Source organism: Mycobacterium sp. E1214, from assembly GCF_001666755.1.
In the GTDB taxonomy this organism is placed as follows: domain Bacteria; phylum Actinomycetota; class Actinomycetes; order Mycobacteriales; family Mycobacteriaceae; genus Mycobacterium.
On the sequence record NZ_LZJC01000016.1, the window covers coordinates 1 to 56,045 of the forward strand.

Here is a 56,045-nt window from a genome sequence, read left to right on the forward strand (position 1 = left end):
ACGCCGACATCGCGGCCGCCGCGCTGCGCGAAGCCACCGAGGAGTCCGGCGTCGACGGGCTGCTGCTGGCGCCCGGGCTGGCGGCCGTGCACGTGCACCCGGTCACCTGCTCGCTGGGCAAGCCGACGCGGCACCTGGACCTGCAATTCGTCGCGCACGCCCCGGCCGGGGCGCGGATCGCGATCAGCGACGAGTCCGACGACCTGCGGTGGTGGCCCGCCGACGAGCTGCCGCCCGGCTCCGACGACGCCCTGAGATATTTGGTGGGCCGGGCCTGCCGAGCGTGAAACTGGCTTCACGTTCGGCGCCGAACGTGAAGCTAACCGCACGCTCGGCCCGCAGGGGCGACAACGAAACGAACTACACGTCGGACGAGTAGCGGATGCCGCCGTCGGGAATCGCCACGCCGGGCCACACCCGGGCGCCGCGCAGCAGCTCGCAGCGCGCGCCGATGTCGGCGCCGTCGCCGATCACGCCGTCGCGGATGAGCGCCCGCGGGCCGATCCGCACGCCGAAGCCGATGATCGAGCGTTCGATCACGCTGCCCGCTTCGACCTTCACGCCGTCGAAGATCACCGCGCCGTCCAGCCGCACGCCGGGCCCGATCTCGGCGCCGCGGCCCACGACGGTGCCACCGACCAGCACCGCGCCGGGCGACACCGCGGCGCCGTCGTGCACCCACTGTTCGCCGCGGTGGCCCCGCAGGGCCGGTGACGGGGCGATCCCGCGCACCAGGTCCGCCGACCCGCGCACGAAGTCCTCCGGCGTCCCCATGTCGCGCCAGTAGGTGGCGTCGACGTAACCGCACACCTTCACGCCGGCGTCGGCGAGCAAGTTGGGGAACACCTCGCGCTCGACGGAGACCTCGCGGCCCGTCGGGATCCGTTCGATGATGTCGCGGCCGAAGATATAGGTGCCGGCGTTGATCTGGTCGGTCGGCGGATCTTGCGTCTTCTCCACGAAGGCGGTGACGCGGCCGTCGTCGTCGGTCGTCACGCAGCCGAACGCGCGGGGATCGCCGACCCGGACCAGGTGCAGGGTGACGTCGGAGCGCTGCTCGGTGTGGAATTCCAGCATCTGGCGCAGGTCCGCGCCGGAGAGCACGTCGCCGTTGAACACCATCGCGGTGTCGTGGCGCAGGTGGCCGGCCACGTTGGCGATGCCGCCGCCGGTGCCCAGCGGCCGTTCCTCGGTGACGTAGTCGATCTGCAGGCCCAGCTTGGAGCCGTCGCCGAACTCGGCCTCGAACACCGCGGCCTGATACGACGTGCTGAGGATGACGTGCTCGATGCCGGCCGCGGCGATCCGCGACAGCAGGTGGTTGAGGAACGGCAGCCCGGCGGTGGGCAGCATCGGCTTGGGCGCCGAGAGGGTCAGCGGCCGCAACCGGGTGCCCTTGCCACCGACCAGCACCACCGCGTCGACCGTCAACGGGTTCGTCAACTCAGCGTCGCCTTTCCGCGTCGGGAGGTGCGCAGCGCGCTGCGCACCATCAGCCGGGAGCGCGCCGCCAAGGAGGCCCGCAGCGTCCAGCGCAGCGGGGCGCGCCACCAACCGGAATGCCGGTCGGCGAGAAACATATACGTGCTCCGGTGGTGGGCCGCGAGGTGGCTGGCCGGGTCGTCGCCGGTGGAGTGGCCCTTGTGGTGCAGCACCTCGGACGACGGCACGTAGACGCTCAGCCAGCCGGCCTGCCCCAGGCGGTCACCGAGATCGACGTCCTCCATGTACATGAAGTAGCGCTCGTCGAAGCCGCCCACCTGCACGAACGCGGCCCAACGCACCAGCAGGCAGGACCCGGACAGCCAGCCGACGACCCGCTCGCTGGGCTCCAGCCGCTCCTGGCGGTAGGCCGCCGACCACGGGTTGCGCTTCCAGAACGGCCCGACGACCGCGTGCATGCCGCCGCGGACCAGGCTGGGCAGGTGGCGGGCCGACGGGTAGACCGATCCGTCGGGGTCCCGGATCAGCGGGCCCAGCGCGCCGGCCCGCGGCCAGCGGCCGGCCGCGTCCAGCAGCGCGTCGATGCTGCCCGGGCCCCACTGCACGTCCGGGTTGGCGATGATGACCCAGTCCTGGCCCGCGCCCTCGCTCTCCGACAGCTCGGCGACCGCGCGGTTGACCGCGGTGCCGTAACCGAGGTTGGCGCCGGTGTGGAACAGCCGGACGTTGGGGTAGCGCTCGACGGCGGCCTCGGGCGTTCCGTCGGTGGAGCCGTTGTCGGCGAGCAGCACGCACACCTGACGCTCGGTCGCCAGCGACAGCGAGGCCAGGAAACGTTCGAGGTGCGGGCCCGGCGAATAGGTCACGGTCACGACCGGCAGGACGTCAGTCACGCGTCGAGGGTAACGGTCGATCCGCGGCGACGGCGCCGTCCAGGGCGGCGTTCAGGGCCGCGGCCAGCGCGGGCCGCCAGGGCCTGAGCGGGCGCAGTCCCGCCGCCGCGGACTCGCGGCCGGACAGCGCGGAGTAGGTCGGGCGGGGAGCCGGGCGCAGGAACTCGGCGGTGCTCACCGGATGCACCCGGGACGGGTCGGCGCCGCACTCCTCGAAGATGGCGCGGGTCTGCTCGTAGCGCGACACCGCGCCCTCGTTGGCGGCGTGCAGGACCGGTCCGGGCACCCCGTCGTCGGCGATCTGCAGCACCGCGTCGGCCAGGTCGGCGACGTAGGTCGGCGACCCGGTCTGGTCGTCGACCACGTTCACCGGGCCGTCACCGGCGGCCAGCCGGCGCATGACCGCGACGAAGTCCTTGCCGGTGCCGCCGGTGTAGACCCAGGCGGTGCGGACGACGACCGCGTCCGGCAGCGCCGCCAGCACGGCCCGCTCCCCCGCCAGCTTGGTCACCGCGTAGACGCCCTGCGGTGCGGTCGGGTCGCTGGGCTCGTACGGGCGCGGCTCGGCCGGCGCGTTGCCACCGAACACGTAGTCGGTGGAGACGTGGAGCAGCCGGGCGCCGGCACGCGCACAGGCGCGGGCGATGTGTTCGGGGCCGGTGGCGTTGACCGCGTGCGCCCGCGCCTGGTCACTTTCGGCGCCGTCGACGTTGGTGTAGGCCGCGCAGTTGATCACCACGTCGCCGCGCTGCACGATGCGCTCGGCGGCGCCGGGGTCGGTGATGTCCCATTGCGACGAGGTGAAGGCGACCGCGTCGCGGCCCTGACGCGCCGTCAGCGACGCCAGAAAACCGCCCAACTGGCCGCCGGCACCCGTGATCACGATCCTGCCCGACATGGTTTTCAGTCTGGCATGCCCCGAAAAGTTGGGGCGATCCCTGGGCACGCGGGGCTCGTTACCCGTGAAGCGCGTGTGTCGCAAGTAGCCTAATGGGATGCCTGTGCATCGTGTGATTCGTGTGATTGCCACCGCGCTGACGCTGCTGGTCGTCGTCGGCACCGGGATCGCATGGACCAATGTCCGCTCCTTCGAGAACGGCATCTTCCACATGTCGGCGCCCTCGCTGGGCAAGGGCGGCGACGACGGCGCCATCGACATCCTGCTGGTGGGCCTCGACAGCCGCACCGACGCGCACGGCAACCCGCTGTCCCAGGAGGAACTGGACACCCTCAAAGCCGGCGACGAGGAAGCCACCAACACCGACACGATCATCCTGATCCGCATCCCGAACAACGGAAAGTCGGCGACGGCCATCTCGATCCCGCGCGACTCCTACGTCGCGGCGCCCGGCCTGGGCAAGACCAAGATCAACGGCGTCTACGGCCAGACCCGCGAGTCCAAGCGCGCCAGCCTGGTGCGCGCCGGCGACTCCGCCGCCGACGCCGCCGCGCAGGGCACCGAGGCCGGCCGCGACGCGCTGATCAAGACCGTCGCCGACCTGACCGGCGTCACCGTCGACCACTACGCCGAGATCGGCCTGCTGGGCTTCTCGCTGATCACCGACGCGCTGGGCGGCGTCGACGTGTGCCTCAAAGAGCCGGTGTTCGAACCGCTTTCGGGCGCGGACTTCCCGGCGGGCCCGCAGCGACTCAGCGGCCCGGAGGCGTTGAGCTTCGTGCGCCAACGCCACGAGCTGCCCCGCGGCGACCTCGACCGGGTGGTGCGCCAGCAGGTGGTGATGGCGTCGCTGGCCCACCGCGTCATCTCCGGCCAGACGCTGTCCAGCCCCGCCACCGTCAAGCGGCTCGAGGCGGCCGTGCAGCGCTCGGTGGTCATCTCCGCCGGCTGGGACGTCATGGATTTCGTGCAGCAGATGCAGAAGCTGGCCGGCGGCAACGTCGCGTTCGCCACCATCCCGGTGCTCGACGGCGCCGGCTGGAGCGACGACGGCATGCAGAGCGTGGTGCGGGTCGACCCGCATCAGGTCGCCGACTGGGTCGGCAGCCTGCTGCACAACCAGGAGCAGGGCAAGACCGAGGAGATCGCCTACACCCCGGCGAAGACCACCGCCAGCGTCGTCAACGACACCGACATCAACGGCCTGGCGGCCGCGGTGTCGGATGTGTTGAGCGCCAAGGGTTTTGGCGCGGGCACGGTGGGCAACAGCGACGGCACACACGTCAAGACCAGCCAGGTGCGCGCCGCCAAGAGTGACGATCTGGGCGCCCAGCAGGTGTCCAAGGAGCTGGGCGGGTTACCCGTCGTCCCGGACACGTCGCTGGCGCCCGGGTCGGTGCGGGTGGTCTTGGCCAACGACTACAGCGGCCCCGGCTCGGGGCTCTCCGGCGGCTCGTCGGGCGGGCCGGTGCTGGCCGCCAAGGCGTCGAACACCGGCCCGGCCGCCGACCCGAACGTGCCGGCGCCGTCGCCGATCCTGACCGCTGGTTCCGACAAGCCGGAGTGCATCAACTGAGCGCGCCGGCGACGCTGTCCGGGGCGATCCTCGATCCGCTGCTGCGGGCCGACCCGGTCGGACCGCGCATCACCTACTACGACGACGCCACGGGTGAGCGCATCGAACTGTCGGCGGTGACCCTGGCCAACTGGGCCGCCAAGACGGGCAATTTGCTGCGCGACGAGCTGGGCGCCGGCCCGGCCAGCCGGGTCGCCATCCTGCTGCCGGCGCACTGGCAGACGGCCGCGGTGCTGTTCGGCGTGTGGTGGATCGGCGCGGAGGCGGTGCTCGACGGCCCGGCCGACCTGGCGCTGTGCACCGCTGAGCGGCTCGACGAGGCTGACGCGGCGGCACCCGGTGGCGAGGTGGCGGTGCTGTCGCTGGACCCGTTCGGCCGCCCCGCCGACGGCCTGCCGATCGGGGTGACGGACTACGCCACCGCGGTGCGGGTGCACGGCGACCAGATCGTTCCGGAGGCCCGGCCCGGCCCGGCGCTGGCCGGCCGCACTGTCGAGCAGGTCCGGGCGGAGTGCGAAAGAGCCGTTGCGACAAGGGCTTTGACGTCGCGGGATCGGGTGTTGTCCACCGCGTCGTGGCCGGGACCGGCCGAGCTGGTCGACGGGCTGCTGGCGATCCTGTCGGTCGGCGGCTCGCTGGTGCAGGTGGCCAATCCCGACCCGGCCGCGCTGCCGCGCCGCATCGAGACGGAGAAGGTCACCCGGGTGTTGTGAAGCCGGGGTACCACGGCGTCGTCGCGCGGCGGTGCCGCAGCACCGCGGTGACGACGAGGGTGACGATGCCCGCCACCGCGATCCCCACTCCCGCCAGCCCGCCGAGGATCGTGGCGACGAACGCGGCGGTGCTGGGCTTGTCCCCCACGCCGAAGGTGTCCGCGGGCGCTCCCGTGCACGCGATCGTGTAGTCACCCGAGTCGACGGCGTCGATCGTGAAGAACGCGTCCCAGTGATTGAGCGTCATGTTGCCGTCGTAGCGCTGCAGGCGGGGACGCTGGGTCGAACCGCCGTCGACGTCGCAGTGCACGCGGTGCCGCCCGGACCCCTCGTCGTTGTCGACGTAGATGACCTTCGTCGCGCCGGCGTCGATGTGCACGGTCGTCGACCCGCCGCTGCCGAAGGTGTGCTCGGCCGCGGGTCGCTTGCTCAAGATGGTGACCAGCCCCACCCCGAACACCGTGGCGCCGAGGATGATCCCGACCGCGAGGAGCCCGGCACCCACCGCGTACCAGTGCTTTCGGGGCGCCGGTTTGGGCGGGACGGCGGGCGGGCCCGGACTCCAGCCGTAGTGCGGCCCGTAGCCCGGCGGCTGGCCGGGAAAGGGGGGCGGATCGATCGACATGACGGGCTCCCTCCGACCCCCCGACCGTAATCGCCAGCCCGCCCCGCGCAAGCCATCGCCCACCCCCGGCGGGCAATCCATATTGATATCGCTATATCTCAATGTTAACGTCGGTTCAGCGCTGGTTGACGCTCCGACGAACAAAGAGAAAGGTTTCTTCCATGGCGGTGTACGGGCTCTTGGCGAAGGCGGCGGGAACGGTTGTCACCGGGTTGGTCGGCGTGACGGCCTACGAGGTAGTGCGCAAGGCGATTGACAAGGCCCCGCTGCACCAAACGGCCGTCAAGGGCGCCGAGCTCGGCCTGCGGGGCACCCGCAAGGCCGAGGAAGCCGCGGAGTCGGCCCGGCTCAAGCTCGCCGACGTCATGGCCGAGGCCCGCGAACGGATTGGCGAGGAAGCCCCGACCCCGGCCGTCACCGACGTGCACGACCACGAGCACTGACCGCCCGCGCATGACGCTGGCCCTGGTCCCCGAGGTGGACTCGTCGAATAACGCTGCGCTGCGGGTGCTTTCCGATGCCGCGGGGCGGATGCGGGTGGCGGTGCCGTGGCTGCGCGGCGACTCGCGGCGCGCCGTGGCCGTCGAGGAGGCCGTGGCCGCCTGCCAGGGGGTGCGCGCCGTGCACGCCTACCCGCGCACCGGCTCGGTCGTCGTCTGGTATTCGCCGCGACGCGCCCAGCCCCCGAAGCTGCTGGACGCCATCGGGTCCGCCGCGCACGTCGCGGCCGAGCTGATCCCGGCGCGGGCGCCGCATTCGGCGGAGATTCGGAACGCCGACGTGCTGCGCATGGTCATCGGTGGCGCGGCGCTGGCCCTGCTGGGCGTGCGCCGTTACGTGTTCGCCCGGCCACCGCTGCTCGGGCCCAGCGGCCGCGCGGTCGCCACGGGCGTCACCATCTTCACCGGCTACCCGTTCCTGCGCGGCGCCCTGCGCTCGCTGCGATCCGGGCGGGCGGGAACCGACGCGCTGGTGTCGGCCGCCACCGTGGCCAGCCTGATTCTGCGCGAGAACGTCGTCGCGCTCACCGTGCTGTGGCTGCTTAACATCGGCGAGTACCTTCAGGACCTCACGCTGCGCCGCACCCGGCGCGCCATCTCCGAGCTCCTGCGCGGCAGCCAGGACACGGCGTGGATCCGGTTGCGGGAGGGCCCGCAGGCCGGCACCGAGGTCCAGGTGCCGATCGACACCGTGGAGATCGGTGACGAGGTGGTGGTGCACGACCACGTCGCCATCCCGGTCGACGGCGAGGTGGTCGACGGGGAAGCCGTGGTCAACCAGTCCGCGATCACCGGCGAGAACCTGCCGGTGAGTGTCGTGTCCGGCGCGCACGTGCATGCCGGGTCGGTGGTGGTGCGCGGGCGCCTGGTGGTGCGTGCGCAGGCCGTCGGCAACCAGACCACCATCGGTCGGATCATCTCCCGGGTCGAGGAAGCCCAGCACGACCGGGCGCCGATTCAGACCGTCGGCGAAAACTTCTCCCGCCGTTTCGTTCCCACGTCGTTCATCGTCTCCGCGATCACCCTGGCGGTCACCGGCGACGTCCGGCGCGCGATGACCATGCTGCTGATCGCCTGCCCGTGCGCGGTGGGGCTCTCGACCCCCACCGCGATCAGCGCCGCGATCGGTAACGGCGCCCGGCGCGGCATCCTGATCAAGGGTGGCTCGCACCTCGAGCAGGCGGGCCGGGTGGACGCGATCGTGTTCGACAAGACCGGGACGCTGACCGTCGGCCGCCCGATCGTCACCAATATCGTTGCCATGCACAAGGATTGGGAACCGGAGCAGGTGCTGGCCTACGCCGCCAGCTCCGAGATCCACTCCCGCCACCCGTTGGCCGAGGCGGTCATCCGCTCCACCGAGGAACGCCACATCACCATCCCCCCACACGAGGAGTGCGAGGTACTGGTGGGCCTGGGCATGCGCACCTGGGCCGACGGGCGGACCCTACTCCTGGGCAGCCCCGGGCTGCTGCGGGCCGAGAAGGTCAAGGTGTCCAAGAAGGCCGCGGAATGGGTGGACAAGCTGCGCCGCCAGGCCGAGACGCCTTTGTTGCTGGCGGTCGACGGCACGCTGGTGGGGTTGATCAGCCTTCGTGACGAGGTGCGGCCCGAAGCCGCCGATGTGCTCGAGCGGTTGCGTGCCAACGGAATTCGCCGGATCGTGATGCTCACCGGCGACCACCCGGACATCGCCGAGGTGGTGGCCGACGAGCTGGGGATCGACGAGTGGCGCGCGGAGGTGATGCCCGAGGACAAGCTCGCGGTGGTGCGTGAGCTGCAGGACGCCGGGTACGTGGTGGGCATGGTCGGCGATGGCATCAACGACGCCCCCGCGCTGGCGGCCGCCGACATCGGCATCGCGATGGGCCTGGCCGGCACGGACGTCGCCGTCGAGACCGCCGACGTGGCGCTGGCCAACGACGACCTGCACCGCCTGCTCGACGTGCGCGACCTGGGCGCCCGGGCCGTCGACGTCATCCGGGAGAACTACGGTATGTCCATCGCCGTGAACGCCGCAGGGCTGATCATCGGCGCGGGTGGCGCCCTGTCCCCCGTTCTCGCCGCGATCCTGCACAACGCGTCCTCGGTCGCGGTGGTGGCCAACAGTTCCCGGCTGATCCGGTATCGGCTGGACTGACCCTCGGGCGGGCCGGCGCCGCGGCGTTTCAGAAAGCGTAGGGCCCGAACCGGCCCCACGCCACGGCGACCGCGACCACCAGCAGCACCGCCGCAGGGAGCACGGCGGGCCCCTCGTGGCGGCGGACGTGCAGGATGACGGCCCCGACCATGACCGCGGCCAGGCACGCCGCCGCGACGGGCACCAGCACGGGTGCGATCTTGACGAGGCCGGGCAACACCACCCCGATGGCGCCCAAGACCTCCGCCAGGCCCAGCGCCCGGACGGCACCCATCGGCACGCGCTCCGCGAAGTCCATGCCCCGGCTCACCAAGGCCTGTTGGCTCGCAAACAGTTTCATCGAGCCCGCGCCCAGAAACGCGACGGCAAGCACTCCCTGTAGGACCCACAGCGCAATGTTCATCGCCCGCCTTTCCATTGACTTGAAATTTCAAGTCATAGCTTGACCGATATCGGTTGAAGCGTCAAGTCGCTATCGTGGACGTGTGAGTAAGCGAGTGCGGTGGCTCAACGCACGCGAGCGCCGGGCATGGTTGGAACTGGTGCGGATCATGACCCTGCTTCCCACGACGCTCGACGCGCAGTTGCGCCGCGACTCCGACCTCAATCAATACGAGTACATCGTGATGGGTCGACTCGCGGAGCGCACCGACCGGACCATGGGCATGAAGGCGCTGGCCGTCGTCACCAACGGGTCGCTGTCGCGGTTGTCCCACGTGGTCAAACGCCTGGAGGCCGACGGATACGCGTACCGCGAGAGTCACCCGAGCGACGGCAGGCTGACGCGGGTTGTTTTGACGGACAAGGGATTTCAGAAGGTGACCGAGGCTGCGCCGGGACATGTGTGCGAGGTGCGCCGACACGTGTTCGACCACCTCACCGCCGAGGACGTCGTCCAGCTGGGTGAGCTGCTCTCCCGTATCGCCCCGGATGCCAGTTGGTGACGCCGCCGGCACCCGCCGACGTCACGGCATAGGATGGGGGCGTTCGACTGCGCCGCGTAGCGCGGTGCCTCGCCCTGTCGACGACACGTCACAACGATGATCCGCCGCAGCCCTCGAGGAGTGCACCATGGCCGACAGACCGCCCCTCCCCCCATTCACCGCAGACAGCGCCGTGGAGAAGGTTCGGCTGGCCGAAAACAGTTGGAACACCAGGGATCCCGAGAAAGTTGCCCAGGGTTACACCGAGGACAGTTGGTGGCGCAACCGGTCGCAGTTTATCCAGGGCCGCCCGGCGATCGTCGAGTTTCTGCGCGGGAAATGGCAACGCGAACTCGAATACCGGTTGATCAAGGAGCTGTGGGCCTTCGAAGGCAACCGGATCGCGGTACGGTTTTGCTACGAGTACCACAACGTCGATCAGCAATGGTTCCGCGCCTACGGCAACGAGAACTGGCACTTCACCGAGGCGGGTCTCATGCGGTGGCGCCACGCGAGCATCAACGACGTCGCGATCGCCGAGAGCGAGCGCAAATTCCACTGGGATCAGGCGGGTCCCCGGCCCACCGAGCACCCGGGCCTGAGCGATCTGGGGTTGTAAGGCGCACACCGACACCCGGCCGAGCGCGGTGGCGATCGAGGTCCTCCGCACGCCCATGGCGGCCCGCACCGGTGGCGACCTGAAGCCGCGCGAGCGGCGCCGGTCGGCCACAGAATTCCGACCGCGCGGTCACTGGCTCGCCGCGGGCCCGCTCAACCCCCGGGCACCGCGCCCGGGGGCTTCCCCCTAGTGGGCCGTGTCGTCGCCTCCTTCGCGTCGATGCGGGAGCGCCGTGGACCGGGCTGGAACGCGCTGCCGTCGTGGTGAACGAGCGGCGCCTGCTCCAACGCCGTCATTCGTAGACCGAATTCCCCGAGCAGATATCGCTGGCGTTCAGCCGCTTTCGCCGCCGCGGCGTGGGCCGTGTCAACGATCAGCTGGGCGAGGGTGTCGGCTCCCACGCGGTAGGCAAAGTCACTCAGCCATAGGCCCGTCATCGCCCCGAGCCCGTCCACTTCGACGCTCACCGCCTTATCGCGGCTCGTGGCACGCACGGTGATCGAGCGGCAGTGTTCATCGAGCGCGTCGATCAAATCCCGCTGCTTGGCGATGCGTGCCAGTAGCGAATCCGCAAGGCCGCCGGTCATATCGGTCTCATCCAGCTGTCGGGGAGATCGTCGGGGCTGTCGCTCGACTCCGCCTCGGCCCGGGCCAACTCTTCGGGTGAACTGAGATTCAGACCGCGCACGATGCCGGGGCTGACGCCGGCGGCGAGCAACGCGCGTCGGCGTTCGACCTGCATGCGCTTGGCCGAAAGCTGGCAGAGCGTCAGAATCTCCTGTGCCAATTGCGTTGGGGACTTCGATAACTCGCGCTTATCGAGCTTGAGGGCGATTGGCAACCCGCGTTCGGTCGTCCGAACCTGAATCCCTCCACTGCGGGAGCCCAGCGATCCGACCATTATGGCTGTCCTCACTCGAACGCTCGAAAGGCTATGGCCCGCAGCTTAGTACAATCGCAGGCGGGCAGTCGCGGCTTGCCGGCCGGCAAATGCGGGCGCTGCCGCGTCGGCCGGCGCACCGACCCGGTCCGATCGAAGAGAGCTGAGGGGCCTTCGATGAGTGGTGAGAACAGGAACGCGCAGCGTGTGTTCGACGCGGGCATACTCTCACTCGGTATTCCGATCGACGGGATGGAGGTCGAGCGCGACCTGCAGTACGCCGCCAAGGCGTTTGCCCGGGCAACCCAATACGACCCGGACATGTGTGACGCCTGGCTCGGCCGGGCGGCCGCGGGCGAAAGCACTCCCGAGGTGATCCACCACCTGAACCGCACCAGCAAGCTGTTGGGCCGTGAACAGCGCAGGTTGGGTTTGGGGCCGCGAACGCTGTGCGGGCGCTTCGAGACCGGCCTGTACGTGGACTACACGCTGAGTTCGCTGACCGAGATCAAACTCGCCTACATCGCGAGCCTGATCCAGGGCAAGGATTACGACGAAGCCGAATACACCCTCGACGAACTCGCCGCGGCCCGCGCCGCCCACCCGGACCCGGCCAGTGACGGCATCTGCGCCTACATGCGGGGCATCCTGCACTTCACCACGCAACGCTGGCCGGATGTGCTGACCGCGCTTGCTGATTCAGCATCGTTCACCGACGAGTACCTCGCGGCGGGCGCGCACCTCATGGTGGGGTCGGCCTGCGCCCAGATGGGCCTGTTCGGTGAAGGCCTGCGTCGGCTCGACGAAGCACTGGAAGGCCCCATCCCGGCCGCTCGCCGGGCCGCCGAGTTCTGCAAGGGCCTCACGTTGCGGGAGATGGGCAACGAGCCGGACGCCCGGAAGATTTTCGAGCGCATCTACAGCGAGGAACCGGGATTTGAGGCCAATTACGCGGCCCTGAAGGATCCCAAGTTCCGGCTCGTCGTCACCACCCGGGAGGCCATCGAAGCCCGCACCGACCGGTGGGACCCCGCCAGCTCACCGACGTCGGCCGATCTGGATGCGGAAAGTATGACCGAGCGCGGCAACGAGCACCTGCGGGCGGCCCAACAGGAACTCGACCGGCAGGTGGGCTTGGCCGATGTCAAGCTTCAAGTCGCTAAACTCCGGTCCGCGGCGCGTCTGGCGAAGCTGCGCGAGGACAAGGGGCTTAACACCGCATCCCGGAGCCTGCATCTGGCGTTCACCGGCCCGCCCGGCACCGGCAAGACCACGATCGCGCGGGTGGTAGCCAAAACCTACTGTGGGCTTGGGCTTTTGGAGTCGCTTTCCGTCGTCGAGGCCAAGCGCCAGGACTTCGTCGGGCAGCACCTGGGCAGCACCGCGATCAAGACCAGCGCCCTGATCGACACCGCCATGGGTGGCGTGCTGTTCATCGACGAGGCATACACGCTCATCCAGACCGGCCTCTCCGGTGGAGACGCGTTCGGGCGCGAGGCGGTCGATACGCTGCTGGCCCGCATGGAAAATGACCGGGACCGCCTGGTCGTCATCATCGCCGGATACGACACCGAGATCGATCGCTTCCTGTCCTCGAACGAGGGGCTCTCGTCACGGTTCACCAAACGAATCCGGTTTCCGTCCTACACGCCCTACGAGCTGGGGGATATCGGCCGCCTGGTGGCGAAGTCGCGGGACTCCGAGCTGTCACCGAGCGCCTACGACGAGTTGGTGAGTGTGTGCACGCGGCTGTGCGCCGAGGAGTCCACCGATCACGACGGGAACGTCCGAAAGAACATCGATTTGGCCGGCAACGGGCGCTTCGTGCGTAACGTGATCGAGGCGGCCGAGGAGGAACGCGCCTACCGCCTCACCGAGGGTCAGGACGCCGCGTTTCAGAGCATCGACGAGGACGCATTGATGCTCATCGAAGGAAGCGACATGAAAGCGGCGTTGAGCAGCATTCTGCAGACGTTGAACCTGAAATAGCCACCGGGAGGTGCCATGACCGACCGCGACGAAGCACGGCCACCGCTGCGTACACATTTCACGGCCACCCTGCCCGACGACGCGGGATGGCAGCAGGGCGCCAACGCGCCGGCCGCGAACGAACTCGGCCTGATTCGCTTGGCGAAGCGGCCGCCCCGGCACGGCTGGCGAAAGGCGTTGTACCGCCTGAGCGGCGGCAGGCTGAACGTGGGCGAATCCGCGGCGGAAGCAAGGATCCGGACTCTGACCGATCGCGTCAATCAGCCGGTGCGGGGTTCCTACAGCATCGCGGTGTTATCCCTGAAAGGCGGTGTGGGGAAGACGACGACGACCGTCGGCCTGGGGGCAACGTTCGCATCGCTACGGGGTGACCGGGTGATAGCCGTCGACGCCAACCCGGACTTCGGGACGCTGGCCCAGCGTGGCCCGAACGAGACCCGTTCGACTGTCCGCGATCTCCGGACCGACGGGGATCTGCTGCGCTATCCGGACATGCGCCGGCACACCTCGCAAAGTCCCAATCGGCTGGAATTTCTGGCCTCCGAGCGCGATCCCGCGGTGTCCGAGTCTTTTTCGGAAGACGATTACCGTGCGGTGCACAGGGTCCTCGATCGGTTCTACAACATCATCCTCACCGACTGCGGCACCGGCCTGACGCATTCGGCCATGCGGGGCGTTCTGGACACCGCCGACGCCCTGATCGTGGTCGCCGCCCCGGCGATCGACTCTGCGCGCAGCGCCTTGGCGACCCTCGATTGGTTGCAGCATCATGGCTACGCCCATCTGGTGCCCGACGCCACGGTGGTCGTCAGTTCCGCGCGTCCGGGTGCCATGCCGATCGATCTCGATCAACTGACCCAGTATTTCCGTTCGCGCGCGCATTCACTGTTCGTCGTCTCCTACGACGAACATCTCGGCGAGGGTGGTGAGATCTGTTTGGACTTGCTGAAAAGCAGGACACGCTTGGAGTTCATGGAGCTCGCCGCGTCGATGGCCGACGGGTTTGCCGGCAAGGGCAGTGCGTGACGGGCCGCGTTGGCTGAGGTGGCCGGCCGCAGCTAGGGACCGGTGGGCTCGATAGCGCTTTGGTCGACGGCTTGGCGCCGCGCGTGGTACGACCCGGACTCCGAGGCAACGTGATTCGCCCCGGGCACTCCCGGGGCGGCCGCGGGCGCTACCGACTGCACGCCGCTCGAACCCCGGGCAGGTTGCTCGGTGGCGCCCACACCGTGCCGGGCGTACCTGGCTTGCAGGTCCGCGAACGACTCCTGCGCCGCATCGGCGCCGCGGGCGGCCGCTTCGGCCTGGGCGGCCGCCGTGGCGTACGCAGCGGCCTGGGATTCCGGCCGCGGCTGCTGGTAGTGCGCCGCATAAGCCTGATACAGCTGGGTCAGCTGCGCGTAGGCGGAATAGTCGCCTGTCGCGACATCTTTGGTGTGCGTGGCCCGGCCTTCGTGGAGCAACGCACCGGCCGCGGCGAGCGACTGCAGCGCGGTCAGCACCATGACGACCGTCACCGCCCAGTTGGGGATGCCGCCTACGACCCAGCTGCAGGTCGCATCGCCGAAGCCGGTGGCAGCGAGCGCCACGACGATCCAGCCGCGGTCCCCCTGACCCGGCAGCAGCCCTACGGCAGCCACCACCGCCGCGAACACGCTGAGCCGCATCGGGTACCCCGAAGCCACCGGCGCGGCAACGCTCACCCCGAAGGTCGCGGCGCCCAGCACCGCGACGGCGGCCCACAGCGCTCTGCTTCGTTGGTCCGGGCGCTGCGATTTCGCGCCGGGCGGCGCGGGATACCAACCGTAGGCGGTGGTGTAAGGCTGGCGCGCCGACGGGCCCGGTGTGTTGGTCATGGTCGCTCCCCTGATCGATCGATCGCCAGCACCGTCCACACGAGTCTGTCACGCATCCAATGACGACTTGAGGTACCGCATTTCGTCGTCGGTAGCCACCATCGTGACCACCGCCGATTCCGTCCGGGTAGCCACCCGGACGAGGTCGTGATCGTGATCGAGCAGCTGCAGGGTCACATCTGCTCGTCGGGACGGCTCGGCGTGCACCGGTCGGACCACCATCGTCGTCACCCCGTCCGGAACGGTCCGTTCGGAAGGGCCGTCGAACATCTCGACGGCGAAGGGGCGCGACGGGTCGGCCGGCGCCGCCACCGCTCCGTTGCCGTTGTCGTTGACGCGCAGCAGATGACGGTCGCCGACCTGATCCGCCATCACCTGCCACGCGGCCGGCCGGCTGGTCCGGACCCGCACGCCCGCGCCCAAGGCCAACGATCGCAACACCACCTGCTGCGCCAGGTGCAGCGTGCCGCACATCTCCACCCGCTGAACTCGCGGCCCGAACAATGGCAACGCCACCGCGCGACCATGTTCGTCGGCGCCCACCAGCTGGCCGCAACCGGACGTGGGCAACGTCAGGCCGTGCAACGCAGTGGCCCCGCGGCCCACCACCCACCGCTGGACCGACCGGCGCGGCGGGGGCACTGGCAGGCTGCACAGCAGCGCGGCGTACTGCCTACCGGGTAGCTGCTCCAGGCCGGGCAGGTGCACCCGAACCCGTCCCTGCACACCGAACCGCACCAGCCCGCGAAGCTGCAGGACGTCGTCGCGTTCATTGCGGCGCAGCGTGACACACAGGGTCGTCGAATGACTCGGGACGGTCCACAACGACTCGAGCCCCCCCGTGGTGAACAACGCCGGCGTGATGGAGAAGCTGCGCAGCTCGAAGCGGCCCGCGTGGCAGGCTAGCCAGCTCTCACCGATGTCGGTGACGTCCAACCCGTCGGACAACTCGGTTACCGCCCTGGTCATTTCGGCGTCGGTCATGATGTGGGCCCGCACCCCCGCATCCGAAAGGCGATTGGCCACCCGCCGGGTCGCGGTAGCCGCGGTCCGCATGATCGCGTCCCGCCCGCTACCTCGGGGGCGCACCGCGTCGGGGCAGCCCGTCGGGTTCATCCGGACCACCACCCACGCCGCACGTTCGGCGACCGCGGGTAGCGGGCCCAGCACAGCGTCGTAGACCGCACCCACGTGGCCGTTGCCGTGTGAACGGACACCGCGGCAGATCACATCGATGGAATCCAGGCGGATGTCGAACTGGCGAAGACATTCCGCCAAGACCTCCATGGCGACCGATTCGCCCGCTACCGTCAACGCGGGCTCCATCACGGTGATCGCTTGAGGATTCTGATCGATGCGCAGCAGCGACAGCAAAGTCTTGCCGTCCCAGTGAAATCCGATCTGTGTACCGTCGGACGCCTTCGCGTCGAACGGTTCCGATGGGCCGCGCCGGCGCTTGCGGCGCCACCGATCGAAAACGAAGCCCAGCCGCTCAGCCGCCCAGCGCGGCATCGACCGTCCACGGATCGGCACCACGCACAGCAGCGCGACGACGAAGCCCGCGGCGACCGCGCGCCAGCCGGGTCGGTCCATCAGCAACCCGCCGCCGATCCCCGCCACCACAACGGCCTGCACGGTCAGCACATCGGTCAGCGGCAGGACGCGTTGCGGCAAGATCGCCCGCGTGGCGACGAGTCCCGGCGACGCCCTTCGTCGCCCCAGCCGCCGTCGCGTCGCGCCGGTCATCAGCGGCCCCCTGGGCTGCGCCGCAACAGGTTTGGCGTCTCGGCGAGGCTCGCACGGGCCCGGGTAAGCTGAACGCGTCGTTGAACATTCCCTCGAACGCCGAGAGGGGCCGCCATGCCGGCGCAGGTGACCACACGCGCGCAGGTCAATGGGTATCGACTTCTGGTCCGCCGCTTGGAGCACGCGCTCATCCGCGCCGATTCCCGAATGATCCACGACCCGATGCGGGGGCAGATGCGGGCGCTGCTGGTCGGGGTGGTCGTCGCCGTGCTCATCTGCGGAGGCGCGGGCGTCCTCGCGTTCTTCAGGCCGACGCCAAATTTCGGCGACGCGACGATCATGCTCAGCAAGTCTAATGGCACCATGTTCGTGCGGATCGGTGACCGCCTGCATCCCGTGCTGAACCTGGCGTCGGCCCGTTTGATCGTCGGAAAGAGCGACGCACCAAAGCAAGTGGACGACAACTTCCTCAACTCTGTCCCGCTGGGACCGGTGGTCGGCGTCGTCGGTGGACCCAGCAGCATCCACGGCCCCGACGACTCGTCGACCTCGTCGTGGGCGGTGTGTGATTCGATGCAACCGCCCGCCGTCACCGAGCCGGCCCGCATCTCGCCGGTGGAGACGACCGTCCTGGGCAACAACCCTGTCCTGGGCGACGGTGTGCGCGTCGCCTCCCCCGACCAGATGATGCTGACCAAGTCCGGTGACACCACCTATCTTTTGTACAACGGAGTGCGTGCGGCGATCGATCCCGCAGATTCCGCCCTGCGCAACGCCCTTCATCTGGGGGACGGCGAGATCCGCGAGGTCTCACCGGGGCTGTTGAACGCGTTCCCACTGGTCGACCCGATCCTGCCGATCGACATTCAGGACACCGGGGCGCCCACCGGATACCTACCGGATTTCTACCGGGTGGGTTCGATACTGCGGGCCGTGGACTCTCGCGGCGAACAGCTGTACGTGGCGCTGCCGGAGGGGCTGCAGCCCATCACCGCGGCCACCGCCGACATCATCCGCTACAGCAAGCCCACGGCGACCGAGCCCATCGGCATCTCCCCGGCGCTGGTCAGCGCGTCACCGATCGTGCACAGTCTGCGCGTGGACCGCTATCCCGCGACTCCCCCGCAGTTCATCCACGCCGACCCGGATCGAGTGGCGTGTATGTCCTGGCAGCGCAACGACTCCGCGGCCGCGCCCAGCACCCGCCTGTTGATCGGAAACCGCCTCCCACTACCGGAGAACGCGCAGCCCGTGCGCCTGGCCACCGCCGACGGCGGCGGGCCCGGCCTGGACGGCGTGTACCTCTCGCCCGGCACCGGCCAATACGTGCGGGCCGCCACCGACGAGTCCGGCAGCCGAGCGTTGGGACAGCTGTTCTACGTCAACGATGTCGGCGTGCGCTTCCACGTCGCCGACGCGGCCGCAGCTTCGGCGCTGGGGCTCGTCGGAGCGAAGGCTCCCGGCAGCACCGACGAGACGCCCCGCACTGCGCCGTGGCCGGTGCTGAAGCTACTTCCGCCCGGGCCCGAATTGTCCCAGCAGGCCGCGTTGATCGTCCACGACGGGATAGCGGCAGACCCGGCGGGACAGCAGATCAGCCCGCCCAAACCGTGAGACACCTGCGCCCAAGACGCTGGAGCGCGAACGCGAGCCGGCGACAACCGAATTCGACTCGGTGCGACCCATAACCAATCTCGTGAGAGCTTACGGCTCGCACGGTCACACCCGGAGTTCGCGAAAAATGCCGTACAGGCGGGTGATCGAGCAAGCCAAGGGAAGGACCGTCGCGATCGCCGCGTACTCGAGGATTTCCACCCGGCGCCGCATCACCGGTGAGAACTCGAGCCGCGGCGCGACCAAGCCGCACAGCACCAACAGCACCGTCAGGGCGACGAGCGCAACGGCGGCATTCACCTGCCAGCCCGGGACCCGGGTCGCCGTCTTCACGATGACCATCAGCACGATCACCAGGCCACCACCGATCAATACGGCGGACTGGACCAGGTCGTGATGACTGCGACCCCGCAAACACAACACCGTCGCTACGGCGAAGCCGAACGCCGTTCCCTGCCAGAAGAATCCATTGCCGACATCGAGCGCCTGATAACAGCCGACCGCGGCTAGGGTCGCGGCCGCCGCGACAAGGCCGGTCAGGTGATCGCGGGCCCGCCGCACCTGGTCGGCCATGCCTTCCTCCGTCGGGATGACCTGCTTACCCACGGCGTTCACGCCCTCGACCGCGGTGCCGCCCTGCGTTTCGATGTCGTCCAGCGGCTCACCGGCGGTGGGTACCCGCGGCACCGGCAACCTGGCCACCATGATCGCGATCCGGGGTGCCAAGTACACGACGACGACGGCGGCGGACGCCGAAACCGCGCCCAGGGCCCGCGGATTGGGGTGCGCCAGTGCGCACGCGAGGGCGACGGGCACCCCGAGCACGGCAACCGCAATCACGGTGGCGTAGATCGCGCGGCCGTGCTGGGAGTGCACGAGTTGCGCGACGGCGACCACAGCCGTCAGCGCCAACGCGATGGCCAGGGCCGAAACGCCGCGGGCGTCCGGCACCACCTGCAGCGACCCCCCGAAGACCAGCAACAGCGACATACCCGCCAACCAGGTGGCCGTCGGCGAATCGCCGGAACGCATCCGCAGCACGAACGCGCCGAGCGCGGCACCGATGCCGGCGACGAGCACCCCCAGCGCCGGCAACGGCACCCCCGCGACGCATCCAGCGGCGGAACCACTGCCCACGAGCATGGCCACCGTCCCCGCCGACAGGGCGACGCTCATCCCGAAAAACCCTGCTGTCCAACGTTGCTCAGCAAACCAACTGCGGCGCGGTCCGTCGGTCGCGCTCGCCCCGGTCAGGTCGTCGACCAGAGACGACGACGCGGGTGCCCGGGCCTCGCGCACCACCAGGATCTCACCGTCGTGGACATCGGCTTCGGCGAGTGAACGGTGGGGATCGATCGCGTCACCCGTGAGGCGCGCGAGCGTCCACTTCCCTTCGGGATTATCGAATTCGATCTTTGAACCGTGCAGGGGTATTCGCTCGTTGATCAGTTCGATGACGTCGTTGACGATTGCCGAGACGCCGGCCCGGTCGGGCACTCCGACGTCGATTAGCAGCTCGCCGACCAGAACTGTGATCCGGCTCAGCTCTTGCCCTTCGGACGCTTCGGCCTCGAGGTCTATCAACGAAGGTGCTTCCGTCATCGCGCGCAACCCGGGTCTCGACGCATACTGTTTACGCTACGTGGACAGGCTCGTTTTGCCGAGCGGCCAGAGGCACAGGAGTTAGGTTGGGCAGGCAAGGTTTCGTCCGTCGCCTCCGTGTCGCGCCGCCGCGCATGCCCGGCGGAGAGGTCGTCCTTCAATCCCCTCCGGACGTGCCGCGCCTCATTCCGGGCAGCCTGCTGAGCAAGCTGATGCCGTTGATGATGGTCGTTGCGAGCGTCGGCATGATCGCGTTGATGATCACGGTCGGCGGACGCGACGTCAGCCGGAATCCGACGTTCCTGATCTTTCCGATGATGATGGTGATGTCGGTGGCCGGCATGTTCATGAGCGGCAGCGGCCGAGTGGGCAAGGCCGCGGCCGAACTCGACGAAGAACGCAAGGACTTCTTCAGTTACCTGGCCGGCCTGCGCGACGACGCGAACGCCACCGGAGAAGCACAGCGCGCCGCGCTGGAGTGGAGTCATCCGGACCCGCGGACCCTCATCGATGTGGCCGGTACGCGGCGCATGTGGGAGCGCCGCCCCACCGACCACGACTTCTGCCACGTGCGTGTCGGGGTGGGTACCCACCGGCTGGCGACCCGGCTGATGGCACCCGAAACCGGGCCGCCCGAAGACCTGGAGCCGGTCTCGACCAATGCCTTGCGGCGCTTCGTCATCACGCATTCGGTGGTGCATGCCCTGCCAACGGCGGTGTCGCTGCGGGCCTTTCCGGTGGTGACGTTCGAGGGCGATCGCGAACTCGGTCGGCAGTTGGTGCGCTCGATGCTCCTGGAATTGTGCGCCTTTCACGGCCCGGATCATCTGCACGTCGCGCTGGTGACCGCCAACCCGGACCACGACAGCTGGAGCTGGGTCAAATGGCTGCCGCAGGCGCAGCACCCCTCGGCACGAGACGGGTGCGGGAGCATGCGGATGTTGTTCCCCTCGCTCGAACTGCTGGAGAGCTCGCTGGCGAACGACCTCGCGGACCGCGGCCGGTTCACCCGGAACGCCCAGCCCAAACAGGGCTTGCCACAACTGGTCGTGATCATCGACGACGGCCAGGTCACCGGCGACGAGCGGTTGGTGGCCGACGCCGGACTCGACAGCGTGACCGTGCTCGACCTCAACGGCCCCCGGCAGGGGCCGGCGTCGCGGCGCGGGCTGCAGTTGGTCGCCGACGGCGACGACATCGGGGCCCGCACCGCGGCGGGCATGGAGCGTTTCGCCACGCCGGACCGCCTGACGCTGGCCGAGGCGGCAGCCACCGCGCGGGCATTCGGGCGGTACCAGTTGGGCGGCGCCGCTCACATCGTCACGTTGGAATCCGACACCCGGGCAACGGATCCGGGGCTGATGGCACTGCTCAAGATCCCCGACGCCGCCGAGATCGTCCCCGAGGACGTGTGGCGACGGCTCACACCCCGCAGCCGCCTGCGGGTCCCGGTGGGGTACACCCCGTCCGGACAACCGCTGGAGCTGGACATCAAGGAGTCCGCCGAGGCCGGCATGGGCCCGCATGGCCTGTGCATCGGCGCGACCGGGTCCGGGAAGTCGGAATTCCTGCGCACCTTGGTTCTGGCGATGATCACATCGCACTCGCCGGAGGTGCTGAACCTGGTCTTGGTGGATTTCAAAGGCGGGGCAACGTTTCTGGGGCTCGACGGTGTGCCCCACATCGCGGCGATCATCACCAATCTCGAGGACGAGCTGACGATGGTCGACCGGATGCGCGACGCCCTGGCCGGCGAGATGAATCGGCGCCAGGAACTGCTGCGCTCGGCCGGCAACTTCCCCAACGTGACCGAGTACGAACGCGCCAGGGCCAACGGCGCCGAGTTGGACCCACTACCGGCATTGTTCATCGTGGTCGACGAGTTCTCCGAACTGCTCTCGCAGAAGCCAGATTTCGCCGAGCTGTTCGTGATGATCGGTAGACTTGGCCGTTCGCTGCACATCCACCTGCTGTTGGCGTCGCAGCGCCTCGAGGAAGGAAAGCTGCGCGGCCTGGACTCGCACCTGTCCTACCGGATCGGCCTGAAGACGTTCTCCGCCGGTGAGTCCCGCAGTGTGCTCGGGGTCCCGGACGCCTACCACTTGCCCAGCGTTCCGGGCTCGGCCTTCCTGAAATGCGATGCCGACGAACCGGTCCGGTTCAACTCGTCGTACGTCTCGGGCGAATACGTGAGTCCCCGGCTCTCGGCGCGCACCGGCAGGACGACGCTGCTCGGTGCGCAGGCGGCCAAGCTCTTCACCGCCACCCCCGTCGATAAAGATCCGGTCCCCACCGTCGCCCCGCTCGACGCGGGCGTCGACGAGCCCGCTGCGGCGGCGTCCGGACCGAGCAAAATCACGCTGCTCGACGTGGTGGTCGACAGGCTGCGCGGCCACGGCCGCCCCGCCCACGAAGTCTGGCTGCCGCCCCTGGAAGCCAGTCCCCCAGTCAACCACCTGTTGCCCAGTCAGACCTGGAACGACCCCAGAAACCTCAATGGGCGCTTGTGGTTACCCATCGGCGTGGTGGACCGCCCCTACGATCAGCGCCGCGATGCGTTGGTGGTCGACCTGTCCGGTGCCCAGGGCAACGTGGCAGTGGTGGGCGGCCCGCAGTCGGGCAAATCGACGGCGATCCGCACGCTCATCATGGCCGCGGCGGCCACGCACACTCCCGAACAGCTGCAGTTCTACTGTCTGGACTTCGGTGGCGGCACCCTGGGCAGCCTGACCGCCCTCCCCCACGTCGGCAGCGTCGCCGGCCGCATGGACGCCGATCGCATCCGCCGCACGGTCGCCGAGGTCAGCGGATTGCTGCGTGAGCGCGAGTTGCGATTCCGCGATCTGGGAATCGAATCGATGCGCGACTTCCGCCAGCGCAAGGCGCAATTGGCGGCCATGCCGCCGGAGGTCGCCGCCCGAGACCCGCTGAGCCACGACCACTTCGGCGACGTCGTGCTCGTGGTTGACGGCTGGGCGACCATCAGAAGCGATTTCGAACTGTTGGAACCGGCGTTGCAGGCCATCGCGATCCAGGGCCTGTCGTACGGCATCCACCTGGCGATCACCGCCAGTCGCTGGATGGAGATCCGCCCGGCCGTCAAGGACATGCTCGGCACCCGCGTGGAGTTGCGGATGGGCGATCCGGTCGACAGCGACGTCGGCCGCAAGTGGGCCGAGCTTGTGCCGGTCGGGCGGCCCGGCCGGGGCATGAGCCCTGAACGCCTACACATCCTCATCGGGTTGCCGCGCCTGGACTCCAGCTCCGACGTCGAGGACCTGCCCTCCGGTGTGGCCGACGCCTGCGCGGCGGTGCGCCAGCTCTACGGTGACCGGGAGGCGCCGCGGGTGCGGATGCTGCCGCACAACGTCGGCCGCGACGCTGTCGTCGAGGCCGCCCGGCGGGCGGGTGCACTGGGCAAGGCCAAGGTTGCGATCGGTCTCAGCGAGTCCGAATTGGCGCCCGTGATACTCGATTTCGACGCCCAGCCACACATGGTGGTCTTCGGTGACGGTGAATGCGGTAAGACCGCGTTATTGCGCAACATCGCCCAGGGGTTGATGGAGAACGCCTCGCCTCAGGAGTGCAAGATCATCCTGGTCGATTTCCGCCGGACCTTGCTTGGCGCCGTCGAGAACGAATACCTCGGCGGATACGCGACCGCCGCGCAGTCCTGCGGAGAGTTGATGACCGCGCTGGGCGCGTCGCTGCAGGACCGGTTGCCGCCCAGTGACATCACCCAGCAGCAGCTCAAGGAGCGGTCGTGGTGGCACGGCCCGGATCTGTACGTGCTGATCGACGACTACGACCTGATTCCGGGTGGCTCTTTGAACCACCCGCTGGCCCCGATCGTCGAATACATGGCCCAGGCACGAGACATCGGCCTGCGGGTCGTCGTCACCCGACGTATCGGCGGAGCGGCGCGGGCCCTGATGGATCCGATCGTCGGGCGGCTCAAGGATTTGTCGTGCCACGGTCTCGTGATGAGCGGCACCAAGGAGGAAGGCGCGCTGTTCGGCTACAAAGCCCAGCTGATGCCGCCGGGGCGCGGCATGCTGATCTCCCGAACGGTCCGCAGCGACGTGGTCCAACTGGCGTGGGCACCGGACCGATGACCGACCCCCGTGGTCGTGGGCACGCCGCGACGATCTCGCCCGTGCCGGAGCGGGTGCGAGTGTCGTTCCTGAGCAGCCGGACTCAGGTCGACGTGTCACTGCCGTTGGACGTGCCGATCGCCGGGTTGACCCCGGAGCTGGTGAAGGTCGCGAGACTGCGCGACGGCGTCAACACCGACTCACTCGACGAGCCCGCGGAGGCCAGACACGACGTCTGGGTGCTGACCCGTCACGGCGGCACGGCGGCGCTGCCGGCGGACCGCACGCTGCGCCAAGCCGGCGTCGCCGAGGGCGATCTGCTGCGGTTGACCGCCGAGCGCGCGTTGTGCGCGCCGACGCTGTACGACGACGTGGTGGATGCCGCAGCGCGCTTGAACAAAACCGGTAGCGCTGCGTGGGATTGGCGAGCGGCCCGCGTGATGACGTTCGCCGGTGTCTACCTCGGCACCGCGGTATGGGTCTACTTCTTGCTCTCCCCCATTTTCGCCCCGCACCGGGCGGTGCTGCTGGGGTTGGCTGTGGTCACGGCGCTGATGCTCGCCGGTACCGCGGCCTTGGCCTATCGCTCACACCACCAGTCCGACGTGGGCGCGGCGTTGGGGTGGGCGACACTGCCCGTCGCGGCGGCAGTCGGCTGGCTGGCGTTGCGCGGGTGGGGTGGTTATGCGTTGGCGAGCGGATGCACAGCGCTTGTTCTCTTGGCCGGCGCCCTGTTTCGCGTCATCGGCACCGGGCACTGGGGCTATCTCAGCGCCGGCGTGATTTCCGGGTTCGCTGCCCTCGCGCTGGCCGCACACACGGCCGGCGCCGGCATCGGCGTGACGGCTAGCTTGCTGGCCGTGTTCACCACGTTGGGCTGCCGCCTGGTGCCGCGCCTGCCGGTGCGCTTCGCCCGTGCCGCTCGGCGCCGACGCGGCACGGAAGGCGACGGGGGCCCGGGCGCGGTCGATGAGCAGGATGTGTGGTCCCGCAGCAGATCGGAAACCTTGACGCGTTCGGCGCTCTATACCGGCCTGGCCGTCACCGCCGCCCTCGGCGTGGCGGTAGTTCTCACCGCTCGCGGCACCCCCGCATGGTCGGATCTCGCGTTCGCGTGGACCTGCGCTGCCGCGCTGGGATGCTACGTTCAACGCCCCGGTACCGCCCTGGAACGCGCCGGGTTGGCCGTTCCCGCGGGTGGCTTGACGGCACTGAGTTGTGTTCTGGCACAAGGCGGTAGCCGATTGCAGGCGCTGGCAGGGTGGGTGATCGTGCTCACGCTGATCGCCGGCCTCTCGGTCCTCGGAATACGCGCTCACCCCGGGTCCCAGCGGCTGAAGACGATGCTGGACTACTCGACTTACCTGCTGACCGCTGCGCTGATACCGCTGGCGTTGTGGGTGATCGGCGCCTACGACCGATTGAGCGGCGCGTGAAGCGGCGGGTGGTGCCCCTTACGGGCGTGTTGTTCATAGTCGCGACGACCCTCGCACCGGCGTCCGCGGTGGCCATCGAGCCGCCGCTGGTGCCCCCTGGCGGGCCGCCCGTGGGTCCCGTCGCGCCACCGGAGCCGACCGAGCAGAAGGTCGCCTGCGGGATCGGCGCGGTAGTTCCCGGCAGCCGGTTCGAACAGCGCCCCAGCTCCGACGTCATGCTCAATTTTTCTGCTGCCTGGCGGTTTTCGCGAGGAGCCGGTCAGAAGGTGGCGGTGATCGATACCGGCGTGGCGCCCAATCCGCGGCTGCGTGCGCTCGAGCCCGGTGGCGACTATGTCTCGTCGACGGACGGCCTGGTCGACTGCGATGCACACGGCACGCTGGTGGCCGGACTGATCGCTGCGGCCCCCAGTCCCGACGATGGGTTCGCCGGTGTGGCACCCGAGGCGACCATTCTGTCGATCCGCCAAAACAGTGACCTGTACTCGGTCAAGGGAAGTGGATCCGCCCAAAACGACCCGAACGCGGTATCGCCGGGGTACGGCAACACGCACACGCTGGCCTTGGCGATCGCTCACGCGGTGGATGTCGGCGCCACAGTGATCAACCTGTCCGAGGCGGCGTGTGCACCCGTGGGCGCGGCATTGGATGATGCGGCCGTCGGGCAGGCCGTTCGGTACGCGTTCGAGCGAAACGTCGTGGTGGTCGCGGCGGCGGGAAATCTCAGCGCTCAAGGGCTGTGCAGCGCCCAGAACGAGGCGCGCGATCCAAACCTTCCGCTCGCCGATGCGTGGCGTTCGGTGCGCACGATCACCAGCCCGGCATGGTTTCGGGATTATGTGCTGACCGTCGGCGCCGTGGCACCGGACGGCAAGCCCAGTGATTTCTCGTTGCATGGACCGTGGGTGAGTCTGGCCGCCCCCGGCGAGCAACTGACGTCCTTGAATCCCAACGGCTCTGGGCTGATGAACGCCTGGCAGGATCCACAGCACGGCCTGGTGGCGGTCAACGGCACCAGCTTCGCCGCTCCCTTCGTGTCCGGTCTGGTTGCTTTGGTCCGCGCCCGCTTTCCCGAGATGTCAGCCGGGCAGGTGATGGAACGGATCAAACGCACCGCGCAGACCCCGGGGGCCGGCCCCAACGCGGCAACCGGCTTCGGGGTGATCGACCCGGTCGCGGCGTTGACCTATGACGTGCCGCCAGGAACCGGGCGGGCTCCATTTGCCGGGCGGCCGATCAGCAGACCGCCCGCGCCGCAGCCGGCTAGCCGTCGAGGACGCAACGTCGCGCTGATCGTCGTGGCCGCCTGCGTGACCATGGCCGGGATCACCATGGCCCTGACCCGGGTCCTGGGCAAGGACGCAACGGAAAGCCAACAGTGAAGGCGACGCCGCTGGTGAACGGTGCCGCGCCGAAAGTCGAGGTGCGACAGTGTCCATGAACGATCCGTTCGAGCACGGTCCGGATCCGGCGGACGAGTTCGACGAGGTCGAAGGCAGAGCCGCTCGCCTGATGGCACAGATGGCGGCGCGGCGGTCGCAACGGGACGAGCATCGAACCGAATCGATCGACGCGATGCGCCCAGAACAGGACCGCGATCTCGGGGACACGGACGCTGGCCTCGTTCCCGCAGACGAGGCCGCGACACCCGCCGAGTTCACGCCGGCAGAGCATGACGACGGTGCTGTCGACGCACGCGAACCTCACCAGCATCCGGCATCCGCTGGCGAGCCGGTGCCAGACGAAACCGCGGACCCACGCCCGATCCGACGCATGGCCGCACCGCCCTGGCAGAGGTCGACCCCTTCATTGACCCCGGACTTCGATGCGGCACACGATGAGGCGCAACATGTTCCGGGTGACGAGCTCACGCCCCCCGCGCGCGACGAGCCGCCCGCGCACCGCGGTGCGCATCCCACCGACGCCCCGGTACCGCCCCCGGGGTGGCCGCCGGGGCTGCCGCTGCCCGAGCCGGGCTGGCAGGGTCCCCCGCCGGGGTGGCCTCCCGGGCTGCCACCGCCGCTGCTGCCCGGATGGCAGGGCCTGCCGCCATGGTTGGCGTCCCTCGAACAGATGCCGGGGCAACCTCCCGCGGGCCACCACCACGGTCCACGAACGACGGCCGGACCGCGGCACTCTCGAGACCAGCCCGACCGGCAGGAACACCGGCGCCCATCGCCTCGTCCCGACACCGCGCCGACCTACCGCGTGGCACCGTCACTCGACGAAGCTGAGGTGCTGACCCGCCATCCCGACGCTCCGTCGTCGGGTTGGCGGCAGGTGGTGTACCGGATCACCGGGGGACGGTTGAATCCCGGTATGTCGCGCAAAGAACGCGAGCGCGAGGAGTTGTTCGCGCAGATCCGCACCCCCATTGTCGGTGACTTCCGGATCGCGGTGCTGTCGATCAAGGGCGGGGTGGGGAAAACCACGACCACGATAGGGTTGGGTTCGGCCTTGGCGATGGTGCGGACCGACCGGGTCATTGCCGTCGACGCCAACCCCGATCGCGGCACACTGGGTGAACGGGTGCTCGATACCTCGACATCGTCGACGGTGCGAGACCTGTTGCGGGACGACCGGATTCGACGTTATGCGGATGTCCGCAACCACACCCGCATGGCGCCGAGCCGGCTGGAGGTGCTGGCCAGTGAGCAAGACCCCGCAGTGGCGGAAGTCTTCGGCGAGACCGATTATCGCCAGACCATGGACATTCTCCGGCATTACTACAACATCATCCTGACCGACTGCGGCACCGGGATCATGCATTCGGCGATGGCCGGCGTGCTGGACTTGGCCAACGCCATTGTTCTGGTGAGTTCGCCGTCCATCGACGCGGCCCGCAGCGCGTCGGCGACACTGGATTGGCTCAGTCAACACGGTCACGCAGGGCTGGTGCGCAGCGCGCACGTCGTTTTCAGCGCGTCCAAACCCGGCTCCGCGGCACTGAAATTGGACAAGGTCGTCGAGCACTTCGAAGCGCGCTGCGAGTCGATCCACGTCATCCCGTTCGAGCCCCATCTGGCCGAGGGCGCCGACTTCGACTTCGCCTTGCTCAGGCCGGCGACGGCGCAGGCCTATCTCGAATTGGCCGGTGCCGTGTCGGCCAAGTTTGCGCAACCCATCTGGCCCTAGTCGGCCTTTTTCTCGGCGCCGCCGGCAATCGACTCGTCGTCGGTGTCGGCATCCGTGTCGCTGTCGGTGTTGTGATCGGCGGTGATTCGGCCGCTCCGGTCCCTGGTGGCGGAGGTCCCGACGCGGCCGCTGAGGTTGTTTTGGAGGACCTGGTCCGTCGGCAGGAACGCGTTGGCGCCGTGGGTCATCCAGAATGGGCCGCGGGATCGCTGGTCGTCGAATCCGAGGGCGGCGGCGCATTGAGCGCAGGCCCGCATGGTGCCCGCAAGCAGTCGCAGGTCGAGGGGGCGGTCCTGACGTTGTAGCTCCTCCTGGATTCGGCGCTCGGCATGTAGCTCAACGGTCCGGTCATCGTCTCGGTAACGACCGTCCGGAACGCTTACGCGGCCCTGCCGGATCGCATCCACGATCTCGTCGACCAGTCCGTCGCCGTTCGCCGTCGACCGCGACATCGCATTGCGCAGCTTGCGCCAGTGGCGCGTCTCCCTGCTCGTCGGTTGGTGCTCCGGCGGCAGATCCAAAGCATCACCCAGTGGGGAGTCGGTCAAGAACTCCCGTATCGCTCGGTTCCCCGCATAGGTGTTCGACGACACATACAACGTCCGCTGCTCACGGTCGAAGTAGGACTGCACTTCCCCGGACGACGCGAAGCGACGCCGCAATACCGTTGACACCCAACGCAGTAGCTGCGCCGAGCGGTCATGTTCGAACGACCGCGGATCGCGCACCAATTCCGGGTTTCGCGCGTACAGCTGTGCCACCTGGGAACCGGGCGCCGATTCGTCCGGGCCGCGAGCGACGACGAAGCGGCGGTCCGGCGCGTACATCCCTCCACGAACCGTTATCGGAACCATGGGACCGTCGGCGCTTTCGGTGCCCAGCGCGAGGCGGTTGAGAGTTTCGACGAGCGCGGCGACCCCCCTCTGCTGAAGCGGCGAGAGGTTGTGCAGCCTGTTTTCGATGTCCGCCCGGTCCCGGATCGCGGGTCCGGCGCCGACCGCGATGGCGAATGCACCCCATGGCGCCCCGGCTGCTCGTGCGGCGTCGTGGGCCGACAACGCGGGGTCACGCCGCATCCGAGCTATCGCATCGGCGACCTGTGCCTGATGCGTGCGGAAGACGTTGAGGAAGTCTTGAGCCCTGATCGTCGTCGGCAACTCCGCCGCCTGCACACCTCGACCCATGGCGATCAGTGAACTCGCGATCGAATCCCGCCATTGCGCGTAATCGGGCAGCCGCGTCAGGTGCTGCGGAACCTCTCGGTTGCGAAGACCACCGTGCCCGGGCGCGACATAGTCCCCGAGCGTTTGCTCCCCGATGCCAAGGGCGCGGCTGATTGCCGGCATGGAGGCCCGCGGGTCCTCGGCCAGCCTTCGGAGCGCGCCCGCAATGGTTTCGGCGGTGACCCGGTCGGTCAGGGCCGGATCGCCTGGCTCGGGGAGGTGCGAGGCGACGTCGTAATTTTCCAGTCGCGTGAAGGCGTCTCGCAACTGCTCGCGGTGTGCGGCGTAGCGCGGCAGCCGGCTGAGATGCTCGGTCGGAATCTTCAGGGATCCATTCGCGTTGATCCACCGCTGAATTGGCCGTTCGGGGAGCCCGGTTCGTTCGGCCAGCGTTCGGAAGACACTGCCCCTTCGCGGCGACGCGGGCTCGCTGCGCAAGTCGATAAGCGAATGCAACACGCTGACCAAATCCGCGGCGGTATAGATCGATCTTGTCTGCGTCGTCGGCTCGGGAAGTTGTCCCTCGAAGAGCCCCAGGCTGTTCAACAGGTCTTGGATGGCAGCCCGGTGCTCCTCATAGTCCGGCAGGGCACTGAGCCGACCCGCGAAATTCCTTTTGACCTCTCGCCACGATTTCTCGCTGAGCCAGGTGGCGGTCGTATTGATCCGCGTTTGCGACGCGCCCCGGCTTTCAAACTGCCTGGCGATGTCCGTGCGCGCGCCGCGCTCGGAACGAGGATTGGCGCGTAGCCGCTCCTGCAGGGCGACAAGCATCTGCTCGAGCTTCCTGGCGGTCATCGGGGTGTCGTCGCCGGGGGCGCCCGACGGCGGCTCTTCGCCGTCGGCGGGTGGCGGCTTCGGCCGCTTCGTCGCGGCAGCGGGGCCCGCGTCACGCTCGTCGCGAGTCCGCTTGCTTGCCGGGGCTTTACCTTTGCCCTTCGAGGTGGAGCTTTCGGCCTCACCGCCCCTGGAGGATGGGTGTTCGCCGCTGGCCGCGGCGTCTTCGGTCTTTATCCGCTTCGGCGCTGAAGTGGTTGTGGCGCGCGATGACTGAGGGTGAACCTCCCGGTGTCGCGCCACCGGTAAGCCGGCGTTGCCCGTGAGCCGGGATGTTCCTGCTGCTGTGTTGCCCCCCAGTCGAGACGGTCCCGCCGTGGCGTTGCTCCGGCCCGCGACCGGCCGCAATCGGTCCGGGACCTGCGCGCCCAGAGCGGTCAGCCGGTCGAATTGGCGCGTGCTGATCGAAGGAACCTCGTCAAGAAGCAGAGCGAGACCCGTCATCTCGCTGGTCGTGAGCCGGCCTTCATCCCGAGCCCTTTCCAGGTTCTGCAGAACCTGGTCCACCATGGGGTGTGCCTGTCCGCCCCGGGCGCCGCCCTTGCCGGCCGGGTACGACTGACCCGTCGCCACCCGCCGCGACAGAATCTCCGCCAGGTCGACACTATTGAGGCGGCGCTCGACATCAGGCAACGCAGCATAGACCCGCTGAATCGCCTGCGCTCCGTCGTCGATTCCGACCCGCTCCAGCCTGGCCACAGCTTCCTGCAGAACGGCCTGGGCTCGCCCGGGATCAGCCGCCTCGAACCGCCGCCATTCGTCAAACGGCGTCGTCACTACCACTGTTGCGTCATCGGGGACGTCGGGGCGTGGCGCAGCGCTGCGCGTTGACTCCGCAGTCGGGCGACTCGGCGGCTGCGCGTCGTCACGGCGGTCGTTGTCGCTTGGGCGATCCGGTGCGAGCGTCTTTGCATCGGCCGTGGGACCGGGCTGCTGCGGGCCCGCCGATAGTTCGGGCGTCCGCACGTTGACGTCGGCGTCCTCGCGATGAACGGCCGCGGACAACGCTATCTCCGTCGGTGAGTTCGAGACGCCTGCGCCAACGGGATTCCCGCCGCCGTGGTCGGGCGGGAGGGCCGCGGGGTCCGCTTGCGGTGGCGGTTGCTGTTCCGCCGGGGCGTGATCGGGTTCGAGGGCGACGGGGTGGGTTTCATTCTGGGGCAATAGGATTGGGCCGCGAACCTCGACGGGAGGGATTTCGTGGGCTTTACCCGCGTAGGTCACCGTCACTGACATTTCCGTGGTGGCGTCGAATACGGCGTAGGCGCGGGGGAATTTCCCGTTGGCCGAGACTCGGGCCGCCTGGCTGGAGATCGGGGCTTGGCGCTGTCGGCCGGTGATGCCAGCACCGGCCAGCAGGCTGCCCTGAAGGTCTTCGGACCGCCAGTGTGGACCGAACATCACCCGACCCCCGGCCTCACGGGTCCTGATGGGTTGATGATTTCGGCTGCGGGTCACGTCGTTGAGGACGTACGCGTTGCCGCCTTCGTGTTCGATCTCCTGGAAGTTGAGTTCTCGGACGGCGGCGCGGGCGGTGATGCGCAGATTTCCGCGCCGTAGCAGCTCCACGTCACCGTCGGCTCGGGTCATCTCGCCCAGTTTGCTCGCCAGGCGGGTGTCGGTCAGGTAGTCGTCCAGGTGCTTGCTGATATCGGGGATTTTCAGCGCGGACAGGTTTTCCACGACGTGCTTGCGGACGTCGGCACCGTTGGTGATTTTGCGGATGATGGTGTCACGGCTGAAGCCGTGGGACGGTAGCCCGGTCTGGTCGGCAGGTGCGACGGCGTCTCGCCGTTCGTCGTTGCCGATAATGCCGTCGCGCGGGGCGTACACCGGGTGGTCTTGTGCGTCGGTCGGCGATTCGCGGGTGATGAAGTCGAGTCGTGCTGTGCCGACGTGGCTGACGCGACCACCGCCGATACCGAAGAGACCGGTCGGCCGACTCATGTCGACCGTGAGGGTGGCCACGCCGACATGCGTCACCGTGGGAACCTTCTTGCGAAAGACATTGCCGACAGCCGAATTGTGCGTTCGCGCGTCGACGGTCTCGTTGCCGATGCCGCCGGTCAGGCGGCCCAGCGCCGAGATGTTCACGGGGTGCTGGCCGGGCAGTATGTCTGCCTGGGCCTGAACGTAGCCCTGCCAGGCGCTGGCTTTGATGTTGGAAACACCCGCTCCCACCGACTGCTGGCCGCCGCTGTAGAACTCGGTGGTGGGCTTCGAGTCCGTGGCGTTCAAGCTGTCGAGGCGTGCGCCGAGCACAATCTGACCGCCACGCACCGAGTTGAGGTGGACCGTCTTGGTGCCGCCCCGGCTGTAATCACCCAGCGCCCGTTGAACGGTCATCGTTGTGAGGTGTTCTGCGAGTTCGGCGCGTACCTGTGGCCACGCGGTCCCGAATACCGCGCTGCCTTGGGCCGTCATGGAGTCGAGGATGTGGGTGGCCACCAAATCCTCTCCCGAAGAACGGCTTTGGCCTTCACCGCCGGAGGCGGCCGTCGAGTCACGGCCGGTATGTGGCCGGATTTTCACCACAGCCTGGTCGACGGCGAGCTCGACGCGTCGTCCCGGCGCGGGCAGATCGCGTTCACGGTCGCCGCCGATGAGGGTCGGGGTTTCCTTCGGGTAGGAGAAGGTGCCGCTGAGCCGCACCGGTTGTGGCGCTTCGGGAACGCCCGGCACCTTTCTGCCGACGACGTGTTGTTCGTAGCTGATGTGAAAGCGGATCGGCTGGCGGAACAGGTCGTGCGGCTCCGTCGTGCGCACCCTGGCGGGTACCCGGTGTTCGATCTCGCCCGTGAAGTTCGGGAAGTCCACGTTGCTCAGGTGGCCGAGGCCCTGGTCGGCCCGGCCCGAGACGTCTTCCCGGGGGCGCACCGACGAGGTGTGCGTGATTTGCGCGCTGACCGAGCCGTGCGGGACGGGAATCTGGATCCGCGCGCCTGCCACCGTTCGCAGCGAATTGCCGTAGATGTGGGCGGTCGATGATTGTGACTCCGTGGACAGGTCCGTCTCGAATTTCTTTGACGGACCGATGTATTCGAAGTCGTCGGGGTCGCTGCCGCGGACCGGGTGTACCTTGACGGTGATCTTGCCGCCCCGCACCGCGACGTCGTGACTCCATTCCTTACCGGACTCGTGGGTCAGCCGGCCGAGCAAGATGTTGGGGCCGAACGCGTGGGAAAGCCCGCCGATCGCCTCGTCGAGGGAGCGGCCGAGGGCTGGGGCGAGGTCTTGGCGTATCGCCTCGAGCAGGCCGCTCGCGGGGTCGATGCCGACGAGCATGTCGGAGGGATGCCAGGCCGGTCCGAAGGCGTGTTCGGGGGGACGGTGCACGTCCGTGACCCCCGGTGTCGTCCAGTCCAGTTGTGGCCGCACCGGTTCGGGCGGTTGCGGCGGTGCCGTGCCGTCGGCGGCGTCCGTCAGCAGATGCTGCGGTGCCTCGGATGACGGCGCGTCGGCGGTGCCCCGGCGATCGGGGGCGCTGTCCGCGGTGCCCTGACGACGGCCAAGGAGCGGTGTCGTACTGTCCACGGTGCCTTGACGCCCGGCGCGGCTCTCGATCGTGCCCTGGCGGCTCGGCCCGATTTCGGGCGCATCCCGGTCGCTGGGGACGAACGGCGTCGAGCGGTCCGCCCCTTCACCGTCGAGCATGCTCTCGACCGTGCCCTGGCGAAGCGGGATGCGTGGCGCCGAGGCTTCCCGGGCCTCGTCCTCGTTCGGCGCATCGGCTGTCGCGCGGCGCGCGGGGGCGTCGGCGGTTGGGCTGTCGATCAGCTGGTACGCCTGGGGGTTGTCGCGGACGTCCCGGTCGACGACGTAGCTGAGATTGTCGAGCCGCTTTGGACGCACCGCCGAGGGAGCCGGAGCAGCCGATCGGTCCTGCCGGGCGCCTGCGGCGGCCCGGATCCCCTGGTGTTCGATCGAGTTGGGGGCGAACGGGTTTCTGGGCAGAGGCGCTTGATCGACGGGGTCGACAGGAGGCTTGGGCCGTGGCTCGTCGACGAATCCCGTGGGGATGTCACGGGTGAACGTCGGCGGTAGCGACGAGTCGTGCGTGCGGGAGCCTTGCAGATCGGCGAGGGGGATCGCGATCTCGACGGGGAACAAACCCGACTCGTGCACGGTGGCCCGAGGGCCGGTCATGGTGCCGTCGAGCCGTACCCAACCCTCGAAGAGTGCCATCGGTTGGTCGAATTTCGTTGCGACCGCCACGCGTTGTTGATTGCGCACGCGTTCGCCGTCCCGGACGGTCGTGTTCGCGCCGCCGAGGGCTTCACCGAGCACGGTGCTTTCGTTGAAATCACCGCCCCGGCCACCGGGAGCCACTTGGATCGCGGTCTGCCGGTTGCGATCGGTGGTGCTCGCGACGCCCTCGGTGAGCTCGGCGCTCGGACTGGACAGCGTGTTGATCACCTTGCGGAAGGTGAGTCGCTCGAAGTCGGCGGTGAACGAGTCCTTGCCGTCCGATGAGCGCCCCGGTGACTGCGGGCGGCTCAGGGGGCTGTGTTGGGACATGGCGGCCAGCGAGCCGCGAACGCGGTTGAGGTGATACCACGACGACACCTGCGGACGAACGTTCTTCCAGCGGCTGCCGTAGGCCTTGTGCCCCATCGAATCGAGCATTCCGTGGAAGCCGCTCAGGTCCAGGTTGGTGACGCGGTCCAGACTGCCCAGCCCGCGCAAGGGAACGGTGTCTTCTTTGCGCACCCCACGCGGAATCTCCGGCGCCGCCGCCAATCTGACCGCGGCCGGCGTTGCGCCGAAGCGCCAGAGCGTTGGTTTGACGACCGAGTTGCGTTCGGTCGCAGGCATGCCCCAGATCCGCTGCGGTGGGGCCCACACCTCTTTGCCCAGGTAGTCGGTCGTCGGGCTGGTCTCCGACTGCGCCATCAGCACGTCGAATTGGCCGCGGGTCTCGTGCACGGCGCCCTTGAACGGCTCCCCGAGTTTGGCCGGTGAGACCGAGTCGGGCGTGTGCATCTCGATTCGGAGCCGAACCTGGCCGTGCCAACTCTGGCCTGGCGCAGGGTTTTTCAGTGTCGTGCGGACCCGCCACTGGCGGGTTTGTGTCTCGTTGTCCGCTTGTCCGCGAGTGAAGGTGCCGTCCAGGCCGCCGCTTATCTGGCCCGTGTCGGTGCCGCCTTGGCCGCGGAACCGGCCGGGGGTGGGGAGCTGCGCCGACCAGGTCACCACGTCCTGGCGCACCTGCGTGGTGTCGGTCTCGGTCCCGAAGTGGAACTCGGTTTCCTTCGTCGTGCCGGTGGCCCGCATCATGGGGCGGGCTTCGCGGTTTTCGGTGTCTGTGGTCGGCGGGTGTGTTTTCGCGGGGGTACCGACGGGTTCGATGAAGGCGTGCACCTCCAGGCGGGCGCCGGGTATCGCCTCGAAGTTGAGGACCAGCGGTTGCTTGTTGGTCATGGAATGCAGGTTGGCTTGCAACAGCTCTACGCTGAGCCAGCTGTTGGTTTCGTTCATGGCGCGGTGGCCCAGCCTGTTGCCGTACGCCTTGGCGAACGCGGCCCGCATCGGTTCGCTGGTGACGAAGGCGGCGATGGTCTGCGGCTGTGCCGCGGACTCGAGCGGCCGTGCGGGGTTGGCCGGGTGGCCGTGGTCTTCCTCGCGTGCGGACGGCGGGGCGTCGTCGGTCAGCAGCGAAAAATTCGTGACGACGTCCGAACCGCTCAAGGCGTGGGAGTACTGCACTCGCGGTGGTGCCTCAGGCTGGCCGGCATCGGGCCGACCCGACTCCCCGGCCAGCGGGCCCAGCGTGTCACGTGCCCCGTCGGCGTGGTGCTCATCGCCACTGATGACGTCGCGACTGGGAACGACAACCTGTGTCTTGTAAGCGAGGGGATAGGGATGCGTCTCGTCGGGCGATGTGCTTAGCCGGTGGGTGATGACCGCCTGGATCTGTCCGTGGAATCGGGTGCCCGGCTCCGCTGTTTGGGCGCCGCTGATCTGGCGGTCGGCGCGCAGGTTGGTCAGCGCCGTGTCGTGCGTCCGCGAGCCGATCGCCGCCGCGGTGTCGCTCGCCTTCGGGTGGGTGATGTTGCCCTGCACGATGCCGTAGAGCTGACGCCGATGCTCGAAGAAGGAACCCGAGGTGTTGGTGGAGTCGGCGGTGTGCTCGAACTCGTACTTTTCGATGTTCTCCTTGAAGCGCAGGGTGGAGTGCTCCGATGCGCCGTCCAATCGGAGGCTGATCGTCAAAGTCCGCCTGCCCGAGAGGTCGATGACGCGGGTCGGTACGTGGCCGCCCCGCAGCATGCCGCCCACGTTGGGCCGCAGGCCGTCGTCGGAGAACAGCGCGGTGACCTGCTCCCGGTTGCTCTCCCATACGGCGTCGCCGCCCAATTGCCGCACCACTTGCTCGACGTGTTTGAGCCCCGCATCGTCGGAGCTGAATTGCTCGAGCACGTCGGTGCCGCCGAGGGTCAGGTTGTCCCCGATGCGGGCGGGCAGCCGGGGTTCCGGTTCGGGCGGCTCCTGCGGCGGTACAGGTTTCGAGCTTTCCTTCGGCGCTGGGTCTTCGGCTCTCGGATCCGGTGGGGCGGTCGGCGGCGGGTCGGGGCGGGGCGGGATCCGCTGGGTGTGTTTCGGTGGCGGGTGCCGCAGCGGCGTCGGGGGCGGTGTCGCCGGCCGGCGGGTGAGCGTCGGGCGCGGGCGCCGGTGCATCGTGGTGTCCCGGGTCGGGAGGCTGGGGCCGGTCGGCGTGTTTGAGCAACCTGCCTGCCACGGGCTGGCCAAGATGCGCCGAAAGCCGGGTGGCCACGTTGTCGACCCAGCGGCGCATCTCGTCCTGAGTCGGGAAGGGTTGGCGGACCTTCTCACTCATGTACCGGCCGGACTTGTCGTTGACCTCCCACTGATGTGTCTCAGCGTTCCAGCCGATTTCACCGCTCACGCGCGACTGCGGCCGGCCGGCGGCAACATTGCCCTGGGCGTCGAACTCCACCGCGACGGTGGGATGACCCTGCCCGTCAATCAGGCTGCGGAACTCGCCGAGCTCAACGTCAGAGGCCGGCGGCCTATCGTAGGTGGCCTGGAACTGCTCGATGAGTTCGTCGTGGGACAGCATGTCGGCGAGTTCTTCACTGCCGATGCGGATGTGCCCCTCGGCGTCGACCGCGTAATGCCAGTTCGCGTCTCGATGCAGATCGAGCAGCCCCGGGGGCATATCGGAGAGTCGGTAGAACACCGGATTGACATGCGTCAGCCCGTCAGGATCGGCTTCCTCGGGCTTGACCCGCTTGGCGTTGACCAACGGGCCGTACTCGTGATCGAGGTCGGCATCCACCGGCGGCGCGTCACGTAGCGGTCCGAAAGCACCGCTTTTCGGTGACGGCAGGGCCATCTGATCGCGGTAGACCGGTAGCAACGCATCGGGATCCGTGATCCCCCAATTCACCAGATCAGCACGCGCCCGGGCCAATTGCGAGTCTTCACCGGCATTGAGCGCCTCAACGAAGCGGTCCCACGCATCGATGCGGGTCTGCGGCGCGCCCTCACGCCGCTTTCCGGTGGCCGCCGAGGGCCCCTCCCCCTCAGCATGGCCCGCCAACTCCTGGCTCCACGCCTCACGGCGGTCATCGGGTAGTGGGGGCAGCGGCCCCTCCGGCGAGTGCGCGACCGGGGGCACGTCTTCCCGCGGGGAATCCTCCGCTGGTGCAGAAGCGTCTTGATGCGCCGCGGCGTCGTCGGTTGCGGGCTCTTCCGTGAGCAAGCCCCCTAGCACCGTCGCCTCGGGTTCCTGCGGCGGCAGTCCCTGCAACTCATCTTCTGGCGCGTGAGGCGCCGCCGCGGTTCCCGTCCCGGTAGGCGATTCTGGGTTCCGCAGATCGTCCAGACCCCGTGTCAGATCGCGGTCTTGGCCCCACCGCAATGCCGTCGCAATCTGGTCGAGCGAAAAACCACCGGAGAACAGATCGGACATCGAATGCGTGACGACCGGCGAGAAGCCGTTTTCCATTAACAGCCGCGGCAACAGCAGATTGATGTTGAGACGACCGTTGCCATCGTTGTGGGGGTGCAGCACATGCAACGTGCGCACTACCCGACCGATGGCCCGCAGCTTGTCGTGTTCGGTTTCCGCTCCCCCGAGATCCTCGTAAAACTGGTCGAAGACCGCGTTCACCATTCGCGGCACGTCGGATTCGGCGAATTCCGTTCGGACCGCTGGGATGTCGCCCCACGACGAAGAAATGGTGACGATCGCGTTGTCACGCAGGCTCTGCGGCAGAGGGTCGTACTTGCCTAACTCCGGTGGCGCCGTCGTGACGAGCGGGCGCCCGGCGACCTGCTCGGTCAGCAGGTCGGGCGCCGGCCGATCGCCGACTATCGGATGGAAGTTATGTCTCTCTTCGACGTCGGCGATCTCGAAGTCACCTTGGATGCCGCGAGTGGCTTGCCAGTGCATGTCCGAGTATTCGTCCCAATCGATGGGCGGCCGCTGCCCGGCTGGCTTGTCGAGATAGGACCGGTAGGCACTGACCATGGCCCGCTGAAAGCCGGGAGAATTCTGCATGTCATACAGAAAGCCCGGATCGTCGTGTTGCTGCGCCACCGCATGATCCTGGGGGTCGATGTAGAGCCGCCACCAGTTCTCCTCGGGCAGAAGATGACTGAGGCTGGTGGACGGGCGGGCGACGTCGGGCCAGTCCGTGTCTGCGATCCGGTCTAACCAGTCGCGAACGGTGCGGTTGTACTCAGCCACCTGGACGTTCGTCAACTCGCTGTGCTCGTCGAGCGGTGGTGGCGGCGCGATACCTGCGGTGGGGGCAATCGGGTGGTCGGGCTCGCTGGGTCGCGGCTCTTGCGTTGATGCAGCAGCGTTTTGATGCTCTGCGGGCGCGTCGGCAGCGGCATCGTCCGTGGGCAAGCCGCCCAGCGTGGTGGGCGCGGGCGCGGTGTGGGGACCTGAACCGCCCTCCGACCCTGAAGCCGACGTGGGTCGCGACGAGAGTGAGTCGGCATCGTCGTCGGTCACGCGCCACGGCGCAGACTCCCCCATACCGTCTAACCCGTCTTCGAGGTGCTGACCCTGAAACCAGCGCAGCGCTGTCGCGATGTGGTCCAGCGAGAATCCGCCCGAAAAGAGGTGCGCCATCGACGGCGTGATGACCGGGCGAAAGCCATTGCTTTGCAACAGTCTCGGCAACAGGAAGTAGACGTTCAGTCGACCGTTGCCCTCACCGAACGGGTGCAGCACATGCAGCGTGCGCACGACGCGCCCGATGGCGCGCAACCGCTGGTGCTCCGAGCTCGCGTTGCCCAGATCCTGCCGGTACTGGTCGAACACCGCGTTCACCGTCTCCGGGACGCGGTCGGCTCGGTATGCGGTGGTGAGCAGCGGATACTCGTCGTCGTCTCGAGTCAGTGTGACGATGACGTCGCCACGGCGTAGCGGCGGGACGTCGCGCAGTCTTCCTTGAGTGATCAAGGGGCGGTCGCCGATCCGCTCGGTCAGCAGGTCGTCCGCCGCCCAATAGGTGCCGAGGTAGTGGTCCATGCCTCGGTCGTAGTCCGTGCCGGTGATCCGGTAATCGTCGTCACCGGCCGCGCGCGCGTTGCTGGTCACCATCGCGTGCATGCGGTTGTACTCGTCCCAGTCCAACTGCTGGCGCAGCGCTTCCGGGTTGTCGAGAACCGACCGGTAGGCGTGTTCCATGTCGGCCTGGAAGCCAGGAGATTCGTCGCTGTCATACAAGCCGCCGGGGTTGGCGGGGTCGCGGGCTAGCGCGGCGGCGTGGTCGCCGCTGTCGAGATACATCCGCCACCAGTTCTCCTGCGGCAGCGCCTGGCTGAGCGTGACGGGCTCGTCTTGCGCGACGTCGGGCCGCTCGTCATTGCCGATGCTTTCCAGCCACCTGCGCACGTCGTCGTTGTCACCGGTAGTGAGCAGGAAGGAATCCAGCGAGGCATCGTCCCGGATGTCGCGATCGAACCACGAGACCGGGTTCGTTCCATAATCCGTCTCCGCGGATCCCGACGAATCCGAAGCGCCGTACTCCCCGTCGTCGCTTGCCGAGGAGCTGCCTTCGCGCTCCGGCGCTTCGTCAGCCGATTCGTGGTCATTCGTGGCGTGCAGCACCGACCGTGCCGGCGTCGCGGGCGGTTCGGCGCGATGCGCGAGGGAGAATATCGATGCATCACCATGGAATGGTGTGCCCATGAACCACGCCTGCACGGGGTTGTTCAAGCGGTCGAGCGTCGGCGGCCAAGGCGTGATCGTTCCGTGTTGGCCGTCGAGGGCGTGGACCTCTTCGCCGTCGTAGAACGCGTTGAAGCTGTGCGCCTGGCCGTCTCGGTACCGCACGGCCACCACGGTGTGTGCCCCCGCGCCCTCGTCCCGTAAACGCTCGGCGATCCCATCGCGGCTGCGGGGCACGAGGGGCAGCCCGGTCGCCAGGCCCACGTCGTCAGGACTCATCCCACCCAGATGCGCGCGTGCGGGTCCCTCGATGCCCGACAACCGGTCGAACACCACCATCGTCGCCGGCCCGCAGTTGAGTAATCGGTCCCCGCTTGGCGGAACCGTGGGATCGCCGTCATTGTTGAGGTCACCGATCCAGTCACGCACCTCGTCAATTGAGTAGACCGAGTGCGGAATACGAGCCAGGATGGGCTGTTCGGTGGGAGGTTCCGGCAGCGGTCCGCGATGGGACTCGAGCTCCGTGGCATCGGCCCGGGCGGGTCGGGCCTCCGATGTATCCATATCGGCGGCTACACCACGCAGCGCGGTGGGAGACAGATCCTGTGGTGAGCCCGAGTCGTCGAAGTTCCGGGCGCCGGAGTCGAACTCGGCTTCCGGCAGCTGCGTGGCGCCCTCAGGGTGTGACGAGTCAGGCGGGTCGAGCTCGAGCGTGGCCGCCACTTCAGGCGGAAGCGCCGCCGGCCGAGCCCTCGGGGTATTCATGGGGGTGATGTCGTCGTCGCTGGCCTCTGGTGAGTCGGGCGTCTCGGCGGGCGATTCGGCGGCGAAGTGCGGGTTGGCTGCGGCGGGGTCGAAGTGGTCGTTGGGGATGAAGCCGCCGAGCCGGAGAACTTGCGGCCGTCCGTCGAGCACCTGTTCGGCGCCGAGGATGTTCTCGCGCCGGATGCCGCCCAGGAAGGCGACTTCTCCTTCATGCCCGTCCTGGTGGTGAGGCAGGGTCGCGTTGACGTCGATGCCACCCGGCGCGACGATGTGGTAGCGATAAACACTGGGGCGGGCCTCGGTCGGCGGCCCGAGGTGATTGAGCGTCGCGTCGCGAGTGGTCGAGACGAACGCGCCGGGCCGGCCGAGGACGAAGGTCGTCAGGTTGGTGTTCGTGGGGTCGAGCGGTTCGAAGCCTGAGGTGAACACCTCGCTGGGGTGGCGGGTGTCGTCGCGGAAGAGGGGAAGGTCGTCGGCGCGGATTTGTGCGGCTAGCCCGTCTGGGATACCGGTGACGCTGTCCAGTCCGAGCGACGCATCGAGTTGCGCGCTGGGCAATGGCCTGGACGAGTCGAAGCTCAATTCGTGGGCTGGCGCGATCGGTTGCTCGTCTTCCCAGGCGTCCTCGGCAGGCAGACTCCCGAGCACGGTACGCGGTGCAGTCGCGCCGGCCGGGGGCTGCGGTGGGTGCTCGTGATCCCCCGCAGGCGGCGTACTCGCGCCGTGCGTGTGCCCGCCAGTGGGCGCTTCGGTGGCACCGGCTGGGTGATCAGTGCTGGGGTCCCGCCGAGTCGGACCGTCAGGAGTCGACGACCCGGCCTCAGTCTCCTGCACTCTGAAATGAGGATTTGTTGCGGTTGGTTGATAGTGCGGGTTGCGAACGAACTCGCCGAGTCCGAGCTCGATCGGCCTGCCCAGGGCGCGGTCCACCATGTTCGCCTCACGGAGCACCTCTTGTGCTCCGACAACGTTCTCGGTTCTGATTCCGCCGGGGAATGCGACCTCAGCCTCGTGGTCGCCGCCGTGCTCGGAACCGAAGGTGGAATTGATGTCGATCCCGCCAGGCGCGTCGATGAGATAGCGGAAAACCCTTGCTCTGGGCGCAGATTGGCCCAAGTGGTTGTGCAGCGGATCGCGCGTAGTAGAAACGAATGCACTTCCGTAGTCATTCAACATCAACGAAAGATCGGTGTTAGTCGGCTGGCGCGGCCTGAAGCCTTGTTCGAAGATTCGCCTGGGACGCCGAGAATCATCGCGAAACAGCAGGTTGTCGTCCGCGCGAAAGTGCAGAGCGGCGCTCGGGTTCTCACGGCTGGCCGGTACGCCCGTGATGTCGGCCGTGCGGACGCTCGGATCGAGTTGCGCGCTGGGCCGGTCGATCGTGAAGACGGGTGGATCAACGGTAATTCGTCCGGGCAAGGCGGTGGCCGGGATTATCGGATTGCCATGCTCGTCAAAGACTTCGATCGACCGACTGGGTTCTGGACGAGCATCCACGGTGGACGAGCCGGCAGTCGCGCCGTCATGTGCAACGTCGGCGAGCGTTGCTGTCAACGGATTGACTCGTGCGTCGGCGCTGTCGGCAGGAGCTGCTGTCGGGTGCAACGCGTCATCGGAATGTCGGTCTGCATCCGCGTCGAGGAACGGGTCGCGGTCCAATTCGTTCACGTGTTCGGGCCCGAAACGAGAAGTCGGCTCGCCGCCAAAACTTGAGTCCGAGGATGGTGAGGGATCACGGGCTTCCCAACGGGGCGCGGTGTGTCGTAGCTGCGTCTGCCCGCTGGATGGAGTCTTCGAATTGTCGTTCGCTGCCGCGTCTTTCGCCTTCGGTGCGGATGGGGCGGGTGCGGCAGCGGCGTCTGGCGCGGTGTCACCCGAAGGCGGGGCAGCGTCGGGCGGATTAAACTGATCGTGGTAGACCGCGAGCAACGCATCGGGATCCGTGATCCCCCAACGCGCCAGATCGGCACGCGCCCGGGTCACTTGCCCATCTTCATTGCCGCTGAGCGCCTCGACATAGTGGTCCCAGGCATCGACCCGGGTCTGCGGCGCGCCCTCACGCTGCTTGCCCTTGGCCGCCGCGGACCCGTCGCCCTCGGCGTGCCGCGCCAACTCGTGACTCCACGCCTCACGGTGGCCACCGGATAGCGAGGGCAGCGGCCCCTCCGGCGCATGCGGGACCGGTGGCAGATCCGTCGGCGCGAGATGTTGCGGTGCTGCCGAATCGTCGTGATGCACCGCGGCGTCGTCGCCGGCCGAAGGCTGCGGTGGGTGCTCGTCATCCCTCGCGGGCGGCGTACTCAAGCCGTGCGTGTGGCCACCAGTGGCCGCCTCGTCATCACCGAGTGTCGGATGGGGCGGGTGCGCGTTACCCGGAGACGGTTCCGCCGGTGATGCAGCGCGTTGTGCCGCTGATGGGTTTTCGGTAGGCAAGGAGCCCAGGACATCTCGGAACCTGCGCGACGTCGACGGGCCGTCGTCCAATTCGTTGAATCCTGACGGGGATTCCGAACCCTGCCTGTACACACCGCTCGAGGCCGGCGCAAAGCTTATGTCTGTGCCAGTGCTAGGTGAGGAGGGGACGCTGTCGTCGCGGACGGTTCCCAGCGGCGCGGGCGGGGCGTCGTTGGGGAGATCCGGGTCGAAATGCGGATTCAATTCCAACTCTGCGAAGCGGGGCCCCGCAGGACGGTCGGGATCGCCCGACTCGGCGTGCAGTTGCAGGACTTCTTGCACTCCTACGATGTTTTCCCGCCTGATCCCGCCCGGGAACGCGATTTCTTGCTGATACTCATCGGGATCGAGGCCTTCTGTCGCATTGATGTCGATACCGCCAGGCGCATCGATGGTGTAAAGAAACACTCGATCGTGTTCAGGCTGAATGAAGTTCAGATCGATGTTGGGGTGTCGCGTGGTGGATAAGAAATGGTTCGCGTCGAACAGACCGGGAACCGACGGATCACGGGTTGCGAACCCCTGAGCGAAGATGGCGTCGGGCGGACGGGTGTCGTAGCGGAACAACAGATCGTTGTCGGTCCGGAATGTCGTGGCGTGCGTGCGCAGCGTGCTGTAAACGCCGACACCGACCATCGGGTCGACATTTGGGTCGAGCTGGGCGCTGGGACGCGGCGCGGGGAGCGGGTTATCGGCCATCTGGATCCGCAGACTTCCCCAGCTAGCGCCCAATCCCGGGTGCAATGTGAGGCTTTCGACCTCGTCAAGGGAAACCCAGCGCAGCCGGGTCCCCTCGTCGTTGGGCACGGTATCCAGCGCGTAGGGCGCATCCGCGATCACGGTCGTGTATGTCCAGTCGATGCCGGGGGCCCTAGCAGTCACGACGGGTGCGCGGACGGTGACCAAGTCGTCGCGGAGGCCGGTCTCTTCGCGAGCCTCTCGCACCGCGGCCTGCTCGACGGTCTCCTCGAGGTCTCGAGCGCCGCCAGGTAGCCCCCAGGTGCCGCCCTCATCCGTCCAATCCGCTCGTTGCTGCAGCAGCACAGCAAGTGAGCCGTCGGGGCGTCGAGCCCGCAGCAATAGCCCGGCCGCACCATAGAGGCCCCAGTGGCTCTCGCCGTTTGCATCGACCACCCGGCCATCGCCGCTGGTCGGTAAGTCATGTGGCTCGCCGGCTCCCTCGACCGGTGGTGTGCTGGATGCAGCCGGCTCCGGCGCGCGCGTCTCGTCGGCGTGGGCGTGGGCGTGGGCGTGGGCGTGGGCGTGGTACCGGTCTACCAACGCATCGGGATCCATACCCAACCGCCGCAGGTCGTGTTGTGCCACAGCCAAGAGGGCCTGAGCGTGCCCGCGCGCCGCTCCGTGGGAGGGGTCGGCCGCAGCGAGGCGTCGAGCGTCGAGGGCCTCAGCAAACCGGTCCCATGCCTCGCGTGGGTTCGTCGGTGCGCCTGGCCGGAGCCTCGCCCGCGCCCTGCTGCTCAGCTCGGTGCCATGCCGGCTCAACTCCTGCTCCCACGCGTCGCGCTGCTCGGGCGACATCGCCGCGAGAGGACGTGGGGAATGTCGGTCTGCATCCGCGTCGAGGAACGGGTCGCGGTCCAATTCGTTTACGTGCTCGGGCCCGAAACGAGAAGTCGGCTCGCCGCCAAAACTTGAGTCCGAAGATCGTGATTCTCGCCTGGGCAACGTATGCCGCAGCTGGCGTTGGTTACTAGACGCGGCGTGCGGCAGCCCCGAACCGTCGCTGAGGCCCTGTATCAACCGTCTATTGTCGGTGCCGCCGTGGACCGAAGCACCGGGATTCTGGGCGTTCGGCGCCGAGTGCTCGTCCGGGTTGTCCCCGTGTCTGGTGATGTCCTGGGACCGCCCCGATTTATCTGGCGGCGCGACCGGCCGGTCGCCGTCTGACGGGACTCCCACAAACCATTGCACGACGGGATTCTCGGCGCGATCCAGACGCGGTGGCCATGATCGCACCGTTCCGTGCTGTCCGTCCAAGGCGTGGACACGTGTGCCGTCGTAATAGGCGTTGAAGCTGTGCTGCAGCCCGTTTCGATATCGGACCGCCACGACGGTGTGGGCTCCTGGCCCCGCGGCGGCCAAATGGTCGGCGATCCCCTCGGGGGTGCTACGCACCAGGCGCAGGCCGGTCGCCGCACCGAGTTCGTCCCGGGTCAGCTCATGAGTCCGCCGGTCGCCATCGCCCGAGTACCGCTCATGGGTTTGTCGGTGGTCATCGGTGGAGCGGTCCACGTAGGCGCGCCCGAAGCTGGGCGTACCCGACAAGCGGTCGAACACCACCATCGTCGCGGGGCCGCAGTTCGCCAGCCTGGGACCGTCGGGGGCGACCTCGGGGTCTCCGTCGTTGTTGAGATCGCCGATCCACGAACGGATGTCGTCGATGGATTCCTGCGAACGGGGAAGGCCTGCGGATCGCCCCGACTCTGCGGACAACCTCTGCGCCGGGGTCGGTTGCCCGGACCGCTCCCCCCCTTGTTCGGCTCGGGTCTCGCCGCCTGCAGCCGAGTTCGTATCACGCTGTATGTCAACGGCTCTCGATGGCTGCGGATCGCTGTGATCATTCTCCGCCGACGACTGCAACGCCATCGCATCTGTGGGCGAGTCGGCTTCGCTCTCGGATGGCGGTCGGTCAAACTCGTCAACGCTCCGGCCCGCATCTTCAGGCCTCGGGTCTTCTTGCGGCAGGCCGTGCAGTATCGCGTTGTTGCCGCCGCGTCCCCGTCGCGAGAACGTCATAGGCTGTTCATCGCCCGGCGAGTGCGCAAGTCCTCGCGAGCCCCACTCACCGGATCGCACGTCAACAGAGAACGCCGCCCGCCGCCAGGTACCCGAAAGGTCGATGGCGCGCCCACGCCCGGGCAACCCGAAGGCTTCGAGAACGGACTGCGGCAGATCGAGTTGGCGGACCCGGAGGCGGTCACCGAGGATGGGCACGTTCGATTTCGGGCGCAGGTAGGCGTATGTCACTGTCTGCACCTGGCGGCGTAACTCGGGCACGCTGTGCAGGTAATCGACGACGGCTTTCCACCCGGCCGCAGGGTCGGGCAGCCCCTCGATGAGTGGGGCTATCGCCGCGAAGTTCAGGTCGCCCCTTCGGTTTTGCAAATCCCTGATCAAGCCGCTGATGGCGTGTTCCAACACCTTCGGCGCCTGCTCGGGCGCGAAGCGTAGCGGCTTGGTGCTCAGCCAGGTGTGGGCGGCGCCCATATCCAACTGATCGGTGCGGATGCGCGGGACCGAGTCGTCGTGCAGGTTCAGAGACTCGGTCACCGCTGTGAAGTTGAACGGGCCGGTTCGCTCGGTTACCGATTGGCGCCGGATGGCCATTCCGGGGCGCAGGACATACGCTTTGTGCTGCTCCTTCGCGGAATTACCGACGAAGCCGTGCACCTCCGGGTGAAGTTGGTCTTGGACCTTCCGGTAATTGGAGCCGATCCGGTCCAGGTATCTCCGGATGAATGGGTGCCCCCGGGCGGCGAGCAGAGCTGAGTTGTTCGGAATTCCGTTGTCCTGCGAGTGCAGCGCGAATCCTGGCGCCCCCAACAGGTTTCGCATCCCATCCAGGCGGCGAACCCGGTTGTCGTGATCGGTATAGATGCCGCCGAACCGGTGCAGGATCTCCAGCCGCAGGATGTCGCTGGCCGCGGTGAACCCGGCGGCGGTCCCCTTCGCGTTTTCCAACCGGTATTCGGCGCCCAGGTGCATCGGTTCCGCGCGGTGAAAGACTTCGTCCGGGCTGAGGAGGGAGACGTTGTGGCGTCTCGCCCATGACAGCATTCGGGCGGCGTCACTGTGGGGTCGATCGAAGTCTGTGCGGGATACGTCGGTCCACAGGATCACCCGCATTCCCTCGCGTTGTGCCGCCTTGCTGAGCTTCTCGAGGTTGCGGCGGACGAGGTCGGTCGTTTTCCGGCCGTCGGTCACCGGGCCGCCCAACCAGATCGAGTGGAAGACTTTGGGCATCTCGAGTCGCGTGGGCAACGGCTCGGTAGACGGCCGGGCGGGGTAGTCCTCGAACCAGCGCCCACGCGACGGCGCCGCCTCCGACCAGTGACCCAGTTCCGCCGGTGGCGGGTCACCGGGCCGCCTGGCCATATCCAGTGCATGGATGTGCTCACCGACCGAAGTGATGGGCACATCAGCCAGTTTCACGCCTTGTAGGTGAGCCGGCGTCGGGCTGGGCTCGCGGAGCCCGAACGGGTCCGCGCCGAACCCGTCGTCTGGGGTGGGATGCGTATCGCCGTCCCGCGCGGATTCAACCCGTTCGGCCTTCTCCTTGAGGGCCTGAAACAGGTCCTGGCTGGCGGCCCGGTCGTCGGACCCGGTCGCGCGTTGGGCGATCTTGCTGAGCGTCTGCCGGAAGCGACTGCCGTCGCCGGCACCGCCCCTGAGCCGCAGCACCTCGTGCTGACCGCTGTCGGCGGGCGCGGATTCGTCTTTCGCGGCTGCGGAAACGGTTCGTTCGTCGGTGTTGCCGTCCGAGCGTGCACGGCTTGCCGATGTGGGCTCTGCGGGCAACCCCTGTAGCACGTCTCGCAACGGCCTCGGATTCGACGACGACTTGTCCTGCCGCGACGCCGGTTCGTCCGTTTTTCGCGCGACGGGCTCCGACGTCGGGCGTGACTCGCCCGCGTCGGCTGACACGCTGGCCGAGGCGCGCTGCGGGTGCTCGGGTGGTTCGGGGCGCGATGTTCGCTCCGCATTGTCGGGGGTCGAACGGCTTGCGTCCGACGCCGCGTCCCCGTCGCTAATTGCCGATGCCGGCGATCGTCCGCCTGCGTCAGCCTCGGATGCCGCGCCGCGAACACCCGAGTCGTCGGTAACGGCTTCGAAATCTGCCGAGACAGGCGCCATCTCGGCCGGCACTCGCGGCGGGACTTGCGGATCACCGATCGGTTCCGCGGAATCCGGCCGCGAATCCTGAATCTGCACGTCATCGGGATGTTCGGATTGCCCCAGCTGCCCGCTGCCATCGGTGGCCGGCGGCTCGTTGGCGTTTGGTTCGGTGGGTACCCCGTGGGCGACATCGGAATTTGCCGGCGCAACGGGTGTCGTCGACGGCTCGGCGTCGTGTGAGGTTGTGGTGTCCGGCAGATGCCGGGCTACGGATGCTCCGCCGCCGTCCTCGGCGGCCGTGGTCGAAGCTGTGGTCCCTTCCGCGCCGTCGCCTGCGTCCACCGGGTTGGTGTTGCGGTCGACTTGGCTCGAGGTGGAATCGGCTGTCGAGGTGGCCGCCGACCCGGGTCGCTCGAGCGGTTCCACCGCGGGGCCGTCCGCGGTGCGAGCCACCGGTGCCGGTCCGGACGCCGAGAGGCGGGCGCCGGTCGAAGCGCCCGCTGACGATTGATTGGATTGCGCCACGCGACCATTGCGTGCGGCGCCGTCGCCGGTCTCTGCGGTGGGCGGACTCGTCCGTGCTCCGCTCGAAGCTGAACTCGCCGGCGCCGATGCCTGCGTGGGTCGATGCGCGTTCCCGACGCCCCCTTGCGGGTTGGCGGCGGCTGAACTTTGGTGGCCTCCGGACAGTGCGGGAGCGCCCCCGTTCACTGGCGAAGTCGGCGCACCGGTCGTTTCGTTCGGAGCTGGCTGAACCTGCCGGGCCTCCGGACCGTTGCCGAGGCCGGGCTCCGATTCGGCCTGCGGTGTACCCGCGGTGGCGTCAGATCCATTGGCCAAGAGGCTATTTGCACCGCGATCCGGTGCCGATTCGCTTGTCGCAGCGGACACGGTGGCGGCCGTCGAAAGGTCGGAGCCGGAAGACTGCCGGCTGAGGCTGGCGCCGAAGTCGGACGGGGAGGCGGACGTATCGCCGTCGGAGGGTGTGGGTGCCGCCTGTGAGCGGCCTTGGCCTGCGGGCGGCGGACTCTCGTTGGTGCCGTTCTCCGAAACACCGGGGGCCAAGTCACCGTCGGGCCCCGATTTGCTCGTCGGGAAGAAGTCATCCAACCCCGCCGACGTCTTGGGGATGTCGGGCTCGACGAGCGTGGTGATGCTCGCGCCGTCGGCGTCATCGTCAGCGTCATCGGAGGACTTGTCGTCGGAAGATGCGTCCTCGGTGGAGGTGGCACTTTTCTCACCGTGGGCGTCACCTTCGGGGTGCTCCGAGGCGCCATGGATTCCTCCGGAGACCGCACCGCCCCCGGCGCCACCGAAGATGTCGTCGGCGGACAAGCCGCCGCCGGTGGCCTCCGCGCCGGCGACATTGCCGATCGCGCCCACACTGAAGTGGGTCAACCCGCCCTTGAGGGCCTTGGCTCCGATGTTGGTCGATTCGCCCAATGACTTCGATATGACACCGTGCGCAACGGCGCCTACGGCGCCGCCGACGACAGCGCCAACGGCGATTTCGGCGACTTGGCCCCAATCGATTCCGCTACGTACGCCTTCGTGGATTTGGTACTCCTCGATGGCTATATCCTGCACCACCCCGATGGCCGCTCCGGTGATCGCGCCCACCGCAGCATCTTTGAGTAGCTGACGCAGGCCGGTCTTCGTCAGGGTCTCGGCCACCGCCGTGAGGATGCGCTTGATCAATTGCGCGGCCAGCTCACGGATCACCGCCATCGTGATCGCTTCAATGGGCGGGATCCATGCCAACGATGCGCCGAAGGTCCACTCGACAGAGGACAGCGCATAGGCGATCTCGGCGGCCGCGATGCCCAGCGTGCTCAGGATTTGCAGCTTGGTGTACTGAATCTGCGTTCCGGTCTGAGTGGCCAAGCTGCCCAATGAGGACATCGAATCGGCGAGGCTCTGGATCGAGGTGTCACCGGTGAGCAGCGACTGAAATTGCGCTGCGACAGCGCTGGCCGTCTGGCCCGTGATCGCCGACGCCGACTGCGATTGCGCCTGTTGCAGATTGGTCATGACGGCCGACATCTGCTGCGAGGCGTTGTCCCAATCCGTGCCCATCTGGAACATCGCGGTCTCGTCACCTTTTGGCCATTGCTCGCCGGCCAAATACGCGACCCACTGCAGGCCGGAAGGTATCTCAATGCCCATGAAATGTCCCGCGATGCGTGCGCACGGTTCCTCGGTCGCGCGCCGTCACTTCACCGCAGCGGCGGGATCGTTGGCGGGCGCCGCTGGACCACCAGGTGTGCCATGATTCGTCTGCCCGCCACTCTGGGCCGCCTGCATCGCCGCACTCACCCCCTCGCCCGCCGGTTGAGCCATCTGCTCCACGAGCTGTTCCAATGCATCGAGGCCCGACCCCGCAGTGGAGCCTCCCGCTCCCGGAATCGCGCTCAACACGTTCCCTGTGGGGGTCGCCGGACCACCGCTGGTGGGCACCGTTGGCAGAACGGACTGTTGGGGCGAGACGGCGGCCAGAGTGTTGGACGGCGAGGTCGACGCCGCGGGGACAGCCACGTTTGTCGGCGCGGGCGGTTGAGCCGGCACTTCCGGTGACCCCGGCCGGACGGCCAGTGACGGCGCAGCGGCCGCGCCGGAACCGTTGCCGCCCAGGACTTCAGCCGCCGGAACGGCCGGCTGGGCCGGAATACGAGGCAGCTCGGGCGACGGCGAACCCACCCCCGACGACAACAGCTCCTGCGACCCGTTCGCCGCCGGAACCGCCGGCTCGGCCGGCTGGGCCGGAATACGAGGCAGCAGCGGCGACGGCGAAACCACCCCCGATGACAACAGCTCCTGCGACCCGTTCGTCGCCGGAACGGCCGGCTGGGCCGGGATAGCAGGCAGCTCGGGCAAAAGTCCCGACAGGGCGGGAGTTTGCGGCAGGAACTCCCGAGGCTGCATCGGTGCGAGCTGGGACGACGCCGTCAACACCGTGCTTGGCCCCCCGGAGCCGGGACCAGCGCCGGCACCCGAACCATCGCCCGAACCGGAACCGTCACCCGAGCCCAAACCGCCCCCAGCACCACCGGAACCCATGCTCAACAACGTATTTCCGGTACTACCGCCTTGTTGATCCTGATGCTGGAAATTGCTGGCTGCCGCCGTCAATGACTGTGCCAGGCTGTCCAGCTGCTGCGTTGTGGCGTTGATGGAGCTATCCACCTGATCGACTTGCGTGAGGTATCCGCTGGACCCATTGGCGAAGCCGTCACCGATGGAGTCATTGCCCCACGGCGAACCCAGACCGGCGAGCTGTCCCTGAAGGGTGGAGAGCACTTGCTTGATCGTGGCGCTGACATCGGCAACGTTCGCGGCAGCCGTCTGGAGGTCCTCCGGGTTCACGCTCAGTGACTCGGTCATCACTATCTCCTCACTGTCGGGAACGACGGATCTTCGTCCTGGGCGTCTCCGCCGTCACGGAGACGCGACGGCGTGCCCTGGGGTGCGCTCAGTCCGGATAACAGACTGCCGAAATCGGGCAGGTCCGCGACGAGGCCGGAGAGCGACGAGATGTCCTGGCGGCGTTGATTCAAGGGCGCCAACAGAGCCGCCGATTGACGTTCGATCTCTTGTACGGCCTGCTGTGCCGCGGCTGTGATGTGGCCAGCCAAATCGGCGAACTCGTACTCGTCGAGGTACGACTCGTCGATCACCGTATTGGTGACCACGCGCTGCGCATCGACGGTTATCTCGACGGTACCGTCCGCCGCGGTTGCCGTCGCGGTCAGCGCCGCCCGGCGTTGCTGCATGACCGCCAGATCGCGCATCTGCTCCTGCACCAACGAAAGCACGTGGGTGAGGTCATGATTCATGGCGTCGTTATCCATGTGAATGCCTCCTTGAGGGTCGGTCGCGATGGCTCACGACTCACGTCGAAACTCCCGCAGAACGGCCACGTCATCGGCGATGAGCCGATCGACCTGCTCGTGCAGGAATGCCCTGGTCATGGGCCGGGCATGGGTCTGATCCGCCGCGTAGATGTAGTCCCCGTCGTCGCCGACTCGCACCCATACCAGCGCACGCTTTCCGCGGTCCAAGCCCCATTTGCGCGTTGGGCGCCAATGACTTTGAATGGTCGAGTACGCTGTCACCTCGCTCGCCGGGACCGTGATCCCGCTTGCCGAAGCGGACCGGTGCCGCACGTCGAAGGGGTCCTCGTCGAATTCCGCCTTTCCCCGCGGGACGTATTCGGGGATGACGATTGCCGGGTGCACTCCCGGTTGTGTCAAAGAGACGGCATCGGCGATCGCGGCACCCAGGTCGTAGGGTGAAACGGTGTAGATGTCGACGACATCTTCATCGGGGCGCTGAGCCGCGAAGAAACCGAGGTGCCCTGTGCGGTAGGCGATCACCCGCTGGCTAGGTGTATCGGCGGGGATGTACTGCACACGGCACTCCACCCGGATGTCGGCGGCGTCATAGGCCGCCGCGCACTCCACGAAGATCTGCAGGTCGCCGTAGTTGAACCGCTCGAGCACCGCGTCGGCGTAGGCGGCAGCGTCGTCTCGTGTGGCGAAACGCGGTCCCTGGGTGAACATGAAGGGGTACGGCATGAAGTCGCGGCCGAAATACTGGCTGATCGCGTTGAGGTCGACCAGATCGAGGGTTCCGACCTGTGACATGAGCGTCCCGTTCATGCGACGACCCGCATCACGCCATCCGTCGACACTCGGGGCGGACGGACCACGCGCAAGACCATCGCTGTCGCACTCAGTTCGTATTCGACCGCCAGCAACATCACGATGGAGTCGGGCTTCAGGTTTCCGGTTTGCGCCAGGAAGACCAAGGCGTCGGCTTGAGTGCTCACGCCCAGATATCCGTGGTCGAGGGTGTGTTGATGAAGGTCGGCCGACCATGGCAACCCGATCAGATTGGCCAGCGAGCGGAACGGCTGTCCGGTATCGGATCCTTGCGGTACGAAGTGAGTGACGTATTGCGCGCTGACATTGGCGTCGGCCAACGCGGCCCGGATCGCGCGGATGAACATGCGAAGCGATTCACGCATCGAGTCCAGGGACCGGGTAGCCGTGAGGCGCGAGTACACGTGTTGAAAGTCGTTGGCGTCGACGGCTTCCCAATAGCCGGCTCGACCTTGCCAGTCGTCGGCCATCTGCGGGCAACTCGCCGTTCCGCTACCCAGCAGCTTGGCGAAGCCACCGCCGCAGGATATGACCACCGCGTGTGCTACATCAGAAAAGGGCTCACCGCCAACGGTTTTCGAGGTGGCAAAGCGATCACTCCAGCACCAGTTATCGGCGCCCGTGGAGACGGAGTAACCGTCGTCGTCGAGGAGTCGTGCGGCCAGCAGCCAGGAAGTGAGTCCGCCGGCGCAGTTTTGCTTCACCTCCAGCGCGTTACCGTGGCATCCGACAACGCCGTTCTGGATGTGATGATGCACCGGCCATCCTTGGCCGCCTTGTGGGCCCACCCCCGCGTGGACGAGCCATCGCACCCGGGCCACCGGGGTGTGGGCCGCGGCGACGGCGGCCTTCCCGGCTTGCACGGCCATCTCGGCAGGTGTGCTGCCCGGGTACTCGCACACGGCGCGCCATTGGCCGTCCGATGCCAGTTCGCCGGGCCCGATTGGCCGCGGGGTCGGACGCAGTACCGCCACCGCCTCGAGCGACGTCATCGGCCGACCTGGGTTCGCAGCTCGGAGCCGGCGCGCCGCGAGGGAGTCGGCACCGGCGGTCGCGGCGCCGGAGGCATTACCGGCGTCGGCGGCCGCTGCACGGGCTCGGCCTCTTCCGGTCCGTCGTCACCGATCACCGGAACGACGGCATCCACCTCGCCGAGGACAAGCTCACCGTTCTTCTTGGTGCGCAACGCCTTATTCGCCTTATGCTCCTTGGCGCCGGGCCCACGCTGACCGCCGCCACCACCGCCGCCGGGTGGCGCTCCCCCGGCCCCCGCACCGGCTCCCACAGGCATACCCGGACGCGCCACAACTGGGCCGGGCATGTCAGTCCCCTTGGTCGCGGCAGCAACCGGCGCCCCGGCCGGGGACAACGTGTCGCGGCCCAGCGATCCGATGCCGGCGCCGCCCCCGCCATGGGCACCCCCGGGCCCCGGCTTGCCCAGCGCGTCGAGGCCTTTCGGCACACCTTCGGGTAATCCGGTGTCCGGCATGCCGTTCTGGTGATTCTGCGCCGCACCCAACGCCTGCTGGAGTGGCTCTTCGAGGCCCTGCGCCGCTTGACTCAAGCCGCTACCCAACCCCGAGCCACCCGCCCCACCGGCCGATGGGCTGGCGGATCCCCCCAACGGGCTCGCGGACCCCCCCAACGGGCTAGCGGATCCACTTAACGGGTTAGACGATCCACCAAACGGATTGCCGATTCCGGTGCCCGTGGGCAACCCGAGGTCGTCCGAGCCGGACCCGGGCACGCCTGAACCGCTGAACGGATCGGTAAACCCGGCACCGTCGAACGCCGACGAGTTGCCGAGGCCGGCAGTGGGGCTGCCCGGTGCACCGAGTCCACCAAGGGAGCCGCTGAGCGGGTTGGTGATTGCGGCGGTGTTTGGCATCGGGAAGCCCCCGGAGCTCGCACTTGAATCACCCGACGGATCGGCGATGCCCGATCCGCCGGGCACCGCCAGGTCGTCGGAACCCGGCGGCGGCGTCGTGTTCGGATCGTCGAAGCCCGGTGGCGGCGCCGTGTTCGGGTCGTCGAAGCCCGGCGGCGGCGCGGTACTCAGATCGGTCGCCGGTGCGGCGGTGGTGTCCAAGCCGGTCAATGGGGGCGGTGTCGTGTCGAGACCGATCGCTGGCGGCGGCGCGGTGTTCAGGCCGGCCGCTATCGGCGGTGGGGTGGTGTTGAAAGCACTCGTCGAAGGGAAAGCACCGTTAGCGTTACCCGCCCCGGGCGGCGCGATGGTGTTCAGGTTTGGCGGCGGCAGGGCGGAAGTGGAACCCGCATTAGGCGGGGGCGCAGTGCTGTTCACGTTCGGCGGCGGCGCAAGGTTGTTCAGATTCGGCGGCGGGGGTGGCGCGGTGTCCCTTGTCGTAGACGCCCGCGTCGATGCGCGCCATGACTTCCACCTCCTCCTGCG

Annotated in this window: 28 protein-coding genes and 3 pseudogenes; 15 read left to right on the forward strand and 16 right to left on the reverse strand. The window is 68.1% G+C overall.

Translation table 11 applies throughout. The features are described from left to right. On the forward strand, positions 1–287 hold a 287-nt coding region (locus tag A5700_RS01645; RefSeq protein WP_197504135.1), incomplete at its 5' end, for an NUDIX domain-containing protein. Positions 288–360: 73 nt separating this feature from the next. Here the strand turns inward: A5700_RS01645 and A5700_RS01650 are convergent. From A5700_RS01650 to rfbD, 3 genes are read right to left on the reverse strand one after another with little or no spacing between them, the layout of a single operon-like run. Continuing rightward, positions 361–1,431, reverse strand: a complete 1,071-nt coding sequence (locus tag A5700_RS01650) for a sugar phosphate nucleotidyltransferase (protein ID WP_068072778.1) — start codon at positions 1,429–1,431, stop codon at positions 361–363. Positions 1,432–1,439: 8 nt separating this feature from the next. After that, a complete protein-coding gene (locus A5700_RS01655) occupies positions 1,440–2,336 on the reverse strand; it encodes a glycosyltransferase family 2 protein (RefSeq protein WP_068072776.1) in 897 nt (298 codons plus the stop codon). Then, positions 2,329–3,234: a dTDP-4-dehydrorhamnose reductase gene (rfbD, locus tag A5700_RS01660; RefSeq protein ID WP_068072773.1), complete on the reverse strand. Its 906-nt coding sequence runs from the start codon at positions 3,232–3,234 to the stop codon at positions 2,329–2,331. Before rfbD ends, A5700_RS01655 begins: the two co-directional genes overlap by 8 nt. Before the next feature lie 97 nt (positions 3,235–3,331). Here rfbD and A5700_RS01665 point away from each other — a divergent pair, with 97 nt between their 5' ends. Both A5700_RS01665 and A5700_RS01670 read left to right on the forward strand, forming a co-directional pair. Further along, positions 3,332–4,810, forward strand: coding sequence for an LCP family protein (locus tag A5700_RS01665; protein WP_068072770.1), 1,479 nt, complete (start codon positions 3,332–3,334; stop codon positions 4,808–4,810). After that, positions 4,798–5,523, forward strand: coding sequence for a TIGR03089 family protein (locus A5700_RS01670; protein ID WP_197502901.1), 726 nt, complete (start codon positions 4,798–4,800; stop codon positions 5,521–5,523). The genes A5700_RS01665 and A5700_RS01670 overlap by 13 nt, the downstream gene beginning before the upstream one ends. Here A5700_RS01670 and A5700_RS01675 read toward each other — a convergent pair. Next, a complete protein-coding gene (locus tag A5700_RS01675) occupies positions 5,507–6,148 on the reverse strand; it encodes a hypothetical protein (RefSeq protein ID WP_068072767.1) in 642 nt (213 codons plus the stop codon). The genes A5700_RS01670 and A5700_RS01675 overlap by 17 nt on opposite strands. Before the next feature lie 161 nt (positions 6,149–6,309). On the opposite strand from A5700_RS01675, the gene A5700_RS01680 reads away from it, so the two are divergent. Next, positions 6,310–6,591: a DUF1490 family protein gene (locus A5700_RS01680; protein ID WP_068072765.1), complete on the forward strand. Its 282-nt coding sequence runs from the start codon at positions 6,310–6,312 to the stop codon at positions 6,589–6,591. A 10-nt stretch (positions 6,592–6,601) separates the two neighbouring features. Continuing rightward, positions 6,602–8,788 (forward strand): manganese-exporting P-type ATPase CtpC, encoded by a 2,187-nt coding sequence (gene ctpC, locus A5700_RS01685; protein ID WP_068072759.1) that lies wholly within the window; start codon positions 6,602–6,604, stop codon positions 8,786–8,788. Between the two features lie 28 nt (positions 8,789–8,816). Here the strand turns inward: ctpC and A5700_RS01690 are convergent, their stop codons facing one another. Next, entirely contained in the window at positions 8,817–9,191 is a 375-nt protein-coding gene (locus A5700_RS01690; protein ID WP_068072755.1) for a DoxX family protein, read from the reverse strand. An 82-nt stretch (positions 9,192–9,273) separates the two neighbouring features. On the opposite strand from A5700_RS01690, the gene A5700_RS01695 reads away from it, so the two are divergent. Beyond that, positions 9,274–9,732, forward strand: a complete 459-nt coding sequence (locus A5700_RS01695) for a MarR family winged helix-turn-helix transcriptional regulator (RefSeq protein WP_068072752.1) — start codon at positions 9,274–9,276, stop codon at positions 9,730–9,732. 127 nt (positions 9,733–9,859) lie between these two features. Further along, positions 9,860–10,330, forward strand: a complete 471-nt coding sequence (locus A5700_RS01700) for a nuclear transport factor 2 family protein (RefSeq protein ID WP_068072749.1) — start codon at positions 9,860–9,862, stop codon at positions 10,328–10,330. Positions 10,331–10,482: 152 nt separating this feature from the next. On the opposite strand, the gene A5700_RS01705 is transcribed toward A5700_RS01700, so the two are convergent. Beyond that, entirely contained in the window at positions 10,483–10,917 is a 435-nt protein-coding gene (locus A5700_RS01705; RefSeq protein ID WP_082960613.1) for a YbaB/EbfC family nucleoid-associated protein, read from the reverse strand. After that, the gene (locus tag A5700_RS01710) at positions 10,914–11,231 is read right to left on the reverse strand and encodes a hypothetical protein (RefSeq protein ID WP_068072747.1); all 318 of its coding nucleotides are present in this window, start codon (positions 11,229–11,231) and stop codon (positions 10,914–10,916) included. The genes A5700_RS01705 and A5700_RS01710 overlap by 4 nt, the downstream gene beginning before the upstream one ends. Before the next feature lie 156 nt (positions 11,232–11,387). Here A5700_RS01710 and eccA point away from each other — a divergent pair, with 156 nt between their 5' ends. Together eccA and A5700_RS01720 are read left to right on the forward strand one after the other, a co-directional pair. Further along, positions 11,388–13,199 (forward strand): type VII secretion AAA-ATPase EccA, encoded by a 1,812-nt coding sequence (gene eccA / locus A5700_RS01715; protein ID WP_068072743.1) that lies wholly within the window; start codon positions 11,388–11,390, stop codon positions 13,197–13,199. 42 nt (positions 13,200–13,241) lie between these two features. Next, a pseudogene (locus A5700_RS01720) lies at positions 13,242–14,225 on the forward strand (AAA family ATPase); the annotation flags it as partial. Positions 14,226–14,257: 32 nt separating this feature from the next. Here the strand turns inward: A5700_RS01720 and A5700_RS01725 are convergent. Together A5700_RS01725 and eccE are read right to left on the reverse strand one after the other, a co-directional pair. Next, positions 14,258–15,055: a DUF5336 domain-containing protein gene (locus A5700_RS01725; protein ID WP_068072740.1), complete on the reverse strand. Its 798-nt coding sequence runs from the start codon at positions 15,053–15,055 to the stop codon at positions 14,258–14,260. 48 nt (positions 15,056–15,103) lie between these two features. Then, positions 15,104–16,801, reverse strand: coding sequence for a type VII secretion protein EccE (eccE, locus tag A5700_RS01730; RefSeq protein WP_082960611.1), 1,698 nt, complete (start codon positions 16,799–16,801; stop codon positions 15,104–15,106). A 114-nt stretch (positions 16,802–16,915) separates the two neighbouring features. Here eccE and eccB point away from each other — a divergent pair, with 114 nt between their 5' ends. Continuing rightward, positions 16,916–18,415, forward strand: a complete 1,500-nt coding sequence (eccB, locus tag A5700_RS01735; protein ID WP_068072737.1) for a type VII secretion protein EccB — start codon at positions 16,916–16,918, stop codon at positions 18,413–18,415. Positions 18,416–18,520: 105 nt separating this feature from the next. Here eccB and eccD (A5700_RS01740) read toward each other — a convergent pair whose 3' ends face one another. Continuing rightward, positions 18,521–20,017, reverse strand: a complete 1,497-nt coding sequence (gene eccD / locus A5700_RS01740; protein WP_068072735.1) for a type VII secretion integral membrane protein EccD — start codon at positions 20,015–20,017, stop codon at positions 18,521–18,523. 86 nt (positions 20,018–20,103) lie between these two features. Between eccD (A5700_RS01740) and eccCa the strand changes: the two genes are divergently transcribed. The 4 genes and pseudogenes from eccCa to A5700_RS24900 all read left to right on the forward strand — a co-directional run. Then, positions 20,104–24,132: a type VII secretion protein EccCa gene (gene eccCa / locus A5700_RS01745; RefSeq protein ID WP_068072733.1), complete on the forward strand. Its 4,029-nt coding sequence runs from the start codon at positions 20,104–20,106 to the stop codon at positions 24,130–24,132. Further along, complete coding sequence (gene eccD / locus A5700_RS01750) at positions 24,129–25,547, forward strand: type VII secretion integral membrane protein EccD (protein ID WP_156671027.1); 1,419 nt, start codon at positions 24,129–24,131, stop codon at positions 25,545–25,547. The genes eccCa and eccD (A5700_RS01750) overlap by 4 nt, the downstream gene beginning before the upstream one ends. A 68-nt stretch (positions 25,548–25,615) precedes the next feature. Next, entirely contained in the window at positions 25,616–26,929 is a 1,314-nt protein-coding gene (mycP, locus tag A5700_RS01755) for a type VII secretion-associated serine protease mycosin (RefSeq protein WP_231991358.1), read from the forward strand. 334 nt (positions 26,930–27,263) lie between these two features. Next, positions 27,264–28,682: pseudogene (locus tag A5700_RS24900) on the forward strand (AAA family ATPase); the annotation flags it as partial. Between the two features lie 7,857 nt (positions 28,683–36,539). On the opposite strand, the gene A5700_RS27265 reads toward A5700_RS24900, so the two are convergent. The 6 genes from A5700_RS27265 to A5700_RS27175 are packed head-to-tail and all read right to left on the reverse strand — an operon-like array spanning position 36,540 to position 55,196. Next, the gene (locus tag A5700_RS27265; RefSeq protein ID WP_068204392.1) at positions 36,540–51,137 is read right to left on the reverse strand and encodes an NUDIX domain-containing protein; all 14,598 of its coding nucleotides are present in this window, start codon (positions 51,135–51,137) and stop codon (positions 36,540–36,542) included. A gap of 45 nt (positions 51,138–51,182) precedes the next feature. Beyond that, on the reverse strand, positions 51,183–52,352 hold the full coding sequence (locus A5700_RS27270; protein WP_156671029.1) for a WXG100 family type VII secretion target: 1,170 nt from the start codon (positions 52,350–52,352) through the stop codon (positions 51,183–51,185). Between the two features lie 2 nt (positions 52,353–52,354). After that, positions 52,355–52,819, reverse strand: a complete 465-nt coding sequence (locus A5700_RS01770) for a YbaB/EbfC family nucleoid-associated protein (RefSeq protein ID WP_068072720.1) — start codon at positions 52,817–52,819, stop codon at positions 52,355–52,357. A 33-nt stretch (positions 52,820–52,852) separates the two neighbouring features. Beyond that, the gene (locus A5700_RS01775) at positions 52,853–53,614 is read right to left on the reverse strand and encodes an ESX secretion-associated protein EspG (RefSeq protein WP_156671030.1); all 762 of its coding nucleotides are present in this window, start codon (positions 53,612–53,614) and stop codon (positions 52,853–52,855) included. An 11-nt stretch (positions 53,615–53,625) separates the two neighbouring features. Beyond that, positions 53,626–54,624 carry a hypothetical protein gene (locus A5700_RS01780; RefSeq protein WP_068072713.1) on the reverse strand — a complete coding sequence of 333 codons (999 nt, stop codon included), beginning with the start codon at positions 54,622–54,624 and terminating at the stop codon, positions 53,626–53,628. Further along, positions 54,621–55,196 carry a hypothetical protein gene (locus tag A5700_RS27175; RefSeq protein WP_255377849.1) on the reverse strand — a complete coding sequence of 192 codons (576 nt, stop codon included), beginning with the start codon at positions 55,194–55,196 and terminating at the stop codon, positions 54,621–54,623. The genes A5700_RS01780 and A5700_RS27175 overlap by 4 nt, the downstream gene beginning before the upstream one ends. A 370-nt stretch (positions 55,197–55,566) precedes the next feature. Here A5700_RS27175 and A5700_RS26765 point away from each other — a divergent pair. Further along, positions 55,567–56,045: pseudogene (locus A5700_RS26765) on the forward strand (hypothetical protein); the annotation flags it as partial.

Coding starts and splice junctions, on each gene's coding strand:
- rfbD (WP_068072773.1), bottom strand. CDS start 3,234: ATGTCGGGCAGGATCGTGATCACGGGTGCCGGCGGCCAGTTGGGCGGT.
- A5700_RS01665 (WP_068072770.1), top strand. CDS start 3,332: ATGCCTGTGCATCGTGTGATTCGTGTGATTGCCACCGCGCTGACGCTG.
- A5700_RS01675 (WP_068072767.1), bottom strand. CDS start 6,148: ATGTCGATCGATCCGCCCCCCTTTCCCGGCCAGCCGCCGGGCTACGGG.
- A5700_RS01680 (WP_068072765.1), top strand. CDS start 6,310: ATGGCGGTGTACGGGCTCTTGGCGAAGGCGGCGGGAACGGTTGTCACC.
- ctpC (WP_068072759.1), top strand. CDS start 6,602: ATGACGCTGGCCCTGGTCCCCGAGGTGGACTCGTCGAATAACGCTGCG.
- A5700_RS01690 (WP_068072755.1), bottom strand. CDS start 9,191: ATGAACATTGCGCTGTGGGTCCTACAGGGAGTGCTTGCCGTCGCGTTT.
- A5700_RS01700 (WP_068072749.1), top strand. CDS start 9,860: ATGGCCGACAGACCGCCCCTCCCCCCATTCACCGCAGACAGCGCCGTG.
- A5700_RS01705 (WP_082960613.1), bottom strand. CDS start 10,917: ATGACCGGCGGCCTTGCGGATTCGCTACTGGCACGCATCGCCAAGCAG.
- A5700_RS01710 (WP_068072747.1), bottom strand. CDS start 11,231: ATGGTCGGATCGCTGGGCTCCCGCAGTGGAGGGATTCAGGTTCGGACG.
- eccA (WP_068072743.1), top strand. CDS start 11,388: ATGAGTGGTGAGAACAGGAACGCGCAGCGTGTGTTCGACGCGGGCATA.
- A5700_RS01725 (WP_068072740.1), bottom strand. CDS start 15,055: ATGACCAACACACCGGGCCCGTCGGCGCGCCAGCCTTACACCACCGCC.
- eccE (WP_082960611.1), bottom strand. CDS start 16,801: ATGACCGGCGCGACGCGACGGCGGCTGGGGCGACGAAGGGCGTCGCCG.
- eccB (WP_068072737.1), top strand. CDS start 16,916: ATGCCGGCGCAGGTGACCACACGCGCGCAGGTCAATGGGTATCGACTT.
- eccD (WP_068072735.1), bottom strand. CDS start 20,017: ATGACGGAAGCACCTTCGTTGATAGACCTCGAGGCCGAAGCGTCCGAA.
- eccD (WP_156671027.1), top strand. CDS start 24,129: ATGACCGACCCCCGTGGTCGTGGGCACGCCGCGACGATCTCGCCCGTG.
- A5700_RS27265 (WP_068204392.1), bottom strand. CDS start 51,137: ATGGGCATTGAGATACCTTCCGGCCTGCAGTGGGTCGCGTATTTGGCC.
- A5700_RS27270 (WP_156671029.1), bottom strand. CDS start 52,352: ATGACCGAGTCACTGAGCGTGAACCCGGAGGACCTCCAGACGGCTGCC.
- A5700_RS01770 (WP_068072720.1), bottom strand. CDS start 52,819: ATGGATAACGACGCCATGAATCATGACCTCACCCACGTGCTTTCGTTG.
- A5700_RS01775 (WP_156671030.1), bottom strand. CDS start 53,614: ATGTCACAGGTCGGAACCCTCGATCTGGTCGACCTCAACGCGATCAGC.
- A5700_RS01780 (WP_068072713.1), bottom strand. CDS start 54,624: ATGACGTCGCTCGAGGCGGTGGCGGTACTGCGTCCGACCCCGCGGCCA.